The organism is Eikenella sp. NML070372 (assembly GCF_001648415.1).
Taxonomy (GTDB): Bacteria; Pseudomonadota; Gammaproteobacteria; order Burkholderiales; family Neisseriaceae; genus Eikenella; species Eikenella exigua.
Map to the genome: position 1 here is coordinate 676,802 of NZ_LXSN01000004.1, position 57,143 is coordinate 733,944.

At 55.1% G+C, this 57,143-nt stretch carries 50 protein-coding genes and 2 pseudogenes (1 of these 52 cut by a window edge); 30 read left to right on the forward strand and 22 right to left on the reverse strand.

The genetic code is table 11. The features are described from left to right. Nucleotides 1–40: 40 nt before the first annotated feature. The gene (locus A7P97_RS05065) at nt 41–433 is read right to left on the reverse strand and encodes a helix-turn-helix domain-containing protein (protein WP_067530644.1); all 393 of its coding nucleotides are present in this window, start codon (nt 431–433) and stop codon (nt 41–43) included. A 117-nt stretch (nt 434–550) separates the two neighbouring features. On the opposite strand from A7P97_RS05065, the gene A7P97_RS05070 reads away from it, so the two are divergent. Both A7P97_RS05070 and A7P97_RS05075 read left to right on the forward strand, forming a co-directional pair. Further along, nucleotides 551–859, forward strand: coding sequence for a hypothetical protein (locus tag A7P97_RS05070; protein WP_067530645.1), 309 nt, complete (start codon nt 551–553; stop codon nt 857–859). Nucleotides 860–902: 43 nt separating this feature from the next. Continuing rightward, the gene (locus A7P97_RS05075) at nt 903–1,433 is read left to right on the forward strand and encodes a hypothetical protein (RefSeq protein WP_067530646.1); all 531 of its coding nucleotides are present in this window, start codon (nt 903–905) and stop codon (nt 1,431–1,433) included. Nucleotides 1,434–1,917: 484 nt separating this feature from the next. On the opposite strand, the gene rluD is transcribed toward A7P97_RS05075, so the two are convergent. Beyond that, entirely contained in the window at nt 1,918–3,036 is a 1,119-nt protein-coding gene (gene rluD / locus A7P97_RS05080) for a 23S rRNA pseudouridine(1911/1915/1917) synthase RluD (protein WP_067530647.1), read from the reverse strand. Between rluD and A7P97_RS05085 the strand changes: the two genes are divergently transcribed. The 7 genes from A7P97_RS05085 to A7P97_RS05120 all read left to right on the forward strand — a co-directional run bounded on the left by A7P97_RS05085 (nt 3,035) and on the right by A7P97_RS05120 (nt 8,658). Beyond that, a complete protein-coding gene (locus tag A7P97_RS05085) occupies nt 3,035–3,844 on the forward strand; it encodes an outer membrane protein assembly factor BamD (protein WP_067530648.1) in 810 nt (269 codons plus the stop codon). The two genes, rluD and A7P97_RS05085, sit on opposite strands and share 2 nt — an antisense overlap. Nucleotides 3,845–3,930: 86 nt before the next feature. Then, nucleotides 3,931–4,353, forward strand: coding sequence for a DUF4124 domain-containing protein (locus A7P97_RS05090; protein WP_067530649.1), 423 nt, complete (start codon nt 3,931–3,933; stop codon nt 4,351–4,353). A 149-nt stretch (nt 4,354–4,502) separates the two neighbouring features. Next, nucleotides 4,503–5,345, forward strand: a complete 843-nt coding sequence (locus A7P97_RS05095) for a J domain-containing protein (protein ID WP_067530650.1) — start codon at nt 4,503–4,505, stop codon at nt 5,343–5,345. A gap of 2 nt (nt 5,346–5,347) precedes the next feature. Further along, nucleotides 5,348–6,124, forward strand: a complete 777-nt coding sequence (locus A7P97_RS05100) for a ferredoxin--NADP reductase (RefSeq protein WP_067530651.1) — start codon at nt 5,348–5,350, stop codon at nt 6,122–6,124. A 288-nt stretch (nt 6,125–6,412) separates the two neighbouring features. Beyond that, nucleotides 6,413–7,465 (forward strand): 3-deoxy-7-phosphoheptulonate synthase AroG, encoded by a 1,053-nt coding sequence (aroG, locus tag A7P97_RS05110; protein WP_067530653.1) that lies wholly within the window; start codon nt 6,413–6,415, stop codon nt 7,463–7,465. A 198-nt stretch (nt 7,466–7,663) separates the two neighbouring features. Beyond that, nucleotides 7,664–8,209, forward strand: a complete 546-nt coding sequence (locus tag A7P97_RS05115; RefSeq protein ID WP_067530654.1) for an RDD family protein — start codon at nt 7,664–7,666, stop codon at nt 8,207–8,209. Nucleotides 8,210–8,298: 89 nt separating this feature from the next. Beyond that, the gene (locus A7P97_RS05120; RefSeq protein ID WP_082887607.1) at nt 8,299–8,658 is read left to right on the forward strand and encodes an RDD family protein; all 360 of its coding nucleotides are present in this window, start codon (nt 8,299–8,301) and stop codon (nt 8,656–8,658) included. A 281-nt stretch (nt 8,659–8,939) separates the two neighbouring features. On the opposite strand, the gene A7P97_RS05130 is transcribed toward A7P97_RS05120, so the two are convergent. The 7 genes from A7P97_RS05130 to mnmC form a co-directional block, all read right to left on the reverse strand. Then, nucleotides 8,940–9,794 (reverse strand): metal ABC transporter permease, encoded by an 855-nt coding sequence (locus A7P97_RS05130; RefSeq protein WP_067530657.1) that lies wholly within the window; start codon nt 9,792–9,794, stop codon nt 8,940–8,942. Next, nucleotides 9,787–10,665: a metal ABC transporter permease gene (locus A7P97_RS05135; RefSeq protein WP_067530658.1), complete on the reverse strand. Its 879-nt coding sequence runs from the start codon at nt 10,663–10,665 to the stop codon at nt 9,787–9,789. Before A7P97_RS05135 ends, A7P97_RS05130 begins: the two co-directional genes overlap by 8 nt. Then, complete coding sequence (locus tag A7P97_RS05140) at nt 10,659–11,585, reverse strand: ATP-binding cassette domain-containing protein (protein WP_067530659.1); 927 nt, start codon at nt 11,583–11,585, stop codon at nt 10,659–10,661. Before A7P97_RS05140 ends, A7P97_RS05135 begins: the two co-directional genes overlap by 7 nt. Continuing rightward, nucleotides 11,585–12,466 carry a metal ABC transporter substrate-binding protein gene (locus A7P97_RS05145; protein ID WP_067530660.1) on the reverse strand — a complete coding sequence of 294 codons (882 nt, stop codon included), beginning with the start codon at nt 12,464–12,466 and terminating at the stop codon, nt 11,585–11,587. The genes A7P97_RS05140 and A7P97_RS05145 overlap by 1 nt, the downstream gene beginning before the upstream one ends. 623 nt (nt 12,467–13,089) lie before the next feature. Beyond that, on the reverse strand, nt 13,090–14,547 hold the full coding sequence (locus A7P97_RS05150; protein WP_067530661.1) for a phosphatidylserine/phosphatidylglycerophosphate/cardiolipin synthase family protein: 1,458 nt from the start codon (nt 14,545–14,547) through the stop codon (nt 13,090–13,092). 157 nt (nt 14,548–14,704) lie between these two features. Next, complete coding sequence (locus tag A7P97_RS05155; protein WP_231865659.1) at nt 14,705–15,088, reverse strand: hypothetical protein; 384 nt, start codon at nt 15,086–15,088, stop codon at nt 14,705–14,707. Between the two features lie 146 nt (nt 15,089–15,234). Continuing rightward, nucleotides 15,235–16,785: an FAD-dependent 5-carboxymethylaminomethyl-2-thiouridine(34) oxidoreductase MnmC gene (gene mnmC / locus A7P97_RS05160; RefSeq protein ID WP_067530662.1), complete on the reverse strand. Its 1,551-nt coding sequence runs from the start codon at nt 16,783–16,785 to the stop codon at nt 15,235–15,237. A 280-nt stretch (nt 16,786–17,065) separates the two neighbouring features. Between mnmC and lon the strand changes: the two genes are divergently transcribed. From lon to A7P97_RS05175, 3 genes are all read left to right on the forward strand, one after another. Then, nucleotides 17,066–19,504: an endopeptidase La gene (lon, locus tag A7P97_RS05165; protein WP_067530663.1), complete on the forward strand. Its 2,439-nt coding sequence runs from the start codon at nt 17,066–17,068 to the stop codon at nt 19,502–19,504. A gap of 159 nt (nt 19,505–19,663) precedes the next feature. After that, nucleotides 19,664–19,969: an HU family DNA-binding protein gene (locus A7P97_RS05170; RefSeq protein WP_161802039.1), complete on the forward strand. Its 306-nt coding sequence runs from the start codon at nt 19,664–19,666 to the stop codon at nt 19,967–19,969. 305 nt (nt 19,970–20,274) lie between these two features. Further along, nucleotides 20,275–21,816, forward strand: coding sequence for a SurA N-terminal domain-containing protein (locus tag A7P97_RS05175; protein WP_067530664.1), 1,542 nt, complete (start codon nt 20,275–20,277; stop codon nt 21,814–21,816). A 274-nt stretch (nt 21,817–22,090) separates the two neighbouring features. Here A7P97_RS05175 and A7P97_RS05180 read toward each other — a convergent pair whose 3' ends face one another. Both A7P97_RS05180 and A7P97_RS05185 read right to left on the reverse strand, forming a co-directional pair. Continuing rightward, complete coding sequence (locus A7P97_RS05180) at nt 22,091–22,960, reverse strand: NAD(P)H-hydrate dehydratase (RefSeq protein WP_067530665.1); 870 nt, start codon at nt 22,958–22,960, stop codon at nt 22,091–22,093. 80 nt (nt 22,961–23,040) lie between these two features. Further along, on the reverse strand, nt 23,041–23,601 hold the full coding sequence (locus A7P97_RS05185) for a pseudouridine synthase (RefSeq protein ID WP_067530666.1): 561 nt from the start codon (nt 23,599–23,601) through the stop codon (nt 23,041–23,043). Nucleotides 23,602–23,843: 242 nt separating this feature from the next. Between A7P97_RS05185 and rph the strand changes: the two genes are divergently transcribed. From rph to A7P97_RS05200, 3 genes are all read left to right on the forward strand, one after another. Beyond that, entirely contained in the window at nt 23,844–24,578 is a 735-nt protein-coding gene (gene rph / locus A7P97_RS05190; RefSeq protein WP_067530667.1) for a ribonuclease PH, read from the forward strand. Nucleotides 24,579–24,766: 188 nt separating this feature from the next. Further along, complete coding sequence (locus tag A7P97_RS05195; protein WP_067530668.1) at nt 24,767–25,375, forward strand: glutathione S-transferase family protein; 609 nt, start codon at nt 24,767–24,769, stop codon at nt 25,373–25,375. A gap of 131 nt (nt 25,376–25,506) precedes the next feature. After that, nucleotides 25,507–26,406 (forward strand): Dyp-type peroxidase, encoded by a 900-nt coding sequence (locus tag A7P97_RS05200; protein ID WP_067530669.1) that lies wholly within the window; start codon nt 25,507–25,509, stop codon nt 26,404–26,406. A gap of 173 nt (nt 26,407–26,579) precedes the next feature. Here A7P97_RS05200 and brnQ read toward each other — a convergent pair whose 3' ends face one another. Further along, nucleotides 26,580–27,911, reverse strand: coding sequence for a branched-chain amino acid transport system II carrier protein (gene brnQ, locus A7P97_RS05205; RefSeq protein WP_067530670.1), 1,332 nt, complete (start codon nt 27,909–27,911; stop codon nt 26,580–26,582). A gap of 293 nt (nt 27,912–28,204) precedes the next feature. On the opposite strand from brnQ, the gene A7P97_RS05210 reads away from it, so the two are divergent. From A7P97_RS05210 to polA, 8 genes and pseudogenes are all read left to right on the forward strand, one after another. Next, complete coding sequence (locus A7P97_RS05210; RefSeq protein ID WP_067530671.1) at nt 28,205–29,641, forward strand: MBOAT family protein; 1,437 nt, start codon at nt 28,205–28,207, stop codon at nt 29,639–29,641. 425 nt (nt 29,642–30,066) lie between these two features. Then, nucleotides 30,067–31,089: a DUF459 domain-containing protein gene (locus A7P97_RS05215; protein WP_067530991.1), complete on the forward strand. Its 1,023-nt coding sequence runs from the start codon at nt 30,067–30,069 to the stop codon at nt 31,087–31,089. A 39-nt stretch (nt 31,090–31,128) separates the two neighbouring features. Then, entirely contained in the window at nt 31,129–32,313 is a 1,185-nt protein-coding gene (locus A7P97_RS05220) for an SGNH/GDSL hydrolase family protein (protein ID WP_082887609.1), read from the forward strand. Between the two features lie 88 nt (nt 32,314–32,401). Next, on the forward strand, nt 32,402–33,151 hold the full coding sequence (locus A7P97_RS05225; protein WP_067530672.1) for a Nif3-like dinuclear metal center hexameric protein: 750 nt from the start codon (nt 32,402–32,404) through the stop codon (nt 33,149–33,151). A 298-nt stretch (nt 33,152–33,449) separates the two neighbouring features. After that, nucleotides 33,450–33,819, forward strand: a pseudogene (locus tag A7P97_RS10405) (ubiquinol-cytochrome c reductase iron-sulfur subunit N-terminal domain-containing protein); the annotation flags it as partial. Nucleotides 33,820–33,858: 39 nt separating this feature from the next. Beyond that, a pseudogene (locus A7P97_RS05230) lies at nt 33,859–34,734 on the forward strand (cytochrome bc complex cytochrome b subunit); the annotation flags it as partial. Nucleotides 34,735–35,014: 280 nt separating this feature from the next. Then, the gene (locus tag A7P97_RS05235; RefSeq protein ID WP_067530673.1) at nt 35,015–35,761 is read left to right on the forward strand and encodes a hypothetical protein; all 747 of its coding nucleotides are present in this window, start codon (nt 35,015–35,017) and stop codon (nt 35,759–35,761) included. A 283-nt stretch (nt 35,762–36,044) separates the two neighbouring features. After that, nucleotides 36,045–38,831: a DNA polymerase I gene (polA, locus tag A7P97_RS05240; RefSeq protein WP_067530674.1), complete on the forward strand. Its 2,787-nt coding sequence runs from the start codon at nt 36,045–36,047 to the stop codon at nt 38,829–38,831. 84 nt (nt 38,832–38,915) lie between these two features. Here the strand turns inward: polA and lolA are convergent, their stop codons facing one another. Beyond that, nucleotides 38,916–39,533, reverse strand: coding sequence for an outer membrane lipoprotein chaperone LolA (lolA, locus tag A7P97_RS05245; RefSeq protein WP_125080221.1), 618 nt, complete (start codon nt 39,531–39,533; stop codon nt 38,916–38,918). A gap of 332 nt (nt 39,534–39,865) precedes the next feature. Between lolA and A7P97_RS05250 the strand changes: the two genes are divergently transcribed. From A7P97_RS05250 to A7P97_RS05260, 3 genes are all read left to right on the forward strand, one after another. After that, nucleotides 39,866–40,513 (forward strand): HAD family hydrolase, encoded by a 648-nt coding sequence (locus A7P97_RS05250; RefSeq protein WP_067530675.1) that lies wholly within the window; start codon nt 39,866–39,868, stop codon nt 40,511–40,513. 217 nt (nt 40,514–40,730) lie between these two features. Next, the gene (locus tag A7P97_RS05255) at nt 40,731–41,141 is read left to right on the forward strand and encodes a hypothetical protein (RefSeq protein ID WP_067530676.1); all 411 of its coding nucleotides are present in this window, start codon (nt 40,731–40,733) and stop codon (nt 41,139–41,141) included. 140 nt (nt 41,142–41,281) lie between these two features. After that, the gene (locus A7P97_RS05260; RefSeq protein WP_067530677.1) at nt 41,282–42,070 is read left to right on the forward strand and encodes a molybdopterin-binding protein; all 789 of its coding nucleotides are present in this window, start codon (nt 41,282–41,284) and stop codon (nt 42,068–42,070) included. Between the two features lie 309 nt (nt 42,071–42,379). On the opposite strand, the gene ribD is transcribed toward A7P97_RS05260, so the two are convergent. The 5 genes from ribD to fabI form a co-directional block, all read right to left on the reverse strand. Then, nucleotides 42,380–43,471, reverse strand: a complete 1,092-nt coding sequence (gene ribD / locus A7P97_RS05265; RefSeq protein ID WP_067530678.1) for a bifunctional diaminohydroxyphosphoribosylaminopyrimidine deaminase/5-amino-6-(5-phosphoribosylamino)uracil reductase RibD — start codon at nt 43,469–43,471, stop codon at nt 42,380–42,382. Nucleotides 43,472–43,608: 137 nt separating this feature from the next. Continuing rightward, on the reverse strand, nt 43,609–44,640 hold the full coding sequence (gene ruvB / locus A7P97_RS05270; RefSeq protein ID WP_067530679.1) for a Holliday junction branch migration DNA helicase RuvB: 1,032 nt from the start codon (nt 44,638–44,640) through the stop codon (nt 43,609–43,611). A gap of 39 nt (nt 44,641–44,679) precedes the next feature. Then, nucleotides 44,680–45,141: a hypothetical protein gene (locus A7P97_RS09710; RefSeq protein WP_197474173.1), complete on the reverse strand. Its 462-nt coding sequence runs from the start codon at nt 45,139–45,141 to the stop codon at nt 44,680–44,682. 66 nt (nt 45,142–45,207) lie between these two features. Beyond that, nucleotides 45,208–46,836, reverse strand: a complete 1,629-nt coding sequence (locus tag A7P97_RS05275) for a YdgA family protein (RefSeq protein WP_067530680.1) — start codon at nt 46,834–46,836, stop codon at nt 45,208–45,210. A 167-nt stretch (nt 46,837–47,003) separates the two neighbouring features. Then, nucleotides 47,004–47,792 carry an enoyl-ACP reductase FabI gene (gene fabI, locus A7P97_RS05280; RefSeq protein WP_067530681.1) on the reverse strand — a complete coding sequence of 263 codons (789 nt, stop codon included), beginning with the start codon at nt 47,790–47,792 and terminating at the stop codon, nt 47,004–47,006. Nucleotides 47,793–48,275: 483 nt separating this feature from the next. On the opposite strand from fabI, the gene tldD reads away from it, so the two are divergent. The 3 genes from tldD to bfr (A7P97_RS05295) all read left to right on the forward strand — a co-directional run bounded on the left by tldD (nt 48,276) and on the right by bfr (A7P97_RS05295) (nt 51,208). Beyond that, a complete protein-coding gene (gene tldD / locus A7P97_RS05285) occupies nt 48,276–49,694 on the forward strand; it encodes a metalloprotease TldD (protein WP_369799523.1) in 1,419 nt (472 codons plus the stop codon). Between the two features lie 558 nt (nt 49,695–50,252). Further along, nucleotides 50,253–50,717: a bacterioferritin gene (bfr, locus tag A7P97_RS05290; RefSeq protein WP_067530683.1), complete on the forward strand. Its 465-nt coding sequence runs from the start codon at nt 50,253–50,255 to the stop codon at nt 50,715–50,717. A gap of 17 nt (nt 50,718–50,734) precedes the next feature. Continuing rightward, nucleotides 50,735–51,208 carry a bacterioferritin gene (gene bfr, locus A7P97_RS05295; protein WP_067530684.1) on the forward strand — a complete coding sequence of 158 codons (474 nt, stop codon included), beginning with the start codon at nt 50,735–50,737 and terminating at the stop codon, nt 51,206–51,208. 244 nt (nt 51,209–51,452) lie between these two features. Here the strand turns inward: bfr (A7P97_RS05295) and A7P97_RS05300 are convergent, their stop codons facing one another. Next, nucleotides 51,453–53,609 carry an AsmA family protein gene (locus A7P97_RS05300; protein WP_067530685.1) on the reverse strand — a complete coding sequence of 719 codons (2,157 nt, stop codon included), beginning with the start codon at nt 53,607–53,609 and terminating at the stop codon, nt 51,453–51,455. Between the two features lie 272 nt (nt 53,610–53,881). On the opposite strand from A7P97_RS05300, the gene queA reads away from it, so the two are divergent. After that, nucleotides 53,882–54,913: a tRNA preQ1(34) S-adenosylmethionine ribosyltransferase-isomerase QueA gene (queA, locus tag A7P97_RS05305; protein WP_067530686.1), complete on the forward strand. Its 1,032-nt coding sequence runs from the start codon at nt 53,882–53,884 to the stop codon at nt 54,911–54,913. A 439-nt stretch (nt 54,914–55,352) separates the two neighbouring features. On the opposite strand, the gene rpiA is transcribed toward queA, so the two are convergent. From rpiA to ribA, 3 genes are all read right to left on the reverse strand, one after another. Continuing rightward, nucleotides 55,353–56,021: a ribose-5-phosphate isomerase RpiA gene (gene rpiA, locus A7P97_RS05310; RefSeq protein WP_067530687.1), complete on the reverse strand. Its 669-nt coding sequence runs from the start codon at nt 56,019–56,021 to the stop codon at nt 55,353–55,355. Nucleotides 56,022–56,304: 283 nt separating this feature from the next. Next, nucleotides 56,305–56,787, reverse strand: coding sequence for a 2-C-methyl-D-erythritol 2,4-cyclodiphosphate synthase (gene ispF, locus A7P97_RS05315; RefSeq protein ID WP_067530688.1), 483 nt, complete (start codon nt 56,785–56,787; stop codon nt 56,305–56,307). 67 nt (nt 56,788–56,854) lie between these two features. Then, nucleotides 56,855–57,143, reverse strand: partial view of a GTP cyclohydrolase II gene (gene ribA, locus A7P97_RS05320; RefSeq protein ID WP_067530689.1) — the 3' portion only. It continues 302 nt past the right edge of the window; 289 of the gene's 591 nt are visible here — the last part of the coding sequence; its start codon lies off the right edge, out of view — the gene reads right to left on this strand; it ends in the stop codon at nt 56,855–56,857.

The following is a 57,143-nucleotide window of genomic DNA, read 5'->3' on the forward strand; positions in this document are numbered from 1 at the left end:
GAGAACCATTTGCAGCTCGCACCCAAATGGTTCTTTAAAATTAGTTGCCGACAGTATGCTTCTTCAATAGGGCAACCACTTCTTTTAGTGTTGCTAATTCTTCAGATTGTTGAGCTAAAAGCTCATTTTGGTGTTTTATGATGAGTTGAAGTTTTTCGATTTCTGCTGTGAAATTTTGATAGTTGTGGAATGTAATCTCCCCGCTGCAATGATTGTTGCCTACATTGTAATGTAGGTTTTCAGGTTGCATTAGATCCATGAGGTCAGTTTCAAAAATTTCGGCAATCTGTTCCAAACGCGGCAAATTCAGGCGGGTTCCGCCACGTTCGATTTTAGCATAGCCGTTTACGGACAAACTCAGCTTGCCTGCCATTTCTTCCTGTGTCCATTGCCGTTCTTCACGTAATAAGCGGATTTTTTCGAAAGTTTTCATGTTTTGCTACTTTTTGGGTAGCTGCACCCACATTTGGTTGGTGGTAAAAAATTGTGAAGAAAATTTATAATCAGGCGTATTCTAACAGAAATCCAAGTTATTTCGGAAAGGAAGGCTATGTTGTCAAAAATCAAAATATTGTGGACTGTATTAGGATTGGTATGTGTTATCCAGGCATATGCTGGGCAAGAAGGGATTGATCGAATTTATGCGGATAGTAATTTGAGTTGCGTACAAAAGCGGCAACAGGCCAATAGACATTTGAACTATTTGCTGAGTGATGAGGGAATGCTGGAAAATCGGATTCAGGCATATACATCAAATGATCCAGAGATGCAGCAAACATTTCGAGAACATTTCCGCAGTCTTCAGCGCAGCAGTGAGGCAAAATATAGGGCTTGCGTACGTGCAGCCCGCCGCCACTGATTTTTAGGTAGCCCGATAATCTGTTTAAACTACAGGATTTGTGATGGAGCATTTAGATAATTCCCTGCAACAGAAGATTTATGAAAAGCTAAACCGACTGAAGCGCAAGAAGGTTTGGTTGTATGTTTTGGGAATATTCTTTATCCTTGGAGCACTTGGTGCATTGGCTTCTGGTGATAAAGCTACATTTTTATTCTGCAGTATCATTGCTTTACCAGCGTTGTATTTTGCCTACCAAGCAGGAGAACAATATCGGCAGTTGGATAAAGTTTTCCAAAATTTGCTTTCTGGGCGCCGCCTTAGTAGCGGTGGCGAGGAAAGATTAGAGGCATTGTTGAATCCGGAGAAAACTTGTAAGAAATGGTTTATGGTGGTGGGCTGGTTGTTCGTGCTATGCCTCATAGTATTAATCGTTCGCGACTATGAAAAAGAAAGAGCCCAAGTAGGAGAAGCAACGCAAACTGATCCATCTGCCTCGCATTCTGAGCCAGATGAGACTGAATCACAACAGTCTGTGACATCTTTGCCTGAGCCGTCAAACGGCTGGCAGCCGAGGCTGGCCTGTAACATTTAAAAAGTAAGCTGCCTGTCAGTTCCTATAAAGATACGGGTGGCGGAGAGTATTGGTGTGGCTCTAGCTACTTCAATATCGGTTCATCCAAATACGGTTTGCCCAACAATATTGCTTTTTATGGTATCGGTACGCAGAGCAGTATCCACACTTTGAAACTGGTAGTAAATTACAACGTTCCAAACGATGATAGCGCAGGAGTGGCAACAGCTATGTTGATTACGTAGGCAACGGAACTGTCACAAAAAGCAACGGGCAGTAAACCCCCTGAAAGTATTTTGCAGAATCTGTTATTGGGTGAGCCTGCTGAAATCCAAAGTGGACAATATACGCACCAAGTCTTGCGTGACGACTGGCCAACGGGTAAGGGTTATGAAGTGCACTATATTTTGAAGCGTTGATAGTTAGGCTACCTGAAGAATAGTTGCCACTACGGATTCAATTTCCGCAGTGGCAACTATTCTTCTCTTCAGGTAGCCTCTAGCCTCTAATCGCGCACGTAGATGGTTTCCACGTCGTAATCGTCGTCATCCCAATCGTCTTCGTCTTCAGGCTCGGCGGAGGGAAGGGTGTGGCTGAGGGCGGAATCCATGCCGCATTCCCAGCGCAATACGGAGAGCAGGTGGTGGATGTCTTCGGGCAGCGGGGCTTCGAATTGTACGGTTTCGCCGCTTTCGGGGTGGACGAAGCTGAGCCGGTAGGCGTGCAGGGCTTGGCGGGCAAGTTGGTGTACGGCTTCTTTCACCGCATCCGAGCAGGGGTGGTGCGGGTTGCCATACACGGGATCGGCGGCAAGCGGGTGTTTGGCTTCGCGCATGTGCACGCGGATTTGGTGGGTGCGGCCGGTTTCGAGGGCGCATTCGATGTAGCTGTGACTCTGGTAGCGTTCGAGCACTTTGATGTGGGTCACGGCTTTTTTGCCGCCAAAGCCGACCACGGCCATTTTGAGGCGGTTGTGCGGGTCGCGGCCGATGAGGGTGTCGATTTTGCCGTCGAACGGCACGATGCCGTCGGCCACGGCACGGTAGATGCGCTTCACGCTGCGCTCTTGCAGCTGCTGCACGAGGCTGTTTTGTGCAGCCGGGGTTTTGGCCACCACCATCAGGCCGCTGGTGTCTTTGTCGAGGCGGTGCACGATGCCGGCGCGGGGGATTTCGGCCAATGCCGGACAGTGGTCCAGCAGGCCGTTGAGCAGGGTGCCACTCCAGTTGCCGGCGGCAGGGTGGACGACGAGGCCAGCAGGTTTGTTCAACACAATCACGCTGTCGTCTTCAAACACAATATCCAGCGGCATGGGTTCGGGCTGGAAGGCGGCAGTTTCGTGGCTGTGCTGGATGTGCACTTCCAAGGTTTCGCCGCCGATGAGCCGCTCTTTGGGGCGGGCAATCTGGCCGTTGAGCAACACGTTGCCGTCTTTAATCCAGATGCTCAGGCGGCTGCGGGAATAATCGGGCAGCAGTTTGGCCAGTGCGGCATCGAATCTTTGGCCGGCCAAATCGGTGGGCACGGTTAAATTTATACAATTTTCCACGTCTGCCCCTGCCGAAAAGTCGAAATCATCGTTATAATCGGCATCATTGTTGGTATAGAAAGAAATGTTCTGCATGAAAAAGATTCTTTTAGTTACCGGCCTGGCAGTGATGCTGTCGGCCTGCTCCAGTACTTCAACCACCGCTGTGAGCCAAGATGCCCAGATTACGCAGGATTGGTCGGTAGATAAGCTGTATGCCGAAGCGCACGAGGAAATGGAGAGCCGCAATTATAGCCGTTCGGTGCGCTTATATGAAATTTTGCGGGCGCGTTTCCCAAACACCCGCCAAGCGGTGCAATCGCGGCTGGATACGGCTTATGTGTATTATAAAGACGAACAGCAGCCGCAGGCACTGGCGCATGTGGAGCAGTTTTTGAAGCTGTATCCCAACCATCCGAACACCGATTATGCGCTGTATCTGAAGGGCTTGATTGTGCTCAATCAAGACAAATCCATCTTCAACAAGCTGGCTTCGCAGGATTGGTCCGACCGCGACCCGAAAGCAAACCGCGAAGCCTATCAGGTGTTCAACGAGCTCATCACCCTCTTCCCCGATAGCAAATACGCCAACGATGCGCGCGAGAAAATGACGCGCCTGGTGGATGCGCTGGGCGGTAACGAAATGGCCATCGCACGCTACTATATGCAGCGCGGCGCGTACTTGGCCGCCGCCAACCGCGCGCAGGGGATTGTGAGCCGTTATCAAAATACGCGCTATGTGGAAGAGGCGCTGGCGATTATGATGACCGCCTACACCCGTTTGGAAAAACCGGAGTTGAGCAACGACACCCGCCGCGTGTTGGCGCAAAACTTCCCGCAAAGCCCTTATTTGCAAAAAGAATGGCAGCCGGACGATATTCCGTGGTGGCGCTATTGGAAATAGTATAGATTTTGGAGGCTACCTGAAAGCGGTTTTTCAGGTAGCCTTTATCAGCTAGAACGTCTTAACTTCAAAACAAGGATATGAAAATGAAAAAATTACCCCCTATCTTCGCCGCCTGCCTGCTGGGTTTCTGTGCCGTAGCCAGCGCCACCACCTACGAATGCACCGACCGACAAGGCCGCCGCACCTACACCGCCACCCCCGGCCCTAATTGCCGTGCCGTCACCCTCGGCCGCGTGACCACCTATCCCGCCCCCGTAAGCACAGCGCCTGGCAGCCCGAGCTACAGCAGCCCAGCTGCCGCCACCCCGGCCGCCCAGCCTGCTGCCAATGAAAGCCAGCGCCAAGCCGCTACCGAGCGCCTGCGCCAAGCCCAGCAGAATCTGGAAGAAGGCCGTAAAGTGCGCTATGGCAACGAGCGCAACTACGCCCGCTATCTGGAGCGCATCGGCAAGCTGGAAGAGGAAGTAAACAAAGCCCAGCAGGAAGTGAACAACCTGAACAAATAAATCCGGTTATACTTTATTTCTTGCAATAACGTTTTCAGGTAGCCTTTAGTGTGATACAGGCTACCTGAAAAACGACTAAACCGAATTTTGCCCACCTAAAATCCCAACCGATTTAACTTCGTTGAAGATTACGCTTTCAGGTAGCCTTTATGCCCGCCATCCCCACGCACTACCGCAACCTGCGCGTGTCCGAAACCGCCTCGGATAAGGAGATACGCGAGGCCTACCGCCGCCTGTCGAAACGCTATCATCCCGATTTTAATCCCGACAATCCTGAAGCCCTGCGCATTATGCAAATGGTAAACAAGGCCTATGCCGTGTTGTCCGACCCCGAGCAACGTAAACGGCACGATGCCTGGATTGCCGCCCAGCGCCAGGCCAAAGCTACCAATCCCTTGCTGCAGCAAGCCGCTGCACGGCAGCAGGCCAAGCTGATGCCTTGGGGGCAAAAGCTGAAAGCGCAGTGGCAGCGGCTGCGTGCCAACAAAGCATTTTGGCTGGTGTTCGGCACCGGCTTGTTGCTTGGGCTGCTCGTGTTGCAACTTTGGTGGTGGCTGGATAAAACTCCGGCTGCGCCTCAAGATACGCCTTCCGCCGTGAGCCAGCTGGCCGCCCAAGGCAACGCCTACCAACGCCCGGCCAAAGCCCCCAACGGCAACATCTGGCCGTATTTTTCCGACTATATCGCCGGCTACCCCGTGGCCGCACAAAACGGCATGTCTATCGCCAGCATCGCCAACTACGGCGCCGACCGCATGGTGGAGTTGCAAATGCAGCAAGACGGCAGCTGGCAAAACATCCGCACTTTCTACATGTCCGAGAAGGGTTTCTTCACTCTCTACGAACTCGGCGCCGGCCAATACCGCCTGCTCTATCTCGATTTAGACAGCGGCCGCCACACCCAAACCGATGTTTGGCAAATAGAAAAACAAGACGATGCGCCGGTATACCCCGATGCCGCCATCACCCTCCCGCCCACACAGCAAGGATAATCATGAGCGCCTCTCCCGCCGCCAAATACACAGAAGAAACCGTACTTTGGGTAAAACGCCACACGCCCAAACTGATGAGTTTCGCCATCAGCCGCCCCGAAGAATACCGCTTTGCCGCCGGCCAATTTTCCCGCCTCGGCTTCCCCGAAGGCAGCGGCTTTATCTGGCGCGCCTATTCCGTGGTTTCCGCCGAATACGACGACACCCTCGAATACTTCGCCGTGCTCATCGAAGGCGGTCCCATGTCGACCCGGTTCGAACAGATGGAAGCCGGCAGCACCATCTTGCTCGACAAAACCGCCACCGGCTTCCTGCTGCCCGAACGCTTCCCCGACGGCAGCGACCTCATCATGCTCAGCACCGGCTCCGGCATCGCCCCCTTCCTCTCCATTTTGCAACAGCCGCAGATTTGGCAGCGCTTCGACCATCTCGCCCTGGCTCACTCCGTTTCCCATGCCAACGAAACCGTGTTCAACCAGCGTATCCGCGATTTGGCCGAACACCCATTAGTGGGCGAGTATTACGATAAACTGCGCTTCGTTCCCGTGCTCACCCGCGAGCAGCAGCCCGGCAGCCTCAGCCAACGCCTGCCGCAGCTGTTGGAAAACGGCAGCCTCAGCCAGGCCTTCGGCCTGCCGTTCACCACCAAACGCAGCCGCTTCATGCTGTGCGGCAACCCTGCCATGGTGAAAGACACTTTCCAAGCTCTGCTCAAGCTCGGCTTTGCCATGCACCGCAACCGCATCCCCGGCCATATAATGATGGAAAACGGCTTTTAATGCCTTTAACTAATGTCGGAAATTGCAAAACAGGATGTTGCCAACGTTTTCAGGCAGCCTCAATTAACAGGCTACCTGAAACCGATTTGGGCCCGCAAGATTACAGGCTGGCTGAAATTCATCAGAGCTAACGAGATGCTGATAAACCACAGGCTCGTGCATCAAGCATCTATCAATTCTCAAGTATCCTCAAAAGCCCATCCGAAGCTACCTGAAAATTAAGCCCTTGCCACCAGCCGCTGCTCAGTCCACAATAAACCTTTTCCCCACGAACAGCAAAACACAGCCATGAGCCATTCCCAAGCCTTCAGCCGCACCGACGACGTACGCATCCGCAGCATCAGCGAACTGCTGCCCCCCATCGCCCACCTCTACGAACTGCCCATCAGCGAAGCCGCCGCCGATTTGGTGGAAACCACCCGCCATCAGATTGCCGACCTGGTGCACGGCCGCGATAAACGCCTGCTCACCATCATCGGCCCCTGTTCCATCCACGATCCCAAAGCCGCCCTCGAATACGCCCAGCGCCTGTTGCCCCTGCGCAAAAAATACGAGAAAGAGCTGCTTATCGTGATGCGCGTTTATTTTGAAAAACCGCGTACCACCGTGGGCTGGAAAGGGCTCATCAATGACCCTCATCTCAACGGCACCTTCGATATCAACTTCGGCTTGCGCCAGGCCCGCCGCCTGCTGTTGGATTTAAACAATCTCGGCGTGCCCGCTTCCACCGAATTTCTCGACATGATCACTCCGCAGTATTATGCCGACCTCATCTCCTGGGGCGCCATCGGCGCGCGCACCACCGAAAGCCAGGTGCACCGCGAGCTTGCCAGCGGCCTATCCTGCCCGGTCGGCTTCAAAAACGGCACCGACGGCAATCTCAAAATCGCCATCGATGCCATTGGTGCCGCCTCTCACCCGCACCACTTTCTTTCCGTCACCAAAGCCGGCCACTCCGCCATCGTCCATACCGCCGGTAACCCCGACTGCCACGCCATCCTGCGCGGCGGCAAAGAGCCAAACTACAGCGCGGAACACGTTAAAGCCGCCGCCGAACAGCTGGCCAAAGCCGGCGTAACGCCCAAACTGATGGTGGATTTCAGCCACGCCAACAGCCGCAAAGACTACACCCGCCAAATGGAAGTGGCGCACGATGTGGCCGTGCAGCTGAAAAACAGCGAGCAAAACATCATGGGTATCATGGTGGAAAGCCATTTGGTGGGAAGCCGCCAAGACAACCCCGAAACCTACGGCCAAAGCATTACCGATGCCTGCATCGGCTGGGATGCCACCGAAGAGTTGCTTGCACTTATGGCCGAAGCCAATCGCGGCAGAATATGAGCAAAGCGGCTTTTGCCGATTTTTTACTAAATACAATGCCTCCAATACGCTTCAGATAGCCCTATACAACAAAAGGCTACCTGAAAACCTAAAATATTTACAAATTACACCAAACTGTTAAAATTTATAATTTTTCAACGATGCCATTAACTGCAGGGCAGGAGCAAAGGTTTGCGGCTGCCTGAGGGAGATACACTTATGCAAGATTTCCGTGAAAACCCAAACGAAGATTTCCGCCAAGCCTATGCTTCCACCGCATTGGAAAATGATTTATTCGATAACGGTAAAATGGAAGTGGATCTAGCCAGCCCTTGGCAGCGGATAGGTGCACGATTGCTAGATATAGTGATTTTTGCCGCTATTTTTATGGTCTTCTTTTTTGTTATCGCAATTTTTATCAAAGATTCGATGATGGTTATCGGACTTAGTTTGCTCTTCGTTTTCGCCTTTGGTATTTACCAAATGGTCATCATGTCCCGCGATGGGCAAACGATAGGTAAAAAAGCCTTGAATATCCGCGTGATCACTGAAAATGGCAATAACCCCGGTTTCGTTAAATATTGCTTGGTGCGCGAATTTGGCTACAACTTCATTTTTACCCTTATCGGAATTGTTAGCAAATCATTGGGCAATTCGCTGGCACTTATCGCCACCATCGCCTGTATCGTGCTGCTGTTTATGGAAAGCCGCAACCGCCAAACCTTACAGGATTTACTGGCAAAGACATTGGTCATCAAAAACTAAGCCATTTTTTATTCATACACAAGGCTACCTGAAATCATTTTCCCGCTTTCAGGTAGCCTTATTTATCTGGCCTACTTTGAGGACAAACCATGCAAAACTTCCGCCAAGCCTATCGGCCTCCTCAATCAGAAGCCGCGCCGCAGGCAGCAGATCGGATGAAGGAAGTAGAGTTGGCCGAGCCGTGGCAACGCTTGCTGGCCGGGGCAATCAACCGCATCCTGCCTATTATATTTTTCATTCTTACCATAACGGTTGGTGCGAACCCACGATATGCACGTGCCAAATTGCTGTGGTTGTATGATTCTATACTAATCATTGGTTGTCTAACTGTGCTGTTATTTCTCTGGCAGGCTGTTATCATGAGTCGAAGCGGTCAGAGTATCGGCCAAAAAATCCTGCGTATCCGTATGATTACGGATACCGGCGAGAACCCGGGCTGGCTTTACTAAATTATGTGCTGGCGCGCGAAGTGTTTTTCTTTGCCGTTTTGTTTTCGCTATGCGGGCTGCTCAGCGGCCTGGGTTTGGGCCACATTATCTATTGTGCTGTGCAATTGCTGTACCTGATTATGCTATGCCGCAAGCGCGGCAATTATCAAACGCCGCAGGATTTGATGTTGCAGACTTTGGTGGTGAAGGTGTGAGTGCTGGCATAACGAAAGGCTGCCTGAATCATTCAGGTAGCCTTTCGTATTATGGTGGGCGGATATGAAACTTGTTGCTGCAAGGTTTCAGCTAGCCTCTACTACTTCCTCCTTGCCAAACGCCTGCCGCAGTTTGCTCCAGATGAGGGCGAGCAGAAATAGGATAGCCTGCAAAATCACGATACTGGAGCCGGTAGCGGAGTTAATGTGGTAGCTGAGCAGGGTGCCGGCGAGGCAGGTGAGAACGGAGGCGGCCATGACGATGATCATCATGTGCTCAAAGCGTTTGGTAAGCAGGAAGGCGGTGATGCCGGGGGAAATGAGCATGGCCACCACCAGCACCACGCCGGCCACCTGCATGGCGGTGATGATGGTAAGGGCAAGCAAGGCAAGTAGGCCGTAATGCAGAAACTGCGGGGATAGGCCGGCGATGCGCGCTTGGGCAGGATCGAAACAGTAGAGCATAAAGTCGCGCCGTTTGAGCAGCACAGTCAAAGCCACAGCGGTGCAGATGACGAAGGTTTGCAGCAGTTCTTCGCAACTCACGCCCAGCACGTTGCCGAACAGGATGTGGGTGAGGTGTTGGTCGGTTTCTACTTTAGTAAACAACACGAGACCGAGCGCAAACATACCGGAGAAGACGATGCCCATCACGGTGTCTTCTTTTAGGCGGCTGTTGTTTTTCAGGTAGCCTACACCCACGGAACAGAGCAGGCCGGAGACAAACGCGCCAATTTGAAGCGGGATACCGAACACGAAGGCAAGCACAATGCCGGGCAGCACGGCGTGCGACACCGCGTCGCCCATCAGCGACCAGCCTTTGAGCACCAGATAGCAGGACAACAGCCCGCAGGTGATGGATACAATCAGCGCGGTGAGCAGGGCGTTCTGCATGAAGGGGAAGGCGAGCGGCGCGGCAAACCAGTTGATTAGCTCAGACATAGCCGGCCTCCGTTTCTTCTTCCGCTGCCCGCGGCGCAGCGCCGAATTTTTGCCGCAACAGGCCGTATTTGGGCGCAAACACGAAGGAGAACAGGAACAGCAGGCTTTGCAGGGACACAATCACGCCGCCGGTGGCACCGTCGAGGAAAAAGCTGATATAGGCACCCAAGGCGCAGGTAAGTATGCCGAGCGATACGGCAATTAGCACTAGTTTGCCGAAGCGGTCGGTAAGCAGGTAGGCGGTGGCGCCAGGAGTAACCACCATGGCAATCACCAAAATCGCACCCACAGTTTGCAGCGCGGCCACCACGCAGGCGCTGAGCAGACAGAAAAACAAAATTTTATAGCGCAGTGGCGAGAGGCCGACAGCCACGGCTTGAGTTTCGTCAAAAAACACCAAGAGCAAGTTTTTCCAAGTGGGCAGCAGAAACAGCAGGCATACGCCAATGATGATGGCTACCTGAAAAATATCTTCGTCGGCAATACCCAAAATATTGCCCAACACAATTTCCTGCACGTTGACCGCAGTCGGGTTCACCGACACGATAAACAGGCCGATGGCGAAAAAAGTGGTGAAGATAAAGCCGATCACCGCGTCTTCCTTTAGCTGCGTGATGGCACGTATCCACAAAATCGACAGTGCTGCCAAAATGCCGGATACAAACGCGCCGGCAGAATAGGGCAAGCCGAGCGCATAGGTAACCGCCACGCCAGGCACCACCGAGTGCGATAGTGCGTCGCCAATCAGCGACCAGCCTTTGAGCATTAAATAAGACGACAAAAACGCGCACATACCACCCACCGCCGCGCTCAGCACGACGGCCTTCACCATGTATTCATAGGCAAACGGCTCCAGCAGCATCTCTAGCATGAACTTTCCCCTTCGCTGCCGTTTTCCTGCTCCGCGCAGCTGCCTTGGGCATCGCTGCAGCAAGGTACGGCTGGTGGATCGTTTTGGGCTTGGCCGTAGAACACGGCGGGGCGTTCGTCGTCGGTGAGCACGGTGAGTACACGGCTGTCTTCGTCATCGTGCAAATCGCTGCCGGAGAGGCGGAAGTGGCGCAATACGCCGCCGAAGGCCAGTTCGAGGTTGTGTTGGTTGAAAGTGTGCTCAGTACGGCCGGCGGCCAGCACGGTACGGTTGATCATCACCACTTGGTCGCAGAAGTCCGGCACCATGCCGAGGTTGTGGGTAGACACCAAAATTAGATGCCCCTGCCCCCGCAGCTGGCCGAGTAAATCCACAATCGCGTCTTCGGTTTTCACGTCCACGCCAGTAAACGGCTCGTCCAGCAAGATAATCTTGCCCTGTTGCGCCAGCGCGCGCGCCAGAAAGACGCGTTTTTTCTGCCCGCCGGAGAGTTCGCCGATCTGCCGCTGTGCCAAATGGGCAATGCCCACCCGTTCCATGGCTTCCTGCACCTTACGTTTGTCTTCCGCCTTAGGCAGACGCAGGAAATTCAGGTAGCCGTAGCGCCCCTGCATCACCACGTCGTACACCGACACGGGAAATTGCCAATCCACTTCCTCGCTCTGCGGCACATAGGCCACCAAGTTGCGCTTGAGCGCCTGCGGCACGGGCAGGCCGCACAGGTGGATATTGCCCGACTTCAGCTTAATTTGCCCCATCAGACTTTTAAACAGGGTGGATTTACCGCTGCCGTTTACGCCCACCAGCGCGCAGGTAGTGCCGCCTTGCAGCGTGAAACTCACGTCACGGATGGCCGTGTGGCCGTTGCTGTAGCGAACCGTTACCGATTCAACGCTGATGGAGGCGGCTTGTTCAGACATTATTTTCCAAATCCTCTAACAATGGTGGAAACCGTGATGTTGAGCAGGTCGAGGTAGGTCGGCACCGGGCCGTTTTTGGCGGAAAGCGAATCCACATACAACACACCGCCGTATTTGGCACCAGTTTCGCGCGATACCTGCTGCATCGGGCGCGGCGATACGGTGCTCTCGCTAAACACTACCGGAATATGATTTTGCCGCACAGTGTTGATCACGCGGCGCACCTGCTGCGGCGTACCTTGCTGCTCGGCGTTAATCGGCCACAGATACACTTCTTTAAAGCCGTAGTCGCGTGCCAGATAGCTGAACGCGCCTTCGCTGGTGACCAAGAAACGCTGATTTTGCGGCACGCGTGCCAGTTTTTCGCGCAAAGGGCGGTCTAGGTTGCGGATGCGCTGGGCATAAGCGGCGGCATTGCGGGTGTACGCTGCTGCATTTTGCGGGTCGTACTTAATTAGTGCGTTTTTAATATTTTCCACATAGATTAAGGCGTTGCGGGTAGACATCCAAGCGTGCGGGTTGGGAGTGCTGCGATAAGGACCTTCGTGAATTGACATCGGCACAATACCCTGCGTTACCACCACTGCCGGCTTGTTGCGCACGTTTTGGAAGAAACGCTCAAACCAGCGTTCCAGGTTCAGTCCGTTCCACAACACCAAATCGGCAGATTGGGCTTTAGCAATGTCTTGCGGTGTGGGCTGGTAATCGTGGATTTCCGCGCCCGGCTTGGTAATCGATTCCACCACGGCCGCATCGCCCGCCACGTTTTGAGCAATATCCTGAATTACGGTGAAGGTGGTGACCACTTTGAATTTAGCATAGGCCGGTGCGGCAAAGCCCAAGGCGGCCAACAGACAGAATGCAGATAATAATCGGCGCATCGTTTTCTCCTAAATTTAAGTTGAGCTAATTAAATGGACAACTAAAGCAAAGATTTTGCCTGCTATAGTAAAATTCCTGAATACAGATACTTCATTGGCTCGCTTTACTGCACTCCTGTACTGCCTGCAACTCGCCGCCTTGTATCAGGTTCAGGAATTTCACTATATTAGCGCAAATAATAACTATTATCAATTATTTTATTATGGATTTTATATAACAACAGGAAAAACCAACAGAAACAACAGGTCTATACTGTATACGGGATTATTTTTTCGCATTTTGCCGTGCCGTGCCAGCAATCATTGCCATATGCAATAGCCTCTTTGCCAATTTAGCAACCCGACCAGACTAGCAGACAGTTTTTACTGTTTTTACCGTCTGCTTTGTTATCTTGTGTTAATTTTGTCTGGGCAGGCTACCTGAAAATTGAAAATCAGGTTTTTTAGCTAAAACTTTTATTTCTTCCTACTGCATTTGCATTGGTTTGCCGTACTACTGTGTTGTTTGCAGCTTGCCGCCTTGCATGAAAAATATGCTTCAATTATAACTTCATTGAAGCTAACGCTTTAGTTCCGCAGAACCCAGCCTTAGCTGTATCAAAAAGTTGTTTCAAGTAGTCCTTCTATTCAACCGGACGATCTGCCTTACTAGTGCACTTGTGGCGGCGGAAGCGCCACAATTGGCGCACAGCGTGGACGGTGGTGGAAAGCCCACCGGCCAGCAGCAGGAATATCAGAGGCACCACCAACAGATAAGGCGCAAACCACAGCAGCAGCACCAGTGCCAGCATACCAATGCCCAGGCTCAGGTAGGATTTGGCTTCGTTTTCATCCACCGTGCGCGTGCCGTAGAAGTTGCCGCGAAACATGCTGGAAAGCTGCAGCAGCTGGCGTGCTGCTGCTTGGGCACTCTGGCGACTGTGCCGCTTCTTGGAGAGCACTTGGTGGCGCCGGCGTAGGGCGGCACGGCGTTCACTGCTGTTGAGCACAATTTCGGTGGCGTTAGTAAGGTCTTGCAGAAACATCTGCTCCAACTGGTACACCACCACTGCGTCTTCGATTACCACGTCTAATTCACGATTGAGATACCAGCTGGCAAAGTTGAGATTGGTCGAGCCCACGCGCGCCCATTGGCCGTCGGCAATGGCACTTTTGGCGTGAATCATCGGCCCGTCCCATTCAAACACGCGCACACCGGCCTCCAAGAGGCTGCGGTAGCGGATGCGCGACACGCGGCCTATCCAGCGTATATCGGAAGTGCGTGGCACCAGGATGCGCACGTCCACGCCGTCGTTGGCGGCGTTGATGAGGGCTTGAGTGTAGAGGCGGGTGGGCATGAAATAGGCATCGGTAAGCCACAGGTTGCGCCGCGCTAGTGCCAGCGCGTTCAAATCCAGCCGCATCATATTGTTGTTGCTGGGCGTGGTGGCCACCACGCCGGCGCGTACTGTGCCGGCAGCCGTGCCGCCATAAGGGGTGATGTTTTCAGGTAGCCTTTCGCCTTGCGAGCGCAGCGTGTCGGACAAAGCCTGCACCACTTCGGCCACCACCGGCCCCTGCAGTTTCAGCCCGGTATCGCGCCACGGCGCCACACCTTTGGCCAGATTGCCTTCCCAGGCGGAAGACACACATAATCCACTCACGAAGGCGGTGTGGCCGTCTATCACGAAGGATTTGCGGTGGTTGCGCGAGAGCAGGCCGATGCCGCTGGCAAAACCAGGCGGGTTGTAGGCCACCACTTGAGCACCGGCCTGCTTGAGCGGCTCAAAAAAGCGGCACACCGACGGCCACAGGCTGCCGATCCAATCGTACACTAGCACCACGTTCACGCCCTGGCAGCATTTTTCCACCAGCAAATCGCGCAGCCGCACGCCGAAATCGTTGGCGGCGAAAATATACATTTCAATCAGCACATAATGCTCGGCAGCAGCCACTGCTTCAAGCCAGGCGGGAAAGTTCTCGCGGCTGTCTTGCAAGAGTTGCACGCTGTTGCCGCCGTGCATTTCGCTGCTGCTGGAGCGCGCATGCAGCTGGTCGAGCAGCGGCTGCGGGTGGTCGAGGAGGAGGGTGCGGTTGGGCATGGTGTATTTCGTGTGGGTTTGGTTTATTTGAAGTTTCAGGTAGCCTTTTAACCAGATTGGTTTGCTATCTAGTAATCCAATTTTTGAGCCAGCACGGCGGCAAGGCTGCTGCCAACAGGAACGTCTAGGTAATCTGAGCCTGAGTCTTTCATCACAATTAAAGGGTTGGGCTGCCCGAAATCGTAACAATAGAACACGCCTCCACCATTGAATGCAATCGGCAGCAAATTAGGCGCGTAATACCAGAACTGGTAGCTAAAATAATAAGATACAATTTCTGCTGGTGAGAGTAGCCAAAATCCTGCCCATTGCCCGTGATACCGCCGCGCACGGAATATTGCCAAAGCTGCATTAGCTCATTGGGGATATAAAAGTGGGGCGGCAGGCAATATCCGGTGGCGCTAAGTTGTGCTGCGTAAGATTCAAGATAGTTTAATGCATTGGCGTGTTCGGCTTCGGGCAAAGGGGCACGGAATGCGGCAATGTCGTTTGGCGTGGCAGGAGGGTGTCGGTCGTGAAATTCAAATGATTGATACCACATTGCTTTATTCCTTCAATAGTTCTTCAATGAAATATGCTTGCAAAAGGATTTGCAGGCATTCCAGCTGGCCATATGGGGCAAATCAAGCCAGTAGCGCAACGAAAGACTATTCTGCTGCTATTACATTTTCAGGTAGCCTGTAGCCTTTAAGTTTGCCGATGGATAATGCGGCGGATCAATAGGCGGTTGGGGGCGAGGGCGGCAGCCACTTCTGGTTCGGTTGGCAGCGGCTGCCCCAATATCTGAGCGGCTACCAGTTCGCCGCACAGCGGGGCGGTGGCGAGGCCGCGGCTGCCGTGCCCGCTGTTCACAAACAGGCCGGGCAGGTGGGGGCAGGGCAGTTCGGGCAGGCGGTAGTTTTTATCATGGGCGAGTTTGGCGTATTGCACGCGCATCGCCGCCCAGTCGCCCAACGCGCCCACGGCGGGTAGATGGTCGTAGCAGTCGGCGCGCACGGCGGCATGACCGGAATGGTAGGCGGGCAGGGCGGCGGCGAGTTCGGGCGAGAGTTGCGCCAGTTTGGCGTGGTTGCCATCGTCTTCTGCGGTACGCAATTCGCTGCTTTGTTCGTTGGGTACGAAGCTGGCGCCGAAACAGTGCTGATTACGGTATTCCGGCGAAATATAGGCTTCGGCGCTCAGGGCGCAGCGCAGTCGGCGGCTGAGGGGCGAGGCATCGGCCAGGCTGGTTTGGCCGCGGATGAATTGTAGTGGCAGGGCTTCGGGCAGGATATCGGCCAATTGCTCGGCACCGCAGCAGAACACGATATGGCTACCTGAAAAAGTCTGCATGCCTTGCAGCGTTTGCACGGCAAGCCGCCATTCGCTGCCGTGGCGTTGCAGATTGGTGAGGCGGTGTTGCGTGAGTACCCGGATGTGGGGGGATTCGAGCAGGGCGGCGGCGAAGGAAGGCGGGTTAAGCCACGCGCCCTGCGGCCAAAACAGGCCGTCCTGCCCGCCCAGCGGGATGCCGGAGCGTGCTTCGGCTTCGGCGGGGCTGACGGCGTAATAAAGATGGCGGTTGGCGCGTTGCTCGGCCAGCTCGCGGTTGCGCCGGGCTTCGCTCTGGTTGTGGTTGAGGTGCAGTACGCCGCAGGCTTGCCAATCCGGGCTATTGGGCAGAAGGTGTTCGAGCAGGCGGCGGCTGTAGCCGTAACTGCCGAGCAGGAGGCGGGTTTGCAGGGTGGGGTGGGCAGAAATTTTGGCGTAGAGCAGGCCTTGCTGGTTGCCGGAGGCGGCGCGGGCGGGCTGATTGTTTTGTTCGAGGATCAGGCTGCTGATGCCGCGTCGGGCGAGGGCGTGGGCAGTGGCCGCGCCGGCAATACCGCCGCCGATAATCAGCACGCGTTCCACAGGGATGGGTGTTGGCGCGATTTGCCAAGCTTTGCTTGAGCTAGCCTGTTGCGGCACGGGCGGACTGTTTTGCCAAACCAGTTCTCCGAAGCCGTATTGTGCCAACTCGGCAGCCGCGGCAGCAGGCAGCAGATAGATATCGCGTTGCAGCGGGTTGGCATCGGCGGGGATAAAGTTGGCGGCGGAGGCGGCACAACTTTTCAGGTGGCTTTTATCCTTCGCGTTGAGGCTAGCTGAAAAATCGTTGCTGAGAAAAATACAGGCAGCGCGGGGATGCTGGGATATGGCGGCGGCAAGCTCTTGTTCGTCGGGGATGCCTTGCCAGATGAGGGCGGGGGTAGTCATGGTATTTGCCGGCTAGTGCGGGCGGGAATGGGTGATAGGGCTGCAGTATAGACAGAAGCGGCCAGCAACGGCAACTTTGGCTTGGTGTGTTTCATCGGCATGAAGCAAAAGGCCACCTGTAAAGCGTAGCTTCAACGAAGTTAAAACCGCTGTCTGTTTTTCAGGTGGCCTTTTAAAACTAAACTCTACTTAATGCTTGAAATGCTGTTACCCGTCCCCAATTTACCAAGCAGCGAGGCTTTACCATCCTATTCGACTGAAAACAATAACCGAGAAGATAATGACCCAATCCCAGCATAATCCCGCTGAAAACCGCGCCCTGCCGATGTTGCCTCTGCGTGACGTGGTGGTGTATCCGCATATGGTGCTGCCGCTGTTTGTCGGCCGCCCTAAATCTATTGCTGCGCTGGATGCCGCCATCGAGCAAGATGGGCCGGTATTCCTTCTGGCGCAGAAAAACCCGGTCAACGAAGACCCCGGTACAGACGATTTGCACGTGATCGGCACGCTGGCCAATATCCTGCAAGTGCTGAAATTGCCCGATGGCACGGTGAAAGTGCTGGTAGAAGGCATGCAGCGCGCCCGTGCTTTGGCGGTAAACGATGGTGGCGACTATTTCCAAGCCGAAGTTGAAGTGTTGGCTGCCGAAGAAAATACCGCTGGCCATGACTATGAAGCCCTGCGCCGCACGCTCTTGGCACAGTTCGACCAGTTCATCAAGCTCAATAAGAAAATCCCCGGCGAAGTGGCCGGCACCATCCACGGCATCACCGACCACGGCCGACTGGTGGACACCATCGCCGCCCATTTGCAGCTCAAGCTGGAGCAGCGGCAGGAGATTTTGGAAATCACCGATGTAGCCGAACGCATGGAACACCTGCTCGGCCAGCTGGAAGCCGAGCTGGATATTTTGCAAGTGGAAAAACGCATCCGCGGCCGGGTAAAACGGCAGATGGAAAAATCGCAGCGTGACTATTATCTGAATGAACAGGTAAAAGCAATCCAGAAAGAGTTGGGCGAGGGCGACGAGCGTGAAGAGCTCGACCAGCTTGAACAGCAGGTGCGCGAAGCCGGCATGAGCAAGGAAGCGGAAGAAAAAGCGCTGGGCGAAATGAAAAAGCTGCGCATGATGCCGCCGATGTCGGCCGAGTCTTCCGTGGTGCGCAACTATATCGAAACGCTGGTAGACATCCCGTGGAAGAAGAAAAGCAAGGTCAGCAAAGATATTGTGCGGGCCGACTTGGTGCTTAATGCCGACCACTATGGCTTGGAAAAGGTGAAAGAGCGTATTTTGGAATATTTGGCTGTGCAAAAACGCATGAACAAGCTCAAAGGCCCGATTCTGTGCCTGGTGGGTCCGCCCGGCGTGGGCAAAACCTCGCTTGGCCAATCTATTGCGAAAGCCACCGGCCGTAAATATGTGCGCATGGCTTTGGGCGGCATCCATGATGAGAGCGAAATCCGCGGCCACCGCCGTACTTACATCGGCTCGATGCCGGGCAAAATCATACAAAATATGATTAAAGCTGGCGTGAACAATCCGCTGTTCCTGCTGGACGAAATCGACAAACTCGGCCGCGATTTCCGTGGCGATCCGGGCAGTGCGCTCTTGGAAGTGCTTGATCCGGAGCAAAACTATTCTTTTGCTGACCACTATGTGGAAGTGGACTTCGACCTGAGTAACGTGATGTTCTTAGCCACCTCCAACAGCATGGATATCCCGCCTGCGTTGCTCGACCGCATGGAAATTATCCGCCTCTCCGGCTATACCGAAGACGAAAAAGTCAATATTGCCATGCAATATCTCGTGCCCAAGCAGATTGAGCGCAACGGGGTGAAAAATGGCGAAATCGATATCCAGGAAAGCGCAGTACGCGACATCATACGCTACTACACCCGCGAAGCCGGCGTGCGCTCGCTTGATCGCGAAATTGCCAAAATCTGCCGCAAGGTGGTGATGAAGCAGGTATTGGAGCAAGACAAAAAAGCCAGCACTAAACGCACTGCCACGACGCAAACCGTGGTGGTGGATGCCGCCAACCTGCACGACTACCTCGGTGTGCGCCGTTTCGATTACGGCGTGGCCGAAAACGAAAACCGTGTCGGCCAAGTTACCGGCTTGGCGTGGACGGAAGTGGGCGGCGAGCTGCTTACCATCGAAGCTGCCGCACTCAAAGGCAAAGGCAACATCCTGCGCACCGGTAAGCTGGGTGATGTGATGCAGGAATCCATTTCTGCCGCCTGGAGCGTGGTGCGTTCGCGTGCCGAAGTGTTGGGTATTGCACCGGATTTCTACGAGAAAACCGATATCCATGTGCACGTTCCGGAAGGCGCCACGCCCAAGGACGGCCCCAGTGCCGGCATCGGCATGACGCTGGCCATCGTGTCTTCTCTCACTGGCATTCCCGTGCGTGCCGACTTGGCCATGACCGGTGAGATCACTCTGCGTGGCGAAGTATTGCCCATCGGCGGTTTGAAGGAAAAACTACTGGCTGCTCTGCGCGGCGGCATCAAGCATGTGCTGATTCCGCAGGAAAACGTGAAAGATTTGGAAGAAATTCCGCAAAACGTGAAAGAAGGGCTGGAAATCCATCCGGTGCGCTGGATTGACGAAGTGCTCTCCTTCGGCTTGGAATACCAGCCGCAACCTTGGCAGGACATGCTTGCGGCCAAACCGAAAACCCAGGCGAAATCTGGCGGTCGCGCCACCAAGCATTAGGGAGAAAGTGGCAGGCTTTGTTGTGTGAAAGGCGCAAACCTGCCACTTTAGCTGAAAATAGCCGCCTGCCAGCTGTTTATTTGCTTGACCGATGATTTTGAACTTGCTATAAAGCAGCCTGTTGCAGATAAACGCATTAGTGCCGACCACAATCGGCCAATTCTTCATTACTCCTCAACTAGAAAGGGACTTAACGTGAACAAGTCTGAATTGATTGAAGCGATTGCCAAGGAAGCTGATATTTCCAAGGCTGCTGCCGGCAAGGCACTGGATGGTTTTACCAAGGCTGTTACCACCGCTCTGAAAAAAGGCGACACCGTAACTCTGGTGGGCTTCGGTACTTTCTATGTGGGCGAGCGCGCCGAACGTAAAGGCCGCAACCCGCAAACTGGTAAAGAACTGATTATTCCAGCCGCCAAATCTCCGAAATTCCGTGCAGGTAAGGCGTTGAAAGACGCGCTGTAAACCGCACTTTCTTGCATAAATGGAAAAAGACAGGCTTTCTCGCCTGTCTTTTTTCTTGCCACTATTTTCAGGTAGCCTCTTATGTTTGGCAAGATAGCAGAGGTCTCGGGCTATAATAAACTGTCTGTAGTCAATAGCGGATTAAATTTGCTTGCGATACAAGACAGCTAGCCGCCGACAGCACCAGCAGCACGGTAAAGCGAGTCAAAGCCACCGAGAAAGTTAAGTTAATTCGCTATAGCCCGCCACCCGCAGAACCGTTACAATACCACATTTAATTTTCACCACGTTTCCTTTTTATTTTTATGTTTGCCATCGTCGAAAAACACCGCCGCCTGTCTCAAGTGCTCCTGGGGCTGATTACTGTTACCTTTGTGGGATTCGGTGCCCAAACCCTTACTTCGGGTATGCACAGCAGCTACATCAGCAAAATCGGCAACACCCACATCACTGCCGAGCAAGTGCAGGAACTGCTGAGGGAAGCGCCGCGCCATAGCGACCAACCCATCAGCAAAGACGACGTTTACCAATCGCTGGTGCAGCAAGCCTATTTTGATCAGGGTGCGGTAGAGCTGGGCGTTGGCGAGCTTTCTATTGAGCAAATCAAGGGCGTGATTACGCGCGATCCTTCATTCCAAATCAACGGCCAATTCAGCTCCGAGCAATTTCAAGCTTACCTGCGCCAAAGAGGTATTACTGAAGACCAGCTGATTGACGAAATGCGCAGCCAATACCGCCGCCAAACCCTTATCAGCCTGCTGAGCAACGGCAATATCGTTAGCGACAGCCAGGCAAACCAAATCCTTGCTCTTACCGGCAGCGAGCGCGAGCTGCGTACTGCGCCCTTCAATGCGACCGATTTTGCCAGCAAAGTACAGCCTACTGATGCCGCCTTGCACAGCTATTTTGAAGCCAATAAAGCCAAATATGCCTTGCCTTTGGCAGTGAAACTTGAGTTTGTTGATTTGAACGTGGAAGAGCTGGCCAAACAGCAAACTGTGAGTGCGCAGGAATTGCAAGAAGCCTACCGCAATCTGCCCACCGTCGCCAGCGAAGCCAAACCGCCGTTTGAGAGCGTGAAAGCTCAGTTAGAAGAGAGCGTGCGTCAACGCAAAGCCGCACAAGCCTTGGGCAATGCACGCGAGCAGTTGGCACAATTGGCTTTCGACAACCCCGACAGCCTACAAAAAGTAGCGCAGGAAATGAAGCTGCCGTTGCAAAAACACGAAGAGTGGCTCAGCCAGCCCGAAGCTGCCGCCGCCAAACTGCCGCAGGCCGTGCAGGAAGCCATGTTCAGCGCCGAGGTGATCGATCGCCGCCATAACTCCGAAGTATTGGACATGGGCAACGGCGTATTGCGCGTGTTGCGTGCCACCGATGTGAGCAAAGCCCGCAATCAAAGCTTTGAAGAAGCCAAGGAAGCGGTGCGTAAGGATTATGTGGCCGTGGAGAGCGCCAAGTTGACACAAGCTGCCGCAGCCCAAGCCTTGGACAACCTACAAGCCGGCAAAGCGGTGGATAACCTGCAATGGAGCAATCCGGAAAAAGCCGGTGCCACCCAGCTGCAACAAGCCATCGGCCTGCAAAACTTTGCCGCCATCGTGAAAGCCCATCCGCAAAACGGCAAACCCGGCTACGCAGTGATTACCCTGCCCAACGGCAATGCCGCTTTGGTGGAGGTGCGCGCCATCAGCCTGCCAGAAAACAGCAAACAGCAGTTGCCGGAGCTGCGCCAACAAATTGCCGGACGCAATACCGAAGCGTTCTACCGCCAATACTTGCAAGTGCTGCAACGCAAATACCCGATACAGCATGGCTCGCAGAAATTGGATCGGGATGAAAACTGATTGATTTTGCCACTTGAAAAGGCTACCTGAAAGTTTCAGGTAGCCTTTTGCTATTTCTACTTAGCTTCGGCTGAGTGATAGCAGGGAAGGGCGGCTTGAGAGTTTCAATGATGTTAGGAAATATTGGTTTGTTAGGCTGCATTCGTTCCAGCTTCTTGCGTCAATAGAGTAGAAGCAAACTGATACCTTGCATAGACACGATAAAGGCTACCTGAAACTTTCAGGTAGCCTTTCTATTACTGCAATTATGTTTGGAGCAAGCCGACTATCCAGCCTAACCCGCGGCCAGATTGCGCAGTTCGCGCACCGCATCGGCAATTTCACCCGCAGTCAGACCGATGGGGCCGATGCCTCGGGTAGCCAGCAGCTCTGCCGCCGTGCCATGCATCCACACTGCCGCGCAGGCCGCATCTTGCATGGGCAGATGTTGCGCCAGCAGGGCGGCCATTAGGCCGCTCAATACGTCGCCACTGCCAGCGGTGGCCAAGCCGGGATTGCCGCTGTCGTTTTCATACACAATCCGCCCGTTCGGCGTGCACACCACGGTATTCGCACCCTTGAGCACCACATAGCTGCCGTAGCGCTCGGCAATCTGGGTTGCCGCCAAATAGCGGTTACCCTGCACCTCTTCCACCGTAATACCCAGCAGGCGTGCCGCTTCCAGCGGATGAGGCGTGAGCACCACATTATTGGGCAAAAACATTGTTTCCACTGCCAGCAGGTTCAGCGCATCGGCATCCAGCAGCAGCGGTGCATCGGTATGGATGGCTGCCGCCGTGGTCTGCTCCAACAGCTGGCGCGAAGCATCGCTCATGCCCAGGCCGCAGCCAATAGCGTAAACGCTGATGTCGCGCCGCTGCACCAGCTGCGCGGCGGTGGTGATCATGATTTCCGGATAATTGGGCAGATACGGTATCGGCAGGCTGTTTTGCGCAAAACCGAGCCACACTTTGCCCGCCCCGCCTTTCAAGGCCGCACTGGCCGCCAACACACCGGAACCGGCCATGCCGGCCGCGCTGCCCAGCACGGCCACCGTGCCGAAAGTGCCTTTATGGCTGTCTTCCGCGCGCGGCTTGACTAAAAGGGGAAAACGGAAACGGGCAGTATGCTGCCACTGCGCCAACTGCTGGGATAAATCTGCCATATCAAACCTCGTGTTATTTAATTAGACAAATGCCAAGCAAACGGCATACCGAGAGTACGGCCATTACGCCGAATATTGAGCTAGGGCAAATACGGTGCAGGCCGCCATTGACCTGGTGCCAAATCCAGCTGCCACAAATCCAGCCGACCGATGCCCACGCGCACCAGCCGCAGGCAGGGGTAGCCCGCCTTGGCCGTCATGCGGCGCACTTGGCGGTTTTTGCCTTCGCTGATGCGGATTTCCAGCCAAAAATCCGGCACGCTCTTGCGCACCCGAATCGGCGGCACGCGCGGCCACAGGCGGTCGGTTTCCGATTTTTCAGGTAGCCTGATCTGCGCCGGGCGGGTAACGAAATCGCCCAAATCCACACTACGCCGCAACAAATCCAGTTTTGCTTCGTCCGGGCTGCCTTCGAGCTGCGCCCAATAGGTTTTCACCGTTTTGTGGCGAGGGTCGGCAATTTTGGCTTGCAGGCGGCCGTCGGCCGTGAGCAGCAGCAGGCCTTCGCTGTCGGTGTCCAGCCGCCCGGCGGGATAAACATCGGGCAGCCCGATAAACTCTTTCAGCGAGCGGTGTTTCTCGTGCGGGCTGAATTGGCAGATAACCCCATAGGGCTTGTTGAAAACGATTAAATCAGACATGGTGTGCAGGCCGGTTGGGGTTTCAGGTAGCCTTTTGGGCTGAAATGGCTAGATTATATAGCTGAAATCAAAGCTATTCTAGCCACCTACGCCCGTATTTCCAAGCAATGCAAGCCATCTGGCGGTATAATCATCCCTGGCTGAGTTGAGGCTACCTGAAAACGCAAGCTGCAACAAAGTTGGAACGTAGCGAAGTTTCTGCCAAGCCAAGGCCTAATCCCCATCTACATAGCGAGAACACCATGTCCCCAGCCCCCATCCGCACCGGCCGTGCCGCCGACCAACTGCGCTCCATCAGTATCATCCCTCACTTCCTGCCCCATGCCGACGGCTCCGCCCTGATTGCCTGCGGCAACACCAAAGTGATTTGCACCGCCAGCATCGACGAATCCGTTCCTCCCTTTCTGCGTGGCAAAAACCAAGGCTGGGTAACCGCCGAATACGGCATGCTCCCCGCCTCCACTGCCAGCCGCATGCGCCGCGAAGCCGCCCAAGGTAAGCAATCCGGCCGCACCCAGGAAATCCAACGCCTGATCGGCCGCTCCCTGCGTGCCGCTGTGGATTTAAGCCGGCTGGGCGAACGCCAAATCCTGATCGATTGCGACGTAATTCAAGCCGACGGCGGTACCCGCACCGCCAGCATCACCGGCGCATATGTCGCCTTGCATTTGGCTGTGGGCAAGCTCTTGGCCGCAGGCAAACTCGCGCACAACCCGATCCGCGAAGCCGTGGCCGCCGTATCGCTCGGCATCGTCGGCGGCGTGCCCCTGATTGATTTGGACTACCCCGAAGACTCCGGCTGCGACAGCGACATCAACCTCGTGATGACCGCCTCCGGCAACATCATCGAAATCCAAGGAACCGCCGAAGGCGCCGCCTTCAGCCCCGCCGCACTCACCCAACTGCTCGCGCTCGGCCAAAAAGGCATCGCCGAACTGCTGCAACACCAGCAAGCCGCCATTGCTGCTGCCGGCTAAGGCTACCTGAAAGCCGGTTTAACGCCGCAATCCATTGCAAATTCGTTGCGGCGGCATTTTCAGGTAGTCTCAAAGCATACAACAGGCTACCTGAAAACGAAGTTTCCGAAAGAAGCCGACTTTCTGCGAAGCCAAAACCTAGCTGCACCGAAGTTCAAAACCAACCGCAATCAAAACGAAGGAAACCCATGAAACTCTACACCAGCCCCACTTCCCCCTATGGCCGCCTTGTCCTGCTCGCCACCCTTCCGCGGCATGAGCTCGATTTCGCCATTGCCTACACCAACCCTTGGGAAAACCCCGCTGAGCTCCAAGCCCTCAACCCCTTCTCCCAAGTGCCCGTTTTGCAAACCGACAGCGGTACCGTCATCGGCAACAGCCCGTTTATCTTGGACTTCCTGCTCGGCCACCCCCTGCACACCGCCGAGCAAACCGCCACCGCCGCCTTTGCCTTCTCCCTGCTCGACCAGCTGGTGAAACTCTTCGGCCTGCAAAAATTCAAAGCCGAAAATACCCCCGACCACCCGCTCACCGAACGCGCCCGCGCCGCCTGCATCCGAGGCCTGGCCGCCGCCCCGCAGCTGGATGCCGAGAGCGGCGACGTTGCCCACCTCGCGCTGGGCATGGCCTGGGTGTTCATGCAATACCGCCTGCCTGATTTGCAGCCCCACCTCAGCCCCGCCAACCAAAGCGCATTGGCACACTTCACCGCCCGCGCCGACGTGCGCGCCGTGTCGCCGGAAAACTTGGAAACCCGCCCCGCCACTTTGGCGCAACTGCGGCAGAGTTTGGTTTAGCCCTATCCGTATCCCCGCCGATACGGCCAAAGGCTACCTGAAAAACAGCGCCACCGAATTTTCAGGTAGCCTGCCGTTATAATGCGTGCATAGCCAAAGCAATACCGAAAGATAAGTAAAGGATCACCAGCATGAGTACTCCGCAAACCGCTATCATCCCGGAAACCATCACCGCCGCTATTTATATCGAGGCCGACGTGCGTGATGCGGCCAAAGTCAAAACCGCCTGCCGCGAAGCCCTCGCCGCGCTGGCCGACTGCCAAACCCGTTTCCCCGGCCACGAGTTGGGTGTGACCATCGCCTTCGGTGCAGACTTCTGGCGCGGCCTGAACCACAGCGGCGAAGGCGAAGAAATCCGCCCCTTCGTGCCGCTGGGCAACGGCCTGTGCCCCGCCACCCAGTGCGATTTGATGATCCATATCCAATCCACCCACACCGGCCTGAACTATTTGCTGGCGGAAAAAGTGCTGGCCGCTTTCGGCGAATCGCTTGAAATAAAAAACGAAACCCACGGATTCCGTATGCCGGAAGAGCGCGGGTTGGACGGCTTTGTGGACGGCACAGAAAACCCGCACGGCGACGAAGAAATCGCTTCCGTCGGCATCATCGCCGAAGGGAAAAGTGCGGGCGGCAGCTATGTGGTACTGCAACAATACCTGCATGACCTGAAAAAATGGGACGGCATCAGTGTGAAAGAGCAGGAGCAGGCCGTCGGGCGCAGCAAGGCCGACAACATCGAATTTGCCCGCGAAGACCGTTTGCCCGATTCGCACCTGGGCCGCACCAACATCAAAGAAAACGGCGTCGGCCTGAAAATCGTGCGCCGCAGCCTGCCTTTCGGCCAAGTGAGCGGCGAGCACGGCCTGCAATTCATCGCCTACAGCGCCAGCCTGCACAATATCGACGAACAGCTGAAATTCATGTTCGGTGAAAAAGACGGCAAAATCGACCTGCTGCTGAAATATATGTCCACCGCCAAACGCAGTGCCTACTACTACGCGCCGAGCGTGGAGCGCTTGGTTGATCTGTGATGTTGCAGATTTGATTGGCCGACAATATAAAGGCTACCTAGAATTCAGGTAGCCTTTAATCTAATGAGAACATGGGTTGGCTTGCTATAAAAGGCTACCTGAAAACATTGCGGAACGGCGCCGCGTTTGTTTCAGGTAGCCTTACTTGTCTCGCTATCAAGCAATCTAATTAATCAAACTGTTTCCTGATCAGCCGGTTTACCGCCGGCTATTTTGCCGATGATGCCGCCGAGCACAATCCCGGCCAGGGCGAAGGGTAGCCACTCCAGCGAATAGGCTTTCAACGGCAGTTGTTCGGTAAAACCTGCACCGGCCACGGAGAGGATGGAAACCGCGGTAGCCAGGCCGGTGGCGAGGCGGTGGGCAAGCAGGGGCATCGGGCGGATGAAGTTGTCGATAATCAGCAGCAGCAGGATGGTCATGGCAATCGGGTAGAGCACCATCAATACGGGCACAGATTTGCCGATAACGGCGCTCAAGCCTTGGTTGGCCAGGATGAAGCTCACGAGGGTTACCGCGATGACATAGCTGCTGTAGCGGATGCGCGGGAACAGTCCATAGAAGAATTCGCCCACGGCGGTCACCAAGCCGACCGAGGTGGTGAGGCAGGCGAGGGTAACGATGATGCCGAACAGGATACGGCCGAAGCTGCCGAAGGTTTGATAGGCGGCGGTATTGAGCAGGAAGGAGCCGATGTCTTGCTGTTTGGCAGCCAAATCGGCCAGGGTGTCGGGCGACACGGGCAGGCGGTTGCTCACCCAGGCCAGGCCGACATAAATAATAGCCAGCGATATTGCGGCGATGATGCCGGCCACAAAGGTTTGCTTCATCACCACTTGGTTATCGCGCTGATCCGCCGGCATTTTGGCCTTGATGGCATTGATCACAATCACGGAAAAGGCTACGGAGGCGAGCACGTCCATGGTTTGATAGCCGCCGATAAAACCGGCTAAGAAGGCGGATTGGCCGCCGAAGTTGGTGGCAAGCATGGTGGTTGGGTTGCCATAGAGCCACCATACGGATTTGCCGATCAGGGCAAGGATGGCGACGAGCAAAGCGGGAGTGAGGATGGCGCCGATGCGCTCTACCATTTTGGAGGGGTTCAGGCTCAGCCACAGGGTGATGGCGTAGTAAACCACGGTGAAGGCGAGAAGCGAGCCGCTGCCAGCTTCGCCGATAAAGGGCAGCACGGCCATTTCATAGGAAGTGGCACCGGTGCGCGGGATGGCGAAGAAGGGGCCGATGGTGAGATAAATCGCCATCAGAAAAATGACGGCAAACCAAGGGTGGATGCGGGTGAGGGAGGTTTTGTAGCCATTGTGATAGAAAGCGCTTACCATGATACCCAACAGAGGCAGGCCGACGCCGGTAATCACGAAGCCGAGGAGGGTGCTCCAGAATTCGGGGCCGCTATTGAGGCCGAGAGTGGGCGGAAAAATCAGGTTGCCGGCGCCAAAAAAGATGGCAAACAGCATAAAGCCGATAATAAAGGTGTTTTTATTCATGATGTTCTCTGGTAGGCTACTATTGCTTGGATATGGCCGATAGCTGCGGTAAAAAAGTATTATGATACCGAATCGGCTGTTAAAGGGATAGGGCGGCTGGCTAAACGGATTTTGGCTTCGTTGAAGCTTATGCTTTCAGGTAGCCCTTTTGAAGCTACCTGGGAAAAGCGATCTGCCTGAAACCAAATCTACACGGCACAGAAGATGTAAAAGGCTTTATCCAGGCAGAAGGACACAGTATAATTCGATAATTCCGCCAACGAATTACCCCTTTCTTTCTTTGCGCTGATTTTATGCCGCTGCTGTCAATAGAATTTGCTGCCTTTTTCCTGTGCTTCTTCCCTGTTTACTGGCTGTTGGCCAAGCGGCCGCGCTGGCAGAATTGGCTATTGCTATTTGCTGGGTTGGGTTGGTTGTGGCATTTGCATTGGGGGTTTGCCGTGGCCGTGCTAGCGTTTTCACTGGGTACTACGTTGATTGCTGCCGGTCTGTCGCAGGGAAGGGGACAGACGGCGCGTCGCAGATGGTTCACGGTTGGCGTGCTGCTGGCGATGTTGAATTTGTCGTTTTTCAAATATGTGGATTTCTTCCTGCCGCTGTTGCAGCGAAGCGGGCACGATGCGGCACTGGGTATTCTGATGCCGCTGGGCATTTCCTATTACACCTTTCAAGGCGTGGCTTATCTGGTGTCGCTCTACCGCAATGAAGACGTGCGGCTCAAATGGCGCGAGCTTTTGCTGTATTTCAGCTTTTTCCCCACCATCACTTCCGGCCCGATTGCCCGTACCGGCCAATTAAAAAGCATCTATGGCACAGACGGCGGCATGACGGCGCAAATCCGCAGCGAACAACCGCGCACCATGATCCGCCCGGCGTTGGCTATTGGCCTGATTGTGCTGGGTATCTGCAAAAAATGGTGGCTGGCCGGGGCGCTAGGCGGCAACTGGGTGGATCCGGTGTTTGAAAACCCGCTGCAATACGACTCCATCACAGTGCTCACTGCGATGTATGGCTACACCGTTCAACTATTTATGGATTTTTCCGGCTACACCGATTTGGTGGTGGGCATGGCCATGTTGCTCGGCTTTCAGCTGCCGCAAAACTTCGCCATGCCACTACGCGCGTTTAATCTGCGCGATTTTTGGAACCGCTGGCACATCACGCTCTCCACCTGGATTCGCGACTACATCTATATCCCGCTGGGCGGCAGCCGCAAAGGCTGGCGGCGCACACAAATCAATTTGATGATTGCCATGCTGCTCTCCGGCATCTGGCACGGCCATGGTTGGAATTTCCTGCTGTGGGGCGCGTTGCACGGCGTTGGGCTGGTGGGGCTGAATATCGGTGATAAAATGCTGGGCGGGCGCGAGAAACTGTCCGGCTTGTCCCGTTTTGGTAAACTAGTAGCGGTACTGTTTACCGTAAACTTTGTCTGTCTCACCTTTGTAGTATTCCGCACTGAAAGTCTGGCCGATACCGGGCTGATGTTCCGATCGTTGTTGGGTGGAGGCGGCAGTGGCGTACCGGAATTGGAAACCTTATTAGTGCTGGGTGCGATGGTGTTCGCACTGGCCGCCTACGGCCTCTTATCCAAGCTGTTTGACAGCGCAATAGTGCTCTTGGAACGCCTGCCGATGTGGATATGGCCGCTACCGATGGGTGCCGCCATGTGGCTATTGATGGTGTTTGCCCCTTCCGGCATTCCGGGCTTTATGTATGCCAACTTTTAATAACCATAATAATAAGAAAGGATTGGGCAGTTATGAATCCCAGCAAAGCCAAACGCAGAGCCAATAAGAACAAACACCGCAACAAAGCCGCACGCCGCAAATCTAGTACGAAAAAACGCCCTGAGCAGCTGGAATTACCGGTATCTGTATCGGAGCAGGTAGCAACCAACCCCGATTCGCAAGCCAAACCCGCAGCCAAAGCGGCCAAAACCGAATCCGCATCGCTAACCCATTCTCAGGTAGCCTCAGGCAAAACAACCAGAGCAGGGCACAAAACGCCGCAGCGCAAACCGAAACCTGCACAATTTGCTACCGTGCGTCCGGCCAAAACCGCTCACTCCGTGGCCGACGCAATCGGCATCCCGAGTGCAACACCGGATAACCAAAGCAAGCCCACCTCCCCGGTGTGGCGGCTGTATGCGGCTATGCTGCTCACTGCACTGTTCACCGTGTGGTTTAGTCAAGATTCTATCAACGCCTATTGGCAGCAAACCTACCACCGTGCTAGCCCTTTGGAAAAATTAACCGACTATGGTTGGTGGCGTAACGGCAGCCGTTGGCAGCAGGCAGCCTTGCAGCGGCATGAAGCTGCCCTAAGCTGGCTGGAAGCCGAAAACAAAAGCTGGCGCGAGCAGCACGCCACCGCATACACCCCGCCGGGTGTAGTGTTACCCACTGCATCTGCTGTACCGCCCGAAACCAGAACCAAATCCGCTTCCGAGCCGGCTGCGGCACAAAACACCGCATCCAAACCACTGCACGAGTGCGTGCAGCTTTCAGCAGGCGACAAAGTATTCTTTGCCGGCGATTCCATGATGGAAGGTGTAGCGCCGCATGTACAGAGATGGTTGAGCAGCCAATACGGCATCGACTCACTCAACCTCAGCCGTCAAAGCACTGGCCTTTCGTACCCCAGCTTCTTCGACTGGCCGGGCACCATAGAAAAAATCTTGCGGGAAGATCAAAAAATCAAGTTGCTGGTGGTGTTCCTGGGGCCAAACGACCCTTGGGATTTCCCCAATCCTGAGCCGGGAACCCAAAGCTACCTGAAATTCCAAAGCCCTGAATGGGAACAGGTTTACCGGCAACGTATTGAACGCATTGTTGTTGCCGCCAAAGCAGCTAACGTTCAGATTATCTGGCTGGGCATTCCGCTGATGAAGAGTACCCGCTTCAATGCCCAAATGCGTTACTTAGACAGCCTATTTGCCAGTGAGCTGGCCGGAAAAACCATCTGGTTACCTACCGACAAAATCATGGGTGGCGAAGATGGGAAATACCGAGACAGCATCAGCATCAACGGACAAACCGTCCGTTTGCGCAGTAAAGACGGCATTCATTTCACCATAAAGGGGCAACAGCTTCTGGCCGACCAGATAGCAGGCCGCATCGACTATCAGCCCACCAATTCCGTTGCGCCCGCCACCCCACCGCCTCCGAAACTGTGATGGCGAATAGAAAATCATAATTTAAGGATAGCTAGAGTAATGTTGTTTTCCAAAAAAGGCCGCCAACTGGCCTTAATGACTGTCTGCCTGCTCGCCTGCCAGGCCTGCAGCGCCGAAATCGCCGCCCAAGGCTCTTCTGAAAAAGCCGAGCTCACCAACTACGGCAGCTGGCAGCCCGTGTGGCTCGACAAGCTGCAACGGCTCAACCGTGGGGACGACGTGAAATTCCGCATCATCCAGCTGGGCGACTCTCATACCGCCGGCGACTACTTCACCAACGAATTGCGCACCCGCCTGCAACAACAGTGGGGTGATGGCGGCATCGGCTGGGTATATCCCAACACTGTATCCGGCCAGCGTAACGCCCAAGTGCTGCATAGCAGCAGCGGCTGGCAGGTGTTGAGCAACCGCAACGCCCGTGCCGAATTCCCATTGGGCGGCATTCTTAGCCGCTCCTCTGGCGGCAGCGGTGGCGTAACCGTTAACCCCCGCAGCCCTATCAGCGAAGCCCAACAAATCACCATCACCGCCCGTCCCGTGTTTGCCGACAGCGAACTTAAAGTGTACGGCGCGCAAGGCAGCCAAGTCGCCTCCCTGCCCAATCTCGGCAGTAACGCTTGGCAGTATTTCTCCTTCACCTCCCAGCTGCCGCTCAGCTACCGTGCTCAAGCTGGCGATATTTGGGAAATCGGCCACATCAACATCGAAAACAACCGCCCCGGCGTAACCGTATCGGCCATGGGCATCAATGGCTCGCAGCTCTCCCAATGGAGCGGCTGGCGCGCCGATTGGCAGCAGGATTTGTCTGCCACCCAGGCTGATTTGGTCATCCTGGCCTACGGCACCAACGAGGCATTTAACAGCCGTCTCGACATGGCGCAAACCAAACGCATCTGGGCCAATACCATCCATAAAATCCGCGAAGCCCTGCCTGGTGCCGGCATCCTGATTATCGGCGCACCCGAGTCGCTTCAAGGACGGCACGGCCAATGCGGCCAACGCCCGCCTTATCTTGACGCCATACAGCAAATGCAGCGCGAAGTGGCACAGCAGGAGCAAATTTTGTATTGGTCGTGGCAGGCTGCTATGGGGGGCGCGTGCAGTATGAAAAGCTGGATGGCACAAGGCTTAGGCGCGCGCGACGGTGTGCATTTCACCGCTCAAGGTTACCAAACCGCTGCTGGCAAACTGGCCGACGACATCATCAAACTGGCCAATAAATGACCCGCCCAAACAGATTTCAGGTAGCCTTAGATACGAGGCTACCTGAAAATACAATAGACCCATTACCCATTCGCTCCGGAGCCCAACCATGCCGCAATGCCAAGACATCATCCGCTGGTGCAACGAATTTTTGCTCACTGCCGAATTCCTCGACTACGCCCCCAACGGCCTGCAGGTGGAAGGGCGGGAAGAAGTGCATAAAATCGTGTGTGCCGTTACCGCCAGCCAGGCCGCCATCGATTATGCCGTGGCGCAGGATGCCGATATGCTTTTGGTGCACCACGGCCTGTTTTGGAAAAGCGAGCCGATCACCATCACCGGCTGGAAACACCGCCGCATCGCCACGCTTATCCGGCACAACATCAATATGGCTGGCTATCACCTGCCGCTCGATGCCCACCCTGAACTGGGTAATAACGCTCAGCTGGCATTACGCATGGGGTGGCACATAGAAGGCCAAACCGGTGAGCAAAACCTACTTATGTTCGGCACACCAGAGGCAGAGGCAGACGGCCATACGCTGCTGGCTAATCTGGCTGAGCGTTTGGGGCGACAGCCGATATTTGCCGGTGATTTGTCGCGGCCGGTGCGCAAGCTGGCTTGGTGTACCGGTGGGGCGCAGGGCTTTTTCCAACAGGCAATCGATATGGGCGTAGATGCCTTCGTTACCGGTGAGATTTCCGAAGCGCAATATCATTTGGCGCAGGAAAATGGCGTGCTGTTTGTGAGTGCCGGCCACCATGCAACCGAACGTTACGGCATCCAAGCGCTGTCGGCACGGTTACAGCAAGAATGGCCGCTGGAATGCCTGTTTTTTGATGAAGACAATCCAGCCTAAGTTTAAGTTGTCGTGTAATCTTTACATCTTGCTTTTCAGGTAGCCTTGGATGCATTTTTATCATTTGAACAAGTTGTTACATTGTTGCACTTATGCCCATGTCCCCTGCTGCGGTAAGACAAATCTTTACTTTATTTTAAATATTTCTTTAAGTGTTGATTTAGGTTAAGTTAAATCACGCCGCTGCGCTATTGGCAGGATGAGGCCTTTGCAAAGTTGCCTCTTTGCGACGCCACAACGGCTGTTGTGCAAAAGCCTTGGTATTTCGGTATTTTTAAAGTATTAGGATGATTGAGTAATGACTAACCAAGAAATCAATCAAGAACAACGGCGCTTTTTGGTACTGGCCACTGCCGGAGCCGCCGGTGTGGTGCGCTGGTGGTAGCCAGCCTTTCGTTGTCAGTTTTTCCCTTCGGAAAAGGCCAAAGTAACCGTTGCGCCGATCGACATCGACATGAGAAAAATTGAAACCGGCCAGTTGGTTACCGCCGAGTGACGCGGCAAGTGGATTTTGGTGCACGCTGGAAAGGGGGGCTTCTTTTGCCTGTGCTATGGTTCCAAATTCAACTTGGTCAGCCGTGCGTTCAAAGGAATGCCAGCGCCGTCCAATCTGGTGATCCCTCCTTATAAATATCTATACTGAAACCACCATCCGCGTGGGTGAAGACAGCTTATACCGAGGAACAAATCATGACCAATCAAACTATAACCTAAACCAATACTATCTGCCCGCCACACTTACTGCGGCGGAATACATCATACGAGATGTGTCTGACGGCTGGATTATCCGCTATATGTACTCCCCGGCACTTCGTTGTTCTTCATCGTGGTGTATCTGCTATATTCCGCGGCCTGATTTACGGCTCGTTCAAAAAACCGCGCGAGCTCGTGTGGGTGTGTAGCGCGCTGATTTTCCTCGCCCTGACGGCGGAAGCCTTTCAGATGTCGTTTGGGGGCACGCAGGTAATCATCAACCTGTTCGGTGCCATTCCCGTAATCGGCCCTGATTTGTCCACTTGGATTCGCGGCGACTTTAACGTTTCCGACGTTACGCTCAACCGCTTCTTATGCCCTGCACGTGATGGCCGTGCCGCTGGTGCTGGTCGGTTTGGTGATGGCGCATTTGATTGTGCTGCACGAAGTGGGCTCCAACAACCCAGACGGCGTGGCAATCAAGTGTAAATCAAAAAGCTGAAAGACGAAAACGGCATCCCGCTCAACAGCTTCTCCTTCCATTCGTATTACACCATGTAAAAGATATTTTGGTTCCTGATTGTGTTCTACTCCATCATGTTCTTCGCTCCTGAAAGCGACCGCTTCCTCGAAGCGCCCAACTTCAACGTGGCCACCTCACTGAAACCTCCGGAGCACATCGCCCCGGTATGGTATTTCACCTCGTTCTACGCCATCTTGCGCGCCGTTCCCTCGTTTCCTGGCACGTAGATGTGAGGTGTAACCGGCATGGGCGCGGCAGTGATTCTGATTGCCCGCCTGTCTGGCTCAACCGCTCGCCGGTAAAGTCTGTGCGCTACCGTAACACCACCTTCAAAACCTTGCTGGTGCTGTTCCTGTTCGCCATCATACTGCCGCTGGCCTACTTCCTGAAGAAGGAATAAAGGAATACTGGAAAAACGTGCACTAAGCATACCTCAGCAAGAAACACAGCTTGGAAACAGCTTGTGTTTTTTGGGGAAAGAGGCTACCTGAAACCATAAACCACCAACAAAGAAAGCAAGCCGCAGGCCGGATGCTGGTATCTAACAAAGCGCCTGATATACTGAATACTTCAAATCACAGCAGCTATATTTTTAGGTAGCCTCAAACCGATTCAGGCTACCTGAACCCCAATCAAAGAGCCACCGAATGCAAGACCTCATCGAAGAAGCCTACCGGCTGTTTGCTCCCTATACAGTCCGCTTCCCTCTCAATATCTGCACCTGCGAATGCTGCACGCCTAAAGACTGCCAACGCGAACTGCTGCGCTACCGATTACGCGAGATTCCTGCCAACAACCTGGTCGGCTATCTGGGCAGCGTGCCGCTGGCAGACGAAGCCGCCACCGCGCGCGATATGAAGCATTTCCCGCCACGCATTTTGCAGGCCTTGGTAAACGACGAAGATGTGCACCCCACCGATGAAATGCTGCTCGACAAATTGCGCTGCAACCTGCCCGAATGCTGGCCGGAAGATGAAATCCGCTGGCTGCACTGCTTCGCTGCCGCTTGGTTTGCACACCAAATTGCCGCTTCGCGCTACGAAGGCTGTCTGTCCGCATGGCTGGCCATGTTCCACTTTGCGGGCCTAGACGTAACCGACAAGCTGCTCGCTCTGTGGACACAGTCTGCTTCTGAAACCAACGCCCTGCGCGAATTTATCGGCCTGTATCTGACCATACCCTATGGTGCAAACGAACCGGACTGGGATAAAGCCTGTTATCTCCCCGACCATCGCCCGCATCGTGAGCATCTAGTCACCAAACTTTCCGTCTGGTTCGCCGCCACGCACACCCGCGCCACCTTTCGCCGAGCCTCTAAGCAAGCCTTGCTGGCCGGCCGCGAAAAACCGGAAGAAACCCTGCTTTGGGAGCAATGCTACGACTGGCTGGCTTGAAGGCTACCTGAAAAACCGGCCGAGCAATTTGAGCCATATAGCAATTCACGTTGTTTGAGCTTTACTGCTGCACCGCTTGCAACCAACCTTGAGCTTACAGTAGGGCAGCATGGCCACTTTGCTTGCCAATAAAAAGCATCTTCTGAATAAAAGCAAATCCGTCATCCATCCTCCTGCCAAAGGCTAGCTGCAATCTGCCGTCCGGTTTTGGCTTACTTTCAGGTAGCCTGCTTATTGTGCGTTATAATCCCGCTGTTTTCATTTCACATAAACGGTTGCCCAAATGTGCAAAACCCTCCTCCTCGTTGACGGCTCTTCTTATCTTTACCGCGCTTATCACGCGATGGCGCAGTTGTCTGCGCCTGACGGTGCGCCGACGGGTGCGCTTTATGGCGTGTTGAATATGTTGCGCCGGCTGCGGGCGGATTATGTGCACGATTATTGCGCGGTGGTGTTTGATGCGAAGGGCAAGAATTTCCGCCACGAGATGTTCCCCGACTACAAGGCGACACGCCCGCCGATGCCGGACGATTTGCGCCCGCAGGCGGAAGCCTTGCCGGATTTGGTGCGGTTGATGGGCTGGCCGGTGCTGGTGATTCCGCAAGTGGAAGCGGACGACGTTATCGGCACGCTGGCGGCGATGGCCGGCGAAGCAGGTTGGAATGTGGTGGTATCCACCGGCGATAAGGATATGGCGCAGCTGGTGAACGAGCGTGTAACGCTGGTGAACACGATGAGCGGCGAAAAGCTGGACATTGAAGGCGTAAAGGAAAAATTCGGCGTGCGCCCCGATCAAATCCGCGATTATCTCGCGCTGATGGGTGACAAGGTGGACAACGTGCCGGGCGTGGAAAAATGCGGCCCGAAAACGGCGGTGAAGTGGCTGGAAGCCTACGGCTCGCTGGCTGGTGTGATGGAGCACGCTGCGGAAATCAAGGGTAAGGTCGGCGAAAACCTACAAGCCGCGCTGCCCCAACTGCCGCTGTCGTATGATTTGGTGACGATTAAAACCGATGTGGACTTGTACGCCGAGCTTTCAGACGGCCTCGAAAGCCTGCGCCGCACTTCGCCGAAATGGTCGCAGCTTGCGGTCGATTTCAAACGCTGGGGCTTCCGCACTTGGCTGAAAGAAGCGGAAAGCCGTATGCACGAAGCGGCGGACGGCGATTTGTTCGGCAGCGATACGATAGGCGAACAGGCAGCGTTGGACATGGAAACGTCGTCTGAAAAAATCATAGAACATGTCCCCGCCCCAGAAAAGCTGGATTATCAATCCGTTACCACCGAAGCGCAGTTTGCCGCCTTGTTGGACAAACTGTCGCAGACGGACAAAATCGGCATTGATACGGAAACTACGTCCCTAGACGCGATGAATGCCTCGTTGGTTGGCATCAGCATCGCGTTCCAAGCAGGAGAAGCGGTTTACATCCCTGTAGGACACAGCCTGACTGCTGCACCCGAACAGCTTGATTTACAATACGTATTAGGCCGTCTGAAACCGCATTTGGAAAACCCCGCCCTGAAAAAAATCGGGCAAAACCTCAAATACGACCAACACGTTTTCGCCAACTACGGCATCGCCCTGAACGGCATTGCCGGCGACGCCATGCTCGCTTCCTACATCATCGAGAGTCATCTCGGACACGGATTGGACGAATTGTCCGAACGCTGGCTGGACTTGGAAACCATTACCTACGAATCGCTGTGCGGCAAAGGCGCGAAACAAATCGGTTTTGCCGACGTCGCCATTGAGCAGGCAACCGAATACGCCGCCCAAGACGCAGATTTCGCCCTGCGCCTCGAAGCGCACCTGCGCGCGCAGATGGACGCCAAACAGCTTGAAATGTATGAACAAATGGAGCTGCCCGTCGCGCAGGTATTGTTTGAAATGGAACGCAACGGCGTGCAAATCGACCGCACCGAACTCGCCCGCCAAAGCGCGGAACTCGGCTCGGAACTGGTAAAACTCGAAGAACAGGCCTACACCGCCGCCGGACAGCCGTTCAACCTCAACTCGCCCAAACAGCTTCAAGAAATCCTGTTCGACAAAATGGGCATCCCCACCAAAGGCCTGAAAAAGACTGCCAAAGGCGGCATCTCCACCAACGAAGCCGTGCTCGAACAGCTCGCACCCGACTACCCCTTGCCCAAAATCATCCTGCAAAACCGCAGCCTGGCGAAACTCAAATCCACCTACACCGACAAACTGCCCGAAATGATTTCCCCCAAAGACGGCCGCGTGCATACCACCTACGCCCAAGCCGTCGCCATCACCGGCCGCCTCGCCAGCAACAACCCCAACCTGCAAAACATCCCCATCCGCACCGCCGAAGGCCGCCGCGTGCGCCGCGCCTTCACCGCACCGCAAGGCAGCGTCATCGTTTCCGCCGACTATTCCCAAATCGAGCTGCGCATCATGGCGCACCTCTCCGGCGACAAAACCCTCATCGCCGCGTTCCAAAACGGCGAAGACGTACACCGCCGCACCGCCGCCGAAGTATTCGGCACCGCCCCCGAAAACGTCTCGTCCGAACAACGCCGCTACGCCAAAACCATCAACTTCGGTCTCATTTACGGCATGGGCCAATACGGCCTCGCCAAATCGCTGGGCATAGACAACCTGTCCGCCAAAACCTTCATCGACCGCTACTTCGCCCGCTACCCCGGCGTCGCCGAATACATGCAGCGCACCAAAGAACAAGCCGCCGCCCAAGGCTTCGTCGAAACCCTGTTCGGCCGCCGCCTCTACCTGCCCGACATCCGCAACAAAAACGCCAACGCCCGCGCCGGAGCCGAACGCGCCGCCATCAACGCCCCCATGCAAGGCACCGCCTCCGACCTCATCAAACGCGCCATGATAGACGTGTCCCGCTGGCTGGTTTCAGGTAGCCTGAAAAGCAAACTGATCATGCAGGTGCATGACGAATTGGTACTGGAGGTACCCGAAGCCGAACTGGATTCAGTCAAAGAAAAACTGCCGCAGATTATGGCGAAAGTGGACGAAGGGATGTTGAAAGTGCCACTGGTGGCTGAGGTAGGCGTGGGAATGAATTGGGAAGAGGCACATTAAAAAGGTTAGTTACATTTATTGATTAACACAAAAAGGCTACCTGAAATTTTCAGGTAGCCTTTCATCTCAAGTACTAAACTGCTCTTACTGCGTCAGCACATCCACACCCTGCGGCGGGGTAAAACGGAATTGGCTGCGGGAGAGGTTGGATCTGGTATTCAGATTGTTGAATTTGATAGTGGTTTGGTTGCCAAAGCTGTCTTTTAAGCGCATTTCGGCCAGATCGTCACCTTTGAAGCCAAGGCGGAGGTATTGGTAGCCGGCGTTGGAATGCTTTGGCGTGGCCAATACGTAGTCGATGCCGCCGGCGGAGCCGTCTTCTTTCAGGGTGTAGCTGGCGGAGAGGGCGTCTTTATTGGAGAGGATGGCGGCGGGGCTGTCGCCGATGGCTTGGTTTTGCGCGGTTTTGGTGATTTGCGCCAAATCAATGTCGTAGAGCCAAATGTGGCTGCCGTCGCCTACGATGGTTTGTTTGTAGGGGCTGGTATATTCCCATTTGAAGAGGCCGGGACGCAGGATGCTGAAGCGGCCTTGGGCGTTGCGGGTTTTGTTACGGCTTTGCACGCTTTGGCTGAAGCTGCCGCTGATGCCGTCGGTGTCGGCGTTGAATTTTTGCAGGGCTTCGATGCCGCCGGCCTGGGCGCTGCCGATGGCTATTACCAAAACGGCTGCGGCAACAAGGCGGAAGGTTTGGTTTTTCATCATTTTTCCTTTGTGCGAATCAAAACGGAATACGGCGCATTGTACCAGCTTGGGCGTGGCGGGGCAGGGCGGTAGGAATTGTGAAGATAGCAGGGCAAAGGAATTTTTCCGCTGCGGCAAGGCATTAGGCAAAATAGGGTGGCGAATTTTTAACCGGATTTTATTCCTACGCTATAATTCACGGCTGCGGTAAGCGGCGGAAAAGGTTGCGGTAGATGCAGCGAGCCGCAGACAATACAGATAGCACGGTAAGGCGAGCCAACGCGGTAGCATCCTCATTTTAATTCACTATACTTTTCAGGTAGCCTCATCCGCCTTCTTTGGAGAACCTTATGATTCAAGCTGTATTATTCGATTTAGACGGCACATTGGCCGACACTGCGCTGGATTTGGGCGGCGCGCTCAACCGCCTCTTGGCCAGAAACGGCCTACCCGCCGTACCGATGGCGCAAATCCGGCCAGTGGCCAGCCATGGTGCCAACTATCTGATTAAGCTGGGCACGGGCATTGAAAAAAGCCACCCCGACCACTCGCGCTGGCGGCAGGAATACCTGGCCGAATACGAACACGGCTTTTGCGATGAAACCGTGTTGTTTGAAGGCATCAACCCCATGCTCGAGCAGCTCGCCCGCCGCCGCATTGCCTGGGGTATCATCACCAACAAGCCGCACCGTTTCACCAGCCTGCTCGTGCCCGAGCTGGGCTTTATCGCCCCGCCTGCCGTGGTGGTGAGCGGCGACACCTGCGCCGAGTCCAAACCCAGCACGCTGCCGATGCACCACGCCTGTCGGCAAATCGGCATTGCACCTGAGCGCTGCCTGTATGTGGGCGATGCCGAACGCGATATGGTGGCGGGCAAAAACGCCGGGATGGCCACTGCCTTGGCCAACTGGGGCTACATTGCCGAGAGTGACCCGGTGCACGAATGGCCGGCCGATGCACGGCTGGATGCGCCCGGGCAGATTTTGGATTTGCTATAGCCGAGTAGCTTAACCTTTACCTAATGGAGAACATCTTAATGAAAAAAATCAGCTTATTGCTGCCTATCTGCGCCACACTGGCCTTGAGTGGCTGCTTTATGTCGCAGAAATCGTAAATCATGCACCGCGAAGAGCTGTATAACGCACAAGACCAGGCTCAACTACGCATTTACGGCCACGATGTAGTGCACATGATCCCGAACAGCAGCTGCGAACAATGGGCAGAAAACAAGGCCGACGCCGCCACACCAGATTTACTGGTGCCCTGCCGCACCGCATCCGCAACCTTTCGGTGGGCATGCCTGCTACTCAGCGCAGCAACACCGTGAATGCCGATACCGGCGTGGTGTTCCGCGAGTCGTATAAAGAATTTGTGGTGCCCGCTGGCAAACCGCTGGTGCTCGATGGCGCGTTTCCCAGTAAAACCACCAGCCAGGTACACCGCTGTTACACCGCCAGCAGCCTCACCCCGCAGGCTGGCAAGAATTACGAAATACAGTATTCGCGCGGCGGGAACAGCTGCGATGTGGCTGTAGTGGAAATCCTGCCGCGAGCCGAAGGCAAAGTGCACCCCACCCGCCCTGCGCCCATCCTCCAGTATTGCCCGATGCCGGGAATCAGCTATTAAGCAGAAAAATCTACCTGAAAGTGCAGGTTTCGGAGACGCTCAAGCAGCAATCCAGTTTTCAGCTAGCCTGTTATTTGCATAGAGTCTACCTGAAAGCATCGATCACAGTTTCAGGTAGCCTTCCTTCCTAAGGAAAGCTCATGTCCTTTTCCCTTATCATCATCGGCGACGAAATCCTGCATGGCAGCCGCCAAGACAAACACTTTGCCTTTTTCAAACAGCTGCTCAAAGAGCGCGGCCTGCTGCTCGACTCCGTGCAATACCTTCCCGACAACCGCCAAATCCTGGTACACCGCCTGCGCCAAAGCTTTGCCGAAAGCCTGCCCACCTTTGTTACTGGCGGCATCGGCAGCACGCCTGACGACCACACCCGCCAAGCTGCTGCCGAAGCCCTTGGCTTATCGCTGATACTGCACCCGCAGGCTGCCGCCAACATCGAAACCGTATCCCTCAAACACGGCAACAGCCTCGACAGCCACGGCCACCAAATCCGCCTGCGCATGGCCGAATTTCCCCAAGGCAGCGGCCTGATTCCCAATCCCTACAACAGCATCGCCGGCTTTTCTATCCGCGAACACTACTTCCTGCCCGGCTTCCCCGTAATGGCACAGCCCATGGCAGCTTGGGTACTCGACGAATACTACGCCCATCTCCAACACCAAACCGAACGCCGCAGCGTCAGCGCCTGGATCGATTTGCCCGAATCCCGTATCAGCGCCCTGATGGCCGACATCGAACAGCACTACCCCGGCATCCGCAGCTTCAGCCTGCCTGCCACCCCCACCACCCAGCAGCGCTACTGCCTGCTGTTCGGCCTCAAAGCCGAAGGGGAAGCTTGTAGCCGGCTGGATGCAGCTTGGCAGACAGCCGAAGCCAGCTTGAAAAAGCAGGGCGCCACACAGATTGAGCTGGCGCCAGAAGACGTGTAAACAGAAAGAAATCGGTTTCAAGTAGCCTTCAGCATGATTGAGGCTACCTGGAATTTTTTATAACTAAAGCACTTCATACTGCTTTATCTCGCCTTGTTGTACTAGCTGTACTGTCTGCGGCTCATTGCTTTGCGTGAAACAATAATTATTTCATACATATACCCTAACCACGCTGTCAATCGGAATGTCGGATTCGAGGCCCTGGCTTACAGGAGCGGCAACATAAAGGCTACCTGAAGCTATTTTCTTCCTTAACTACGCCGGCGAGGAAATCTTATGGCAACAAATGGCGGCAAACATGCGGGCATTTCAACCCCGCCAATTTTGCAGCACCCATTTGATGTCGTCACCCAGCTGCTCGACGCTTATGGTGTGCCAATTGGACTCACAGCTGAGAGCGGCAGGGTTTTCAGGTAGCCTGAACAAGGTGGACGATTGCGTGCCGCCGAGCAGTTTGGGCGCTTGATAGCAGACGATTTCGTCCACCAAATCCTGCGCCAAAAATGCGCTGCCCAGTGTGGCTCCGGCTTCCAACATCAGCTCGCCGATGCCGCGCCCAGCCAAATCGGCCAGCACAGCATTCAGGCTGAGCCGGCCTTGGGCGTCAGCTTTCAAACGGCAGATTTCGGCGGCGGCGGGCGCGGGGCTGTTGGACAAGGTATAGATGAGCGTGGGAGCACTGCCATCGAGCAGATGGCTGCCGGCAGGCAGGCGCAGGCGGCTGTCAAGCAGCACGCGCAGCGGGGGGCGCAGGGTGGGGAAGTCGCGCACGGTTAGGCGCGGGTTGTCGGCCAGAGCGGTGCCGATGCCGGTGAGCACGGCGCAGCTTTCGGCACGCTGGATTTGCACGTCGTGCCGCGCCGCTTCGCCGGTAATCCATTGACTTTGGCCGTTGGCAAGCGCGGTTTTGCCGTCGAGGCTGGCGGCGGTTTTCAGCTTCACAAATGGGCGGCCGCGTTCGATGCGGGAAAGGAAGCCGCGGTTGAGCTGCCGTGCTTCGCGTTCCATCAGACCGCAGGCTACCTGAATACCGGCGGCTTCAAGCATAGCCAGCCCTTTGCCCGCCACCAGGGGGTTGGGGTCTTGCATGGCGGCCACCACGCGGCGCACTCTGGCGCGGATCAGGGCTTCGGCGCAGGGCGGGGTGCGGCCGTGGTGGGCACAGGGCTCGAGGGTAACGTAGGCGGTGGCGCCTTGCGCGGCGCTGCCGGCCTGGCGCAGGGCGTGCACTTCGGCATGCGGCTCGCCGGCCTTGAGGTGGAAACCTTGGCCGACAATCTGCCCACCCTGCGCAATCACACAGCCGACGCGCGGGTTGGGCGAAGTGGAAAAACGGCCTTGCCGGGCAAGGGCAAGGGCTTGCTGCATCAGGGCGTGGTCGGCGGGGGAGAATTGGGGCATTTTGAGTAAGGGGCGGATAGGGAAACGGGGTAAATAAGGTTTTCAGGTAGCCTTTAAACGGCCAGAAAGGCTACCTGAAAACGAAGCGAAGCGGAGTTTCTGCGAAGCTAAAAAGATGCCGATGGTTTCAGGTAGCCTCACGGCTGAAACGGCAGGCCGAAGTGGCTGTAGCTGCGTTCGGTAGCCACGCGGCCGCGCGGGGTGCGCTGGAGGAAGCCTTGCTGGATGAGATATGGTTCGATCACGTCTTCGATGGTGTCGGGGCTTTCGCCGATGGCGGCGGCGATGTTGTCCAAGCCGACGGGGCCGCCGGCAAATTTGTGCAGCACGGCTTCGAGGAATTTGCGGTCCATCATGTCGAGGCCTTCGTTGTCCACATCGAGCATTTGCAGGGCGGCATCGGCCAGGGCGGCATCCACGCAGCCGTTGCTTTTCACTTCGGCGTAGTCGCGCACGCGGCGCAGCAGACGGTTGGCGATGCGCGGGGTGCCGCGGCTGCGGCGGGCGATTTCGAGTGCGCCGTTGTCGGCCAAGCTCATTTGCAGCAGGGTGGCGGAGCGGGAAACAATGGTGGCGAGGTCGGCGCTGCTGTAAAACTCGAGGCGGGAGACGATGCCGAAGCGGTCGCGCAGGGGGTTGGTGAGCATACCGGCACGGGTAGTGGCGCCGACGAGGGTAAAGGGGGGCAGGTCGATTTTCACGCTGCGGGCGGCGGGGCCTTCGCCGATCATGATGTCGAGCTGGTAGTCTTCGAGGGCGGGATAGAGGATTTCTTCCACCACGGGGCTGAGGCGGTGGATTTCGTCGATGAAGAGTACGTCGTGCGGCTCGAGGTTGGTGAGCAGGGCGGCGAGGTCGCCGGCGCGCTCGAGCACGGGGCCGCTGGTTTGGCGCAGGTTGACGCCGAGCTCTTTGGCGATGATGTGGGCGAGGGTGGTTTTGCCCAGGCCGGGCGGGCCGAACAGGAGGGTATGGTCGAGGGCTTCGCCGCGCTTTTTGGCGGCTTGGATGAAGATGCCGAGCTGCTCTTTGGTTTTGGCCTGGCCAATGTAGTCGGCGAGGGTTTTGGGGCGCAGGGCGCGTTCGAGCTGCTCTTCCTGGCTGGAAATCTGGCGGGCGGTGATGAGGCGTTCGGGTTCGGCGGCGGTGAGGGAATCGGTGTGGAGCATGATGGGGAATGGGTTTCAGATGGCCTTAGTGGTTTAATTTCATTGCGGTTTTGTTTTAGCTCCGCAAAAGCTCTGCCTTGGCTTCGCCAAAATATCACTTTCAGGTAGCCTGTTGGGCGAGGAAGGCTTCGATTGATCCGGGCCGGCGTTAACTGTTTTCCAGCCATTCCGGCAGCCATTCGGTGATGCATTCCATTTCGCCGGTACGGCGGATGAAGGTGCCGGGCTGGGGCTCGTCGACATATTCTTGCTGGCGGACGAGGACGAGCGGAGCTTCGCTGCCGGGTTGTTGCCGGGCAAAGGCGAGGGCTTCGGCATGGTGGCGAAAGCATGGAAGTAGTCGTCGCCTTCATATAAATCGGGGACGCCGCGCTCGGGATGGCACCATACGCGGTATTCGAGCACGTCATCGTAGAAATAGCCACTGCCGGAATGGCAGTGGGCAGGGTAAATACCCACTTTTTCAGGATAGGTGGCGGATGGGTAGGGGGATTGGCTCATTTTGTGCGGTGCTTGTTTGGAAAATAATCAGAAGGCTACCTGAAATAGCAGCCTTCTGTTGCTGGGCTAGGGGGCAGATGCACCCTTCGGCGGGGCGGAAGCGGCTGAGGCGGTGGCAGGCGCAGATGCCGGCGTGGCCGGGGTACTGGAATCGGCGGGCAGGGAGCTGTCGGGCAACAGGTTTTCATCGGCCTGCGATTCGATGCGCTTGCCGTTCATGCTAAAGGTTTTGTTGCGCACGACGATGTGGGTGCTCACGATTTGGTTGCCATCGATTTTCAGGTAGCCTTGCCGTGCCATGCTTTCGAGCACGCTGTCGAGCCACAGGCGCACGGCTTCTTTGATTTCGTGGTCGGCATCGGGCAGGGAGGGATCGACACTGATGTAGTTTTTAGCTTGGGCGACGGTGAGCCGCTCGATCACTTGCTGCGGTACGACAATGTGGAAATCAGCATCGGTTTGGGCGAGCATTTTATTGATGTCGTTCAAATCAGCGGTAGTGAGGTTGCTGAATTTGAGTTCGCCGTTGCCGCTTATCATGCCTTGCGGGGTGGTGAGGTCGAACTGTTTGAGCCGGATAACGGGATCGTTGGTGAAAAGGCCGGCGGCTTCGTTGCGCAGGCTGGCGAGCAGGGCTTCGCGCATTTGCTCGTCGCTGAGGCGCTGGGTGACGAGCTGGTCGCGGCGGGTTTTGAGGGCGGCAAGGCTTTCGGCATCGAGGTGTTCGGCACTCACGTGGATGGCCAGCGGGCCATAGTTGTCGCTGCCGTAGTTGAGCTTGGCGAAGCCGAATTTGCCTTCGGTGTTCACCCAGCGGCCGTCTTGATCCATGCGGGTTTCGATTTGCAGGTCGTTGAGGGTGATTTTGGCGGGCGGTACTTGGCCGTAGGGGTTGATGAAGCTGCCGATTTGCAGGTCGGACACCATGTTCAGTACATCGTTGAGACGAATGTCGTAGTTGATGCTGTCTTTCCACTCCACTTCTACTTGACTGAGGGAGAGCTTGCTGCTGCCCAAGGCAAGGTTGTGGCTGCCTTCGCGGGTTTCGGTGTGCAGCTGGAGGTTTTTATAGGAAATACTGCCTTTATCAGCCAGGGTGATGGTAAGGCCGGGGTTGTTCAGACTGCTTTGGTATTCGGTGAAGTATTTGGCGTAGTCGGTGCTGCCTTCGAGGCCTTGCCAATTAATGGCGATGCCGGAGAGCTCTTGGTATTTGAAGGCGGGCACCTGCCAAGTGAGGCGGCCGTTGCCGTTGAGTTGGATCACATTGCGCAGGCTGGCGGGGGCTTGGCTGCCGAAGAAGCGTTGCAGTATTTCGCGGCTTTCGGGTTGGAAAACGAATTCGGTGTCTACCACGGCGCGCACGGGCATGCCGCCGTCGGCAAACAGGCTGTGTTTGATGTTGCTCTCCAGCGTGATGGACTGGGTGAGGATGGTTTTGATGTTGTCGGGCAGTTTGTCTTGCAGCTGAGCCAGGAAGGTGGGTTTGAAGCGCACCACGGTGGTTTCATGCGAACTGAACCAGCCGCGCTCGTAGCGGCGGGATTCGACTTGCAAGAAGGATGTGTGGCTTAGGATTTCATGCTGTTTGTTCAGGCTTTGTTCGGCTTTGATGCCAAGATAGTAGGGCGCGCCGAGAAGCAGAGCGGCCAGCAGCAGGACGAGGCCGGAGAACAGCCAAAGGAGTTTTTTCATACAACAACCAAAATGCGTGATATTAGGAAAGCGCAAGGATAACACCAAAACGGGGCACTGTCTTGATGCTGGGCAAGCAAGAGGCTGCCTGAAAACGGATTTTTACTTTCGTTAAAATTGTTTTCAGGCAGCCTGTATGCCCTTAACGGGCTAAATCGGGCGGAAAATTAGGCACCAGTGCCGCTTAGGGCGTTGATGCTGTAGCCGCCGTCCACATAGGTGATTTCGCCGGTGATGCCGGAGGAGAGGTCAGAGAGCAGGAAAGCAGCAGTATTGCCTACTTCTTCGATGGTTACGTTGCGGCGCAGCGGGTTTTGCGAAGCCACGTGGCTGAGCAGGCGGCCGAAATCAGCAATGCCGGCGGCAGCCAGGGTTTTAATCGGGCCGGCGGAAATGCCGTTGCAGCGGATGCCTTCGGGGCCGAGGCAGGCGGCAGTGAAGCGGATAGCGGCTTCCAAGCTGGCTTTGGCCATGCCCATTACGTTGTAGTTGGGAATCGCACGCACGGCGCCCAGATAAGTGAGCGCGAGGATGGCGCTGTTGCGGTTGCGCATCATCGGGCGGGCGGCTTTGGCCAGCGCGGGCAGGCTGTAGGCGGAAACGTCGTGTGAAATTTCAAAGGATTCACGGCTGATGCTGTCTAAGAAGTCGCCGCTGAGGGCCTCTTTGGGCGAGAAGGCGATAGCGTGCACCAAGCCGTCGAGGCCGTCCCATTTTTTGCCCAGGCCAGCAAATACTTGTTCGATTTCGGTGTCGTTCTGCACGTCGCAGCGGAATACCAAATCGGAGCCGAAATCGGCCGCCATTTTGCGCACACGCTCTTCCAGCTTGTCCACCACATAGGTAAACGCCAGTTCGGCGCCCTGTTCGCGACAGGCTTTGGCGATGCCGTAGGCAATAGAACGCTCGGAAATCATGCCAGTAATCAGGATTTTTTTGCCTTGCAAAAAGCCCATTTTTCTTGTCCTCAGGGGAAATTGTCTGTACAGGCTGCTTGATTTTCAGGTAGCCTGCACTCAAAATCGGGGTATTATAGCTTAATTTAGGTTGGCAGAGTAAATCCGAAGCTGTTTTGCAAGAGTTGCGAACAGCCGAAACCCGCTGTTTTTGGCAGCGGGCTTCAACTTTTCGGTTTTGAATATTGGGATGTTAAACAATTGGTTTCGCTAGGCGCACTCCTGTAGAATTGGGTAGATATAGCTTGCTTTAGCCATGCCCCATGAGGAGGGGCATGGCTATTATACATAAGCGATAATTGTTACCAATAATATTTAGATAGGAAATATTTTTATCGATACTCATAAAATGTGATTTATTTTCGCAATTCTGCCAACAGACAAAATACGAGCTGCTGCCCAACCGTTATATAATGCCGCCCGACTTTCGCTTTCAAATCTTTAAATGCCATGAACACAGTGCACTCCACCGTTTCCAAACAAATGCTGCATGCCAACCAACTGGGCACAGACGAAATCGCCCGCGCCTTATCTGCCATTTCCACCCACCAAGTGGACTATGCTGACATCTACTGCCAGCGCACCGCTTATGAGAGCTGGCACTTGGAAGAGGGCATGGTGAAATCCGGCAGTTTTCAGATTGATCAAGGCGTGGGCGTGCGGGCGGTGTCGGGCGAGAAAACAGCGTTTGCCTATGCCGACAGCCTAAGCCCGGCCGTGTTGCGGCAGGCGGCAGAAGCGGTACGCACCATCGGCGCAGCGGGGCAGGAACGGCAGATTAAGCTGACTGATTCAGCCAACCGCCAGCAGGTTACACTCTACACGCCGGATAACCCGATTCCCAGCTTAGATTCAGCTGCCAAAGTGGCGCTGCTCAACCGTGTGGAGCAGTTGGCCAAAACTGCCGACCCGCGGATTGTGCAAGTGATGGCAGGGCTGACTTGCGAACACGATTTAATCTATCTGGCGCGGTTGGACGGCATCACCGCCGCCGATATCCGCCCGCTGGTGCGCCTGAGCATCACCGTGGTGGCCAAGCAGGGCGAGCGGCGCGAAGTGGGCAGCTTCGGCGGCGGCGGGCGGCACGGGCTGGATTATTTCAGCGAAGGGCGGCTGCGCAGTTATGTGGGGGCGGCGGTAAAACAGGCTTTGGTCAACCTAGAATCACGCCCTGCGCCTGCCGGCAGCATGACCGTGGTGCTCGGCAGCGGTTGGCCGGGCGTGCTGCTGCACGAAGCCGTGGGGCACGGGCTGGAAGGCGATTTCAACCGCAAAGGCACCAGCGCGTTTGCCGGCCGTTTGGGCGAACGCGTGGCAGCCAAAGGCGTAACCGTGGTGGACCAAGGCAATATCGAGCTGCGGCGCGGCTCGCTCAATCTGGACGACGAAGGCAACGCCACCCGACAAACCGTGCTGATTGAAGACGGTATCCTGGCCGGCTACCTGCAAGACGAAACCAACGCCCGGCTGATGGGCATGGCAGTAACCGGTAACGGCCGCCGCGAAAGCTACGCCGCCGCACCGATGCCGCGCATGACCAACACTTTCATGCAAAATGGCAACCGCGAGCCGGAAGAAATCATCGCCTCAATCGAAAAAGGCCTGTATGCCGTGAACTTTGGCGGCGGGCAGGTGGACATTACCAGCGGCAACTTCGTATTCAGCGCCTCCGAAGCGTGGTGGGTGGAAAACGGCAAGCTGCAATACCCCGTGAAAGGCGCCACCATCATCGGCAGCGGGCCGGAAGTGCTCAAACACGTGAGCATGATCGGCAACGATATGGCGCTCGATAGCGGCATCGGCGTGTGCGGCAAAGAAGGCCAGAGCGTGCCCGTGGGCGTGGGGCAGCCTACTCTGCGCATTGATGCCGGCTTAACTGTAGGCGGCAGCGAAACGGCTTGACGGAAAAGGCTACTTGAAAAAGGGTTTCAGTAGCCTTTGTTGCATCTTGCTTTTGTATTGTTGGCGCATCATCGCTTGGTATAAAGATATGTTGCAGTATGGCTGATTAAACCAAGCTTCAAAACCAAAAGGCTGCCTGAAAACCATTTTCCTCATGGGAACCCATTTTCAGGTAGCCTTTGCCGATACAGAAGGCAAGATAAGCAAATGGCTGGCTGCTTAATGAAATGGCAATAGTTATCATACGCAAGATAATGTTTCTAATAGGATTCCTAAAAAACACACCATATAATGCAAAGAAAAGTAAATATTCTGCCCACTGATAATCATTGGCAAATTCAGCTGATTAAGCTAATCTGCTTAACCATTTTATTTTTCTGAAATTTCATACCACATGCCGAAAGGGAATCGCTTACTTTTCAGGATAATTATTCGCATTAATAAGCGCAATATGAGAATTTTTGCAACAAGCTGCGTATAATCCACTAGGTTGAAACGACAGCATATATTACCGCTGCCATTACACGCATCATTCCATTTATCCACAGGAGTAAAACAATGCAAGGCAACAAAGAAGTTATCGACTACATGAACCAACTCTTGGCCGGTGAGCTCGCCGCCCGCGACCAATATTTCATCCACTCCCGCATGTACGACGAATGGGGATACACCAAGCTCTTCGCCCGTATCGGCCATGAAATGGAAGACGAAACCGAGCACGCTGCCGATTTCATCCGCCGTATCCTCATGATCGGCGGCACTCCGCAGATGGTGCCCGCTCCCGTGCGCATCGGCCGCAACGTGCGCGAAATGCTGCAATTCGATTTGGATACCGAACACGAAGTGCGCGAAAACCTCAAACGCGGCATTAAATTATGCGAAGAAAAACAAGACTATGTAACCCGTGATTTAATGATCAACCAGCTCAAAGACACCGAAGAAGATCACGCCCACTGGCTCGAACAGCAGCTGCGCCTCATCAACCTGCTCGGCGAGCAGAACTACCTGCAAAGCCAGCTGTAATACGGAAAGGAAAACGTATGAAAGGCGATCGCGAAGTTATCCGCCAGCTCAATAAAAACCTAGGCATCCTGCTTATCACCATCAATCAGTATTTCCTGCATGCCCGCATTCTGAAAAACTGGGGTTTGGAAGAGCTGGGCAGTTATTTCCACAAACAATCCATCACCGATATGAAAGCAGCCGATGCCCTGATTGAACGTATCCTCCTGCTGGAAGGTCTGCCCAACCTGCAAGAACTCGACAAACTGCTGATTGGCGAAAACACCGAAGAAATCATCCAATGCGACCGGCAAAAAGAGCAAGACAAACACCAGGCACTGGTGGAAGCCATTGCCGTATGTGAAGAAAAGCAGGACTACGTTTCCCGTCAGCTGTTGGAAAAACAGAAAGACGAAAACGAAGAACGTCTCGACTGGCTGGAAACCCAGCTCGACCTGATGGAAAGTTTGGGTTTGCAAAACTACCTGCAACTCGGGGCGCAAGAGGATTAAAACACCAAGCCACTGCCAAACTAGGCAAAACCCTTTCCAAATAGCAACAGCCTGTACGCTTCAGCAACAGGCTGTTTTTTGTGGAATCAATCTGATTCAAGTAGCAGGCTACCTGAAAAATTACACTGCAAGTTTTAACTTCGTCAAGGCTTCCGCTTTCAGGTAGCCTTTGTTTGGCCGGTTTAAGCTACCTGAAACTTGTTACTAAGAAAAGACAAGCAAATCTGGAAGCAAGGTGGCACAGCTATGGCTGTTGGTTCTCTGGCAGTTTCTGTATCCACTGCCATTGCTGTTGCAGTACATCTTGCAAGGCGCGTTGTTTTTGTTCGGGGCTTTGCAGATTGCCAGTGATGCGTTGGTAGTCGAGGGCAAAGTTGGGGCGGCTGATGCTGCCGTTGATTTTTAACGGCAGCCAGAGATCTTGGCCAACGCTGGCGAGCACGGCGTAGTTGAGAGTGGTGGCTCGAATGTCGAAGCTGCCTTGGCCGCTGAGGTTGAGGCTGTCGCTTTGCAGGCTGAGGCCGGGGGTGGTGCCAATACCGTTTTCCACGCTGGCTTCTATGCTGAAATGACGGAAGGGGGTGCTGCTTTCGGCGTTGTAGCGGATCAGGTTTTGGGCGGGCAGGTTGTCGGGCTTATTGAGGAGTTTGCCAAGGTTGATGCCTTGCCAAGCACCGTTATCGAGCACGATTCTGCCTTGCCCGGCAAGGGTGGTGTGCCATTCGCTGCGGTTGAGGCCTTCTGCACCAAGGCGGAAGGATGCGTTACCGCGCCCGCTGAGGTGGTTGAAACGAAAGGCATCTTGCAGCAGGGGTTTGATTTGGATGTTGTTGAACCGGATGGCGGCTTCCCATTTGGGACGGCTGCCGTGGTGCAACACGGCACTGCCTTCGGCATTGCCATCGTACATCTGCATTTTGATGGTTTGGGCTTCAAGTTTTTCAGCGTCTAGGTGCAGGGTGCTGTGGAAATTTTGGATTTGCAGGCCGGAGCCTTCAAGCATGCCGATATCGAGGGTAAGCCGAATTTGGCGGTGGTGCAGGGCGCGCGGCCAGTATTGCAGCCACAAAGGGGCTGCAGTGTTTTCGGCGGCAATGGCAGAGCGTTTGGTTTCGAAATAGCTGCTGAGTGAAAGTTTACTCAGATTGAGAGCCGCTTCGATGTTGTGGCCTTGCTCGTTGAGGCTACCGGAAATTTTCAGGTAGCCTTCGTTGTTATCAAGGCTGCCTCGCAGCTCTGCTTTCCAGTTTTGGTTATTGCCGGCGGCTTGGCCATGCCATTGACCGGAGAGATATGGCATGCTGCCGGGGGCGGCATTGTGACGGGTACTGAGATAAAGATTGTCGATTTGAAAATGCCCAGGCTGGGATTGGAGACGACCGTTGGCGCTGTAGCCGCTGCTGCCTTGCTCGTATTCCACTGCACCGCTGAGTTGGAAACCAGCGATTGATAAAGTGCGGTTTTGATAGGAAACTTTGCTGATGCTGCCACTGCCGCTATGTCGCACGGTTTCAGCCGAGGGTTGGTTGTTGTCAGCATCGATGTTGAAGACAATGTGGGTTTCAGGCAAAACGACGCTGTCGGGGGAGAATTGCCAGTTGCGGGTATTGCCATCAATATTGAGCGACCAGGCAGGAACTTGGATACTGAGCCGGCCATCTTTGGTATTGAGCCGGCTTTGCTCGGCGGTATAGTCGGCATTGCCTTGCCAGGCGGCGGTAAAGGGCTGGCCATTGGGTAGGAAGCCGGCAAGATTGGCTTGGAGTTGTTCAAAGTGGCTGCCGCTATAAGCGCCGGAAGCTTCTATCCGGTATTCCTGCGGGGTAAACAGGCTGGCAGAGAGGCTAAAGTTTTCGTCGGCACGATCGATAAAGCCGGATACTTGGCGCAGGGTTTGTTTTTGTTCGCCGTATTGCAGGCGCAGGGAACAATCATCAAGTTCGATATGGCGGGGCAGGGTGCTGCTTGCTGCTTGGTTAGCAGTGAACCCAGCCACTTCCCATTGCCCGCTTTCCAGCCGACGCGCGCTGACACTGGCGCGTTGCAGGTGCAGACTGTGGATAGACACATCGCCCCACAAAGCCGACCAACTAAATGAAAGCTGCACGGCCTCGGCATTCAGCGTTTGGCCGTTTTCCTGCGTGCGGCTCAATCCCACTTGGTGCAGCACCACATAAGGATAGGGAAACCAGCCGCGTTCGATTTGACGGCCATCAAAATTCAGCTGCTGGCCTTGTGCGGCAAGCATTTGGCTGGCGGTTTGGCGGATGCGGGCTTCACTGAGCAATCGGCTCAAACCGAATGATGCACCCAGCCACAATACCAACAAAACCAGGCCGAAAAGCAGCGCTTTCAGCCAGAGTTTGCTCCAAATTTTGCCGGAATACAGCTGTTTGCTCATCGAAATACCGTACGCAATAGGAAATCAAACGAAAGGTAGCTGCTTTATGCCCGTCTGGCAAGGGTTTTAGCCGATTTTTTCAGAGGTGGCGAAGAATGAAGGAGGAGCAAAACAGGGCAGGGCGAGAAAGGCGATTTAAAAATATTGGTTTAAAACTCTTGCCGATTTTTCAGGTAGCCTTTGCCAGTATGAGGCTACCTGAAAATGCAAACCCCAACACCCAAGCAAAAAGGTTATATAATGCCCGCTTTTCTCCGACTGCCTACTGCGCCATGCAGCTTGCCGATTTCGATTTTCACCTGCCCGAACACCTTATTGCCCAGCAGCCGCCCGAACAGCGCGGCAGCAGCCGACTGCTCGATGCCCGCCCCGACCGATCCCTATGCGACCGCCTGTTTGCCGAGCTGCCCAACCTGCTCGAAGTCGGCGATCTGCTCGTTTTCAACAACACCAGAGTGATGAAAGCCCGCCTGTTCGGGCATAAAGCCAGCGGCGGGCGTATTGAAGCTTTGATTGAACGTGTATTGGACGAACACTGTGCCCTGGCGCACATCCGTTCCTCCAAGTCGCCCAAGCCCGGCAGCTTGTTAGAATTTGACGGCAGCATTCAGGCGCAAATGGAAGAACGCGAAGGCGAGCTTTTTAAGCTTCGGTTTTCAGGTAGCCTCAACGTATACCAAATCCTCGAACAAACCGGCCGCCTGCCACTGCCGCCCTATATCGAGCGTGCCGCCGATGCAGCCGACGACGAACGCTACCAAACCGTTTACGCCAAACACCAAGGCGCCGTTGCCGCACCCACCGCTGGCCTGCACTTCACCCCCGAATTGTTGGCAGGGCTGCAAGCAAAAGGCATCCGCCGTGCCGAAGTAACCCTGCATGTGGGCGCCGGCACCTTCCAGCCCGTGCGCAGCGAAAATATTGCCGAACACAAAATGCACAAAGAGTGGTACAGCATCCCCGCTAAAACCGTAGCAGCCATTGCGGAAACCAAAGCAACCAGCAAGCGCGTATGGGCGGTCGGCACCACCTCCATGCGCAGCCTGGAAGCCGCCGCCCAAAACGGCTGCCTGCAAGCAGGCGAGGGCGATACCGATATTTTCATCACCCCGGGCTACCGTTTTCAGGTAGCCGACGGTTTGATTACCAACTTCCATCTACCTAAATCCACCCTGCTGATGCTGGTAAGCGCATTTTCTGGCGTGGAACACATCCGCGCCGCCTACCGCCACGCCATCGAGCAACAATACCGCTTTTTTAGCTACGGCGATGCCATGCTGCTCACCCGAGCAGAAGTTTCCTAAAAATTGAAACGTCTTGCCTGCCGGCTCCGGCTCAGCGCAATATCCAGAAATGGTTGCCCCATTTCCAAAGTATCATTTGGCCACGATCGGCCTGTTCAACGCATTTATGGACGACCAAAGCAATAAACAAATACCGAAGCTATATACCAACATAATAATTTCACATAATATATATTATGTGAACTTTAATATTATTCATTTTAATTAAGTAGAACTTTTCATGTTTAAACAACGGATAAAACTGGCTACAAATACACAATCTCGCCGCTTAAGTTTTATGTTTTCAGGTAGCCTGATGAACGCTTAAGGCTACCTGAAATATGGAAATATCCAATGGAGTGCGGGCATTTATCTCGGCCAAGGAATAGGTTTGCACTCCAAACTGCAGGCTGCCATGTTCAAGTAGCCTGTGCCGCACGACCAGGCCAAACGGCTACAATCAGCCGCCGATTTTGATCACTTCCGCACCTTCTGCACGGCCGATAATCAGCACGTGGGCGGGATGGCGGGCGAACAGGCCATTTTCGACAATGCCGGGGATGCGGTTGAGTTCGTCTTCCAGTTTGAGCGGCTCATTGATCGGCATATTGTGCACATCTATGATTTTGTGGCCGCTGTCGGTGGTGAAATTCAAGCGCAACTGCGGGCTGCCGCCGTATTTGAGCAGCTGGCGCGATACCAGCGAGCGGGCGGCGGGGATGATTTCGATCGGCAGCGGGAATTTGCCCAGCCGGGAAACGTATTTGCTCTCGTCTACGATGCAGACGAATTTTTCGGCGGCGCTGGCCACGATTTTTTCGGCCAAGAGTGCGCCGCCGCCACCTTTAATCATTTGCAGGCTGTGGTTGACTTCGTCGGCGCCGTCGATATACACGGGCAGCTCGGTGGCTTCGGTGAGCGATATTTCGGGAATGCCGTGTTGTTTCAAGAGCTCGCTGGTGGCTTTGGAGGTGGAAACAGCACCTTTAATGCGGATGCCGCTATTGGCCAACTCTTCTATGAAGAAATTGACGGTGCTGCCGGTGCCGATGCCGATATAGGCGTTTTCAGGCACGAATTCGAGGGCTTTTTGGGCGGCGGTGCATTTGAGTTGGTCTTGAGCGGACATAGGATTCTCCTGTTAGCGGGATTGACAAGCTTAGCTTCGTTTCAGGTAGCCTTATTCTACTATGCGGCAGGGGTTCATAGTGGATTAAGTTTCAATCAGGGCAAAGCGGCATCGAATAAGCAGCCACCCTACCCTTACAGCTGCGTTAAGACTGTGCCCCATCGGCAAATCTTGGCTGATTTCCCAACCATTCGCAACAGGTTTGGCGGCAGCAGTAAGCAGAATATCCGGGATGCAGTTGATCTATCCTACAGAGTTATGTAGCTTCGCTGAAGCTTTGCTTTCAAGTAACCTTCTCCAGCAGCACCACGGCTTGGGCTTCGATGCCTTCCATGCGGCCGAGGTAGCCGAGTTTTTCATTGGTTTTGCCTTTGATATTGACGCAGTTTTCAGCCAGCCCCAAGTCGGCGGCGATGTTGGCGCGCATGGCGTCGATATGGGGGCGCAGTTTGGGCTGTTGGGCGATGATGGTACTGTCCACGTTCACTACGCACCAGCCTTGGGCTTGCACCGCGGCGTAGGCTTGGCGCAGCAGGACGCGGCTGTCGGCGTCTTTATGTTCGGCGGCAGTGTCGGGGAAGTGGGTGCCGATGTCGCCCAAGGCGGCGGCGCCGAGCAGGGCATCGGTGATGGCGTGCAGCAGGGCGTCGGCGTCGGAGTGGCCGAGCAGGCCTTTTTCAAAGGGGATGGTTACGCCGCCTAGGATGAGCGGGCGGCCGGGCACGAGCTGGTGGACGTCGTAGCCTTGTCCGATGCGGAGGGTCATGGAAGTTGCCTTTGTTGGGTGGATTTTAGGTTTCAGGTAGCCTTGGAGCGGGAGGCTACCTGAAAAATCAGTTGTCGATCAAATGGCCGAGTTTGGCGGCTTTGGTTTGCAGGTAGCCTGTGTTCTCGCTGTTTTGTCCCACCAAAAGTGGCACGCGTTCGGTGATTTTAATGCCGCTTTGCTCCATCTTACTGATTTTATCGGGATTATTGGTAAGCAGACGGATGGAGTGAACGCCGAGGTGTTGGTAGATGGCTTGGGCCAGGCTGAAATCGCGGGCATCTACGGGGAGGCCGAGGGCGAGGTTGGCTTCTACGGTATCGAGGCCTTGGTCTTGCAGCGCGTAGGCGCGGATT

Bases quoted from the DNA above. Each gene is read 5' to 3' on its own strand.
- A7P97_RS05065 (WP_067530644.1), bottom strand. From the start codon at position 433: ATGAAAACTTTCGAAAAAATCCGCTTATTACGTGAAGAACGGCAATGG.
- A7P97_RS05070 (WP_067530645.1), top strand. From the start codon at position 551: ATGTTGTCAAAAATCAAAATATTGTGGACTGTATTAGGATTGGTATGT.
- A7P97_RS05075 (WP_067530646.1), top strand. From the start codon at position 903: ATGGAGCATTTAGATAATTCCCTGCAACAGAAGATTTATGAAAAGCTA.
- A7P97_RS05085 (WP_067530648.1), top strand. From the start codon at position 3,035: ATGAAAAAGATTCTTTTAGTTACCGGCCTGGCAGTGATGCTGTCGGCC.
- rluD (WP_067530647.1), bottom strand. From the start codon at position 3,036: ATGCAGAACATTTCTTTCTATACCAACAATGATGCCGATTATAACGAT.
- A7P97_RS05090 (WP_067530649.1), top strand. From the start codon at position 3,931: ATGAAAAAATTACCCCCTATCTTCGCCGCCTGCCTGCTGGGTTTCTGT.
- A7P97_RS05095 (WP_067530650.1), top strand. From the start codon at position 4,503: ATGCCCGCCATCCCCACGCACTACCGCAACCTGCGCGTGTCCGAAACC.
- A7P97_RS05100 (WP_067530651.1), top strand. From the start codon at position 5,348: ATGAGCGCCTCTCCCGCCGCCAAATACACAGAAGAAACCGTACTTTGG.
- aroG (WP_067530653.1), top strand. From the start codon at position 6,413: ATGAGCCATTCCCAAGCCTTCAGCCGCACCGACGACGTACGCATCCGC.
- A7P97_RS05115 (WP_067530654.1), top strand. From the start codon at position 7,664: ATGCAAGATTTCCGTGAAAACCCAAACGAAGATTTCCGCCAAGCCTAT.
- A7P97_RS05120 (WP_082887607.1), top strand. From the start codon at position 8,299: ATGCAAAACTTCCGCCAAGCCTATCGGCCTCCTCAATCAGAAGCCGCG.
- A7P97_RS05130 (WP_067530657.1), bottom strand. From the start codon at position 9,794: ATGTCTGAGCTAATCAACTGGTTTGCCGCGCCGCTCGCCTTCCCCTTC.
- A7P97_RS05135 (WP_067530658.1), bottom strand. From the start codon at position 10,665: ATGCTAGAGATGCTGCTGGAGCCGTTTGCCTATGAATACATGGTGAAG.
- A7P97_RS05140 (WP_067530659.1), bottom strand. From the start codon at position 11,585: ATGTCTGAACAAGCCGCCTCCATCAGCGTTGAATCGGTAACGGTTCGC.
- A7P97_RS05145 (WP_067530660.1), bottom strand. From the start codon at position 12,466: ATGCGCCGATTATTATCTGCATTCTGTCTGTTGGCCGCCTTGGGCTTT.
- A7P97_RS05150 (WP_067530661.1), bottom strand. From the start codon at position 14,547: ATGCCCAACCGCACCCTCCTCCTCGACCACCCGCAGCCGCTGCTCGAC.
- A7P97_RS05155 (WP_231865659.1), bottom strand. From the start codon at position 15,088: ATGTGGTATCAATCATTTGAATTTCACGACCGACACCCTCCTGCCACG.
- mnmC (WP_067530662.1), bottom strand. From the start codon at position 16,785: ATGACTACCCCCGCCCTCATCTGGCAAGGCATCCCCGACGAACAAGAG.
- lon (WP_067530663.1), top strand. From the start codon at position 17,066: ATGACCCAATCCCAGCATAATCCCGCTGAAAACCGCGCCCTGCCGATG.
- A7P97_RS05175 (WP_067530664.1), top strand. From the start codon at position 20,275: ATGTTTGCCATCGTCGAAAAACACCGCCGCCTGTCTCAAGTGCTCCTG.
- A7P97_RS05180 (WP_067530665.1), bottom strand. From the start codon at position 22,960: ATGGCAGATTTATCCCAGCAGTTGGCGCAGTGGCAGCATACTGCCCGT.
- A7P97_RS05185 (WP_067530666.1), bottom strand. From the start codon at position 23,601: ATGTCTGATTTAATCGTTTTCAACAAGCCCTATGGGGTTATCTGCCAA.
- rph (WP_067530667.1), top strand. From the start codon at position 23,844: ATGTCCCCAGCCCCCATCCGCACCGGCCGTGCCGCCGACCAACTGCGC.
- A7P97_RS05195 (WP_067530668.1), top strand. From the start codon at position 24,767: ATGAAACTCTACACCAGCCCCACTTCCCCCTATGGCCGCCTTGTCCTG.
- A7P97_RS05200 (WP_067530669.1), top strand. From the start codon at position 25,507: ATGAGTACTCCGCAAACCGCTATCATCCCGGAAACCATCACCGCCGCT.
- brnQ (WP_067530670.1), bottom strand. From the start codon at position 27,911: ATGAATAAAAACACCTTTATTATCGGCTTTATGCTGTTTGCCATCTTT.
- A7P97_RS05210 (WP_067530671.1), top strand. From the start codon at position 28,205: ATGCCGCTGCTGTCAATAGAATTTGCTGCCTTTTTCCTGTGCTTCTTC.
- A7P97_RS05215 (WP_067530991.1), top strand. From the start codon at position 30,067: ATGCTGCTCACTGCACTGTTCACCGTGTGGTTTAGTCAAGATTCTATC.
- A7P97_RS05220 (WP_082887609.1), top strand. From the start codon at position 31,129: ATGTTGTTTTCCAAAAAAGGCCGCCAACTGGCCTTAATGACTGTCTGC.
- A7P97_RS05225 (WP_067530672.1), top strand. From the start codon at position 32,402: ATGCCGCAATGCCAAGACATCATCCGCTGGTGCAACGAATTTTTGCTC.
- A7P97_RS05235 (WP_067530673.1), top strand. From the start codon at position 35,015: ATGCAAGACCTCATCGAAGAAGCCTACCGGCTGTTTGCTCCCTATACA.
- polA (WP_067530674.1), top strand. From the start codon at position 36,045: ATGTGCAAAACCCTCCTCCTCGTTGACGGCTCTTCTTATCTTTACCGC.
- lolA (WP_125080221.1), bottom strand. From the start codon at position 39,533: ATGAAAAACCAAACCTTCCGCCTTGTTGCCGCAGCCGTTTTGGTAATA.
- A7P97_RS05250 (WP_067530675.1), top strand. From the start codon at position 39,866: ATGATTCAAGCTGTATTATTCGATTTAGACGGCACATTGGCCGACACT.
- A7P97_RS05255 (WP_067530676.1), top strand. From the start codon at position 40,731: ATGGGCAGAAAACAAGGCCGACGCCGCCACACCAGATTTACTGGTGCC.
- A7P97_RS05260 (WP_067530677.1), top strand. From the start codon at position 41,282: ATGTCCTTTTCCCTTATCATCATCGGCGACGAAATCCTGCATGGCAGC.
- ribD (WP_067530678.1), bottom strand. From the start codon at position 43,471: ATGCCCCAATTCTCCCCCGCCGACCACGCCCTGATGCAGCAAGCCCTT.
- ruvB (WP_067530679.1), bottom strand. From the start codon at position 44,640: ATGCTCCACACCGATTCCCTCACCGCCGCCGAACCCGAACGCCTCATC.
- A7P97_RS09710 (WP_197474173.1), bottom strand. From the start codon at position 45,141: ATGAGCCAATCCCCCTACCCATCCGCCACCTATCCTGAAAAAGTGGGT.
- A7P97_RS05275 (WP_067530680.1), bottom strand. From the start codon at position 46,836: ATGAAAAAACTCCTTTGGCTGTTCTCCGGCCTCGTCCTGCTGCTGGCC.
- fabI (WP_067530681.1), bottom strand. From the start codon at position 47,792: ATGGGCTTTTTGCAAGGCAAAAAAATCCTGATTACTGGCATGATTTCC.
- tldD (WP_369799523.1), top strand. From the start codon at position 48,276: ATGCTGCATGCCAACCAACTGGGCACAGACGAAATCGCCCGCGCCTTA.
- bfr (WP_067530683.1), top strand. From the start codon at position 50,253: ATGCAAGGCAACAAAGAAGTTATCGACTACATGAACCAACTCTTGGCC.
- bfr (WP_067530684.1), top strand. From the start codon at position 50,735: ATGAAAGGCGATCGCGAAGTTATCCGCCAGCTCAATAAAAACCTAGGC.
- A7P97_RS05300 (WP_067530685.1), bottom strand. From the start codon at position 53,609: ATGAGCAAACAGCTGTATTCCGGCAAAATTTGGAGCAAACTCTGGCTG.
- queA (WP_067530686.1), top strand. From the start codon at position 53,882: ATGCAGCTTGCCGATTTCGATTTTCACCTGCCCGAACACCTTATTGCC.
- rpiA (WP_067530687.1), bottom strand. From the start codon at position 56,021: ATGTCCGCTCAAGACCAACTCAAATGCACCGCCGCCCAAAAAGCCCTC.
- ispF (WP_067530688.1), bottom strand. From the start codon at position 56,787: ATGACCCTCCGCATCGGACAAGGCTACGACGTCCACCAGCTCGTGCCC.